The sequence below is a fragment of the Streptomyces yongxingensis genome (assembly GCF_055597465.1).
The window spans coordinates 4,368,446-4,423,916 of the sequence record NZ_CM145717.1 but is presented as its reverse complement, the minus strand read 5'-3'; the positions used below and the strand labels follow the sequence as shown (position 1 = coordinate 4,423,916).

52 protein-coding genes and 2 pseudogenes (2 of these 54 cut by a window edge) are annotated in these 55,471 nt (G+C 70.4%); 28 read left to right on the top strand and 26 right to left on the bottom strand.

Annotated features, from left to right (window positions below):
* Nucleotides 1-1,279, bottom strand: the 5' portion of a protein-coding gene (locus tag ACZ6TD_RS18590) for a fumarate hydratase (RefSeq protein ID WP_471355341.1). 410 nt of this gene lie to the left of the window's left edge; only the first 1,279 of its 1,689 coding nucleotides appear in the window; its start codon is at nucleotides 1,277-1,279; its stop codon lies beyond the left edge, outside the window.
* 159 nt (nucleotides 1,280-1,438) lie between these two features.
* On the opposite strand from ACZ6TD_RS18590, the gene ACZ6TD_RS18585 reads away from it, so the two are divergent.
* Entirely contained in the window at nucleotides 1,439-2,140 is a 702-nt protein-coding gene (locus ACZ6TD_RS18585) for a DUF1707 SHOCT-like domain-containing protein (protein ID WP_471355338.1), read from the top strand.
* A 178-nt stretch (nucleotides 2,141-2,318) separates the two neighbouring features.
* On the top strand, nucleotides 2,319-2,675 hold the full coding sequence (locus tag ACZ6TD_RS18580; protein WP_020868722.1) for a WhiB family transcriptional regulator: 357 nt from the start codon (nucleotides 2,319-2,321) through the stop codon (nucleotides 2,673-2,675).
* 116 nt (nucleotides 2,676-2,791) lie between these two features.
* Here ACZ6TD_RS18580 and glpX read toward each other — a convergent pair whose 3' ends face one another.
* Nucleotides 2,792-3,823, bottom strand: coding sequence for a class II fructose-bisphosphatase (gene glpX / locus ACZ6TD_RS18575; RefSeq protein WP_020868721.1), 1,032 nt, complete (start codon nucleotides 3,821-3,823; stop codon nucleotides 2,792-2,794).
* A 188-nt stretch (nucleotides 3,824-4,011) separates the two neighbouring features.
* Here glpX and ACZ6TD_RS18570 point away from each other — a divergent pair, with 188 nt between their 5' ends.
* Entirely contained in the window at nucleotides 4,012-4,551 is a 540-nt protein-coding gene (locus ACZ6TD_RS18570) for a DUF4245 domain-containing protein (protein ID WP_471357840.1), read from the top strand.
* 127 nt (nucleotides 4,552-4,678) lie between these two features.
* Here the strand turns inward: ACZ6TD_RS18570 and ACZ6TD_RS18565 are convergent, their stop codons facing one another.
* The 3 genes from ACZ6TD_RS18565 to xseA form a co-directional block, all read right to left on the bottom strand.
* Entirely contained in the window at nucleotides 4,679-5,269 is a 591-nt protein-coding gene (locus ACZ6TD_RS18565; RefSeq protein WP_470004471.1) for a malonic semialdehyde reductase, read from the bottom strand.
* Nucleotides 5,270-5,431: 162 nt separating this feature from the next.
* Nucleotides 5,432-5,731, bottom strand: coding sequence for an exodeoxyribonuclease VII small subunit (locus ACZ6TD_RS18560; protein ID WP_471355334.1), 300 nt, complete (start codon nucleotides 5,729-5,731; stop codon nucleotides 5,432-5,434).
* Between the two features lie 10 nt (nucleotides 5,732-5,741).
* Nucleotides 5,742-6,962, bottom strand: a complete 1,221-nt coding sequence (gene xseA, locus ACZ6TD_RS18555; protein ID WP_471355331.1) for an exodeoxyribonuclease VII large subunit — start codon at nucleotides 6,960-6,962, stop codon at nucleotides 5,742-5,744.
* An 83-nt stretch (nucleotides 6,963-7,045) separates the two neighbouring features.
* On the opposite strand from xseA, the gene ACZ6TD_RS18550 reads away from it, so the two are divergent.
* Nucleotides 7,046-8,110 carry a 4-hydroxy-3-methylbut-2-enyl diphosphate reductase gene (locus tag ACZ6TD_RS18550; protein ID WP_471355329.1) on the top strand — a complete coding sequence of 355 codons (1,065 nt, stop codon included), beginning with the start codon at nucleotides 7,046-7,048 and terminating at the stop codon, nucleotides 8,108-8,110.
* Nucleotides 8,107-8,898, top strand: coding sequence for a polyphosphate--glucose phosphotransferase (ppgK, locus tag ACZ6TD_RS18545; RefSeq protein WP_471355327.1), 792 nt, complete (start codon nucleotides 8,107-8,109; stop codon nucleotides 8,896-8,898). The genes ACZ6TD_RS18550 and ppgK overlap by 4 nt, the downstream gene beginning before the upstream one ends.
* On the opposite strand, the gene ACZ6TD_RS18540 is transcribed toward ppgK, so the two are convergent.
* Nucleotides 8,804-9,199 (bottom strand): DUF6542 domain-containing protein, encoded by a 396-nt coding sequence (locus ACZ6TD_RS18540; protein WP_471355325.1) that lies wholly within the window; start codon nucleotides 9,197-9,199, stop codon nucleotides 8,804-8,806. The genes ppgK and ACZ6TD_RS18540 overlap by 95 nt on opposite strands.
* A gap of 475 nt (nucleotides 9,200-9,674) precedes the next feature.
* Here ACZ6TD_RS18540 and ychF point away from each other — a divergent pair, with 475 nt between their 5' ends.
* On the top strand, nucleotides 9,675-10,763 hold the full coding sequence (gene ychF, locus ACZ6TD_RS18535) for a redox-regulated ATPase YchF (RefSeq protein WP_471355323.1): 1,089 nt from the start codon (nucleotides 9,675-9,677) through the stop codon (nucleotides 10,761-10,763).
* A gap of 130 nt (nucleotides 10,764-10,893) precedes the next feature.
* On the opposite strand, the pseudogene ACZ6TD_RS18530 reads toward ychF, so the two are convergent.
* Nucleotides 10,894-11,133 (bottom strand): annotated as a pseudogene (locus tag ACZ6TD_RS18530) (short-chain dehydrogenase); the annotation flags it as partial.
* Between the two features lie 51 nt (nucleotides 11,134-11,184).
* Between ACZ6TD_RS18530 and ACZ6TD_RS18525 the strand changes: the two are divergent.
* A pseudogene (locus tag ACZ6TD_RS18525) lies at nucleotides 11,185-11,543 on the top strand (xanthine dehydrogenase family protein molybdopterin-binding subunit); the annotation flags it as partial.
* A 14-nt stretch (nucleotides 11,544-11,557) separates the two neighbouring features.
* Here ACZ6TD_RS18525 and ACZ6TD_RS18520 read toward each other — a convergent pair.
* On the bottom strand, nucleotides 11,558-11,896 hold the full coding sequence (locus ACZ6TD_RS18520) for a helix-turn-helix domain-containing protein (RefSeq protein WP_471355321.1): 339 nt from the start codon (nucleotides 11,894-11,896) through the stop codon (nucleotides 11,558-11,560).
* A gap of 630 nt (nucleotides 11,897-12,526) precedes the next feature.
* Here ACZ6TD_RS18520 and ACZ6TD_RS18515 point away from each other — a divergent pair.
* On the top strand, nucleotides 12,527-12,901 hold the full coding sequence (locus ACZ6TD_RS18515) for a hypothetical protein (protein ID WP_471355319.1): 375 nt from the start codon (nucleotides 12,527-12,529) through the stop codon (nucleotides 12,899-12,901).
* A gap of 132 nt (nucleotides 12,902-13,033) precedes the next feature.
* On the opposite strand, the gene ACZ6TD_RS18510 is transcribed toward ACZ6TD_RS18515, so the two are convergent.
* The 5 genes from ACZ6TD_RS18510 to ACZ6TD_RS18490 all read right to left on the bottom strand — a co-directional run bounded on the left by ACZ6TD_RS18510 (nucleotide 13,034) and on the right by ACZ6TD_RS18490 (nucleotide 16,854).
* A complete protein-coding gene (locus ACZ6TD_RS18510) occupies nucleotides 13,034-13,342 on the bottom strand; it encodes an SCO5918 family protein (RefSeq protein ID WP_471355317.1) in 309 nt (102 codons plus the stop codon).
* A gap of 46 nt (nucleotides 13,343-13,388) precedes the next feature.
* On the bottom strand, nucleotides 13,389-13,787 hold the full coding sequence (locus tag ACZ6TD_RS18505) for a CBS domain-containing protein (protein ID WP_471355315.1): 399 nt from the start codon (nucleotides 13,785-13,787) through the stop codon (nucleotides 13,389-13,391).
* Nucleotides 13,788-13,833: 46 nt separating this feature from the next.
* Entirely contained in the window at nucleotides 13,834-15,348 is a 1,515-nt protein-coding gene (locus tag ACZ6TD_RS18500) for a DEAD/DEAH box helicase (protein ID WP_471355313.1), read from the bottom strand.
* Between the two features lie 270 nt (nucleotides 15,349-15,618).
* On the bottom strand, nucleotides 15,619-15,822 hold the full coding sequence (locus ACZ6TD_RS18495) for a cold-shock protein (RefSeq protein ID WP_471355311.1): 204 nt from the start codon (nucleotides 15,820-15,822) through the stop codon (nucleotides 15,619-15,621).
* A gap of 354 nt (nucleotides 15,823-16,176) precedes the next feature.
* A complete protein-coding gene (locus ACZ6TD_RS18490) occupies nucleotides 16,177-16,854 on the bottom strand; it encodes a TetR/AcrR family transcriptional regulator (RefSeq protein WP_471355309.1) in 678 nt (225 codons plus the stop codon).
* 250 nt (nucleotides 16,855-17,104) lie between these two features.
* Between ACZ6TD_RS18490 and ACZ6TD_RS18485 the strand changes: the two genes are divergently transcribed.
* The 3 genes from ACZ6TD_RS18485 (at nucleotide 17,105) to ACZ6TD_RS18475 (ending at nucleotide 20,602) form a co-directional block, all read left to right on the top strand.
* Entirely contained in the window at nucleotides 17,105-17,851 is a 747-nt protein-coding gene (locus ACZ6TD_RS18485; protein ID WP_471355307.1) for a creatininase family protein, read from the top strand.
* Between the two features lie 144 nt (nucleotides 17,852-17,995).
* Nucleotides 17,996-19,894: a propionyl-CoA synthetase gene (locus ACZ6TD_RS18480; protein ID WP_471355305.1), complete on the top strand. Its 1,899-nt coding sequence runs from the start codon at nucleotides 17,996-17,998 to the stop codon at nucleotides 19,892-19,894.
* A gap of 81 nt (nucleotides 19,895-19,975) precedes the next feature.
* Nucleotides 19,976-20,602 carry an NADPH-dependent F420 reductase gene (locus ACZ6TD_RS18475; protein WP_471355303.1) on the top strand — a complete coding sequence of 209 codons (627 nt, stop codon included), beginning with the start codon at nucleotides 19,976-19,978 and terminating at the stop codon, nucleotides 20,600-20,602.
* A 122-nt stretch (nucleotides 20,603-20,724) separates the two neighbouring features.
* Here the strand turns inward: ACZ6TD_RS18475 and ACZ6TD_RS18470 are convergent, their stop codons facing one another.
* Nucleotides 20,725-22,167, bottom strand: a complete 1,443-nt coding sequence (locus ACZ6TD_RS18470) for a M1 family metallopeptidase (protein ID WP_471355301.1) — start codon at nucleotides 22,165-22,167, stop codon at nucleotides 20,725-20,727.
* A gap of 322 nt (nucleotides 22,168-22,489) precedes the next feature.
* Here ACZ6TD_RS18470 and ACZ6TD_RS18465 point away from each other — a divergent pair, with 322 nt between their 5' ends.
* The 5 genes from ACZ6TD_RS18465 to ACZ6TD_RS18445 all read left to right on the top strand — a co-directional run bounded on the left by ACZ6TD_RS18465 (nucleotide 22,490) and on the right by ACZ6TD_RS18445 (nucleotide 29,079).
* On the top strand, nucleotides 22,490-23,242 hold the full coding sequence (locus ACZ6TD_RS18465) for a GntR family transcriptional regulator (RefSeq protein WP_471355300.1): 753 nt from the start codon (nucleotides 22,490-22,492) through the stop codon (nucleotides 23,240-23,242).
* Between the two features lie 232 nt (nucleotides 23,243-23,474).
* Nucleotides 23,475-25,133, top strand: coding sequence for an APC family permease (locus ACZ6TD_RS18460; RefSeq protein WP_471355298.1), 1,659 nt, complete (start codon nucleotides 23,475-23,477; stop codon nucleotides 25,131-25,133).
* 147 nt (nucleotides 25,134-25,280) lie between these two features.
* Nucleotides 25,281-25,466 carry an SPOR domain-containing protein gene (locus ACZ6TD_RS18455; RefSeq protein WP_471355296.1) on the top strand — a complete coding sequence of 62 codons (186 nt, stop codon included), beginning with the start codon at nucleotides 25,281-25,283 and terminating at the stop codon, nucleotides 25,464-25,466.
* A gap of 175 nt (nucleotides 25,467-25,641) precedes the next feature.
* Nucleotides 25,642-26,130 (top strand): (deoxy)nucleoside triphosphate pyrophosphohydrolase, encoded by a 489-nt coding sequence (locus ACZ6TD_RS18450; RefSeq protein WP_471355294.1) that lies wholly within the window; start codon nucleotides 25,642-25,644, stop codon nucleotides 26,128-26,130.
* A 246-nt stretch (nucleotides 26,131-26,376) separates the two neighbouring features.
* On the top strand, nucleotides 26,377-29,079 hold the full coding sequence (locus ACZ6TD_RS18445; protein ID WP_471355292.1) for a SpoIIE family protein phosphatase: 2,703 nt from the start codon (nucleotides 26,377-26,379) through the stop codon (nucleotides 29,077-29,079).
* Nucleotides 29,080-29,184: 105 nt separating this feature from the next.
* On the opposite strand, the gene ACZ6TD_RS18440 is transcribed toward ACZ6TD_RS18445, so the two are convergent.
* From ACZ6TD_RS18440 to ACZ6TD_RS18425, 4 genes are all read right to left on the bottom strand, one after another.
* Nucleotides 29,185-29,955 (bottom strand): succinate dehydrogenase/fumarate reductase iron-sulfur subunit, encoded by a 771-nt coding sequence (locus ACZ6TD_RS18440; protein WP_471355290.1) that lies wholly within the window; start codon nucleotides 29,953-29,955, stop codon nucleotides 29,185-29,187.
* Complete coding sequence (locus ACZ6TD_RS18435) at nucleotides 29,952-31,907, bottom strand: fumarate reductase/succinate dehydrogenase flavoprotein subunit (RefSeq protein ID WP_344596344.1); 1,956 nt, start codon at nucleotides 31,905-31,907, stop codon at nucleotides 29,952-29,954. Before ACZ6TD_RS18435 ends, ACZ6TD_RS18440 begins: the two co-directional genes overlap by 4 nt.
* A gap of 15 nt (nucleotides 31,908-31,922) precedes the next feature.
* Complete coding sequence (locus tag ACZ6TD_RS18430; RefSeq protein WP_471355288.1) at nucleotides 31,923-32,774, bottom strand: hypothetical protein; 852 nt, start codon at nucleotides 32,772-32,774, stop codon at nucleotides 31,923-31,925.
* Between the two features lie 75 nt (nucleotides 32,775-32,849).
* Nucleotides 32,850-33,134 (bottom strand): hypothetical protein, encoded by a 285-nt coding sequence (locus ACZ6TD_RS18425; RefSeq protein ID WP_137979382.1) that lies wholly within the window; start codon nucleotides 33,132-33,134, stop codon nucleotides 32,850-32,852.
* A gap of 307 nt (nucleotides 33,135-33,441) precedes the next feature.
* Here ACZ6TD_RS18425 and ACZ6TD_RS18420 point away from each other — a divergent pair, with 307 nt between their 5' ends.
* The 7 genes from ACZ6TD_RS18420 (at nucleotide 33,442) to ACZ6TD_RS18390 (ending at nucleotide 44,906) form a co-directional block, all read left to right on the top strand.
* A complete protein-coding gene (locus ACZ6TD_RS18420; RefSeq protein WP_471355286.1) occupies nucleotides 33,442-35,640 on the top strand; it encodes an ABC transporter family substrate-binding protein in 2,199 nt (732 codons plus the stop codon).
* Between the two features lie 877 nt (nucleotides 35,641-36,517).
* On the top strand, nucleotides 36,518-38,413 hold the full coding sequence (gene typA / locus ACZ6TD_RS18415; RefSeq protein WP_471355284.1) for a translational GTPase TypA: 1,896 nt from the start codon (nucleotides 36,518-36,520) through the stop codon (nucleotides 38,411-38,413).
* 577 nt (nucleotides 38,414-38,990) lie between these two features.
* Nucleotides 38,991-40,634 carry a peptide ABC transporter substrate-binding protein gene (locus ACZ6TD_RS18410; RefSeq protein WP_471355282.1) on the top strand — a complete coding sequence of 548 codons (1,644 nt, stop codon included), beginning with the start codon at nucleotides 38,991-38,993 and terminating at the stop codon, nucleotides 40,632-40,634.
* 152 nt (nucleotides 40,635-40,786) lie between these two features.
* Entirely contained in the window at nucleotides 40,787-41,713 is a 927-nt protein-coding gene (locus tag ACZ6TD_RS18405) for an ABC transporter permease (RefSeq protein WP_471357837.1), read from the top strand.
* Nucleotides 41,706-42,686 (top strand): ABC transporter permease, encoded by a 981-nt coding sequence (locus tag ACZ6TD_RS18400; RefSeq protein WP_471355280.1) that lies wholly within the window; start codon nucleotides 41,706-41,708, stop codon nucleotides 42,684-42,686. The genes ACZ6TD_RS18405 and ACZ6TD_RS18400 overlap by 8 nt, the downstream gene beginning before the upstream one ends.
* Before the next feature lie 11 nt (nucleotides 42,687-42,697).
* On the top strand, nucleotides 42,698-43,756 hold the full coding sequence (locus ACZ6TD_RS18395) for an ABC transporter ATP-binding protein (RefSeq protein ID WP_471355278.1): 1,059 nt from the start codon (nucleotides 42,698-42,700) through the stop codon (nucleotides 43,754-43,756).
* Nucleotides 43,749-44,906 (top strand): ABC transporter ATP-binding protein, encoded by a 1,158-nt coding sequence (locus ACZ6TD_RS18390; RefSeq protein ID WP_191067397.1) that lies wholly within the window; start codon nucleotides 43,749-43,751, stop codon nucleotides 44,904-44,906. Before ACZ6TD_RS18395 ends, ACZ6TD_RS18390 begins: the two co-directional genes overlap by 8 nt.
* Nucleotides 44,907-44,987: 81 nt before the next feature.
* Here the strand turns inward: ACZ6TD_RS18390 and ACZ6TD_RS18385 are convergent, their stop codons facing one another.
* Nucleotides 44,988-45,416, bottom strand: a complete 429-nt coding sequence (locus ACZ6TD_RS18385) for an ATP-binding protein (RefSeq protein ID WP_471355276.1) — start codon at nucleotides 45,414-45,416, stop codon at nucleotides 44,988-44,990.
* Here ACZ6TD_RS18385 and ACZ6TD_RS18380 point away from each other — a divergent pair.
* Nucleotides 45,322-45,537 carry a DUF397 domain-containing protein gene (locus ACZ6TD_RS18380; RefSeq protein WP_471355274.1) on the top strand — a complete coding sequence of 72 codons (216 nt, stop codon included), beginning with the start codon at nucleotides 45,322-45,324 and terminating at the stop codon, nucleotides 45,535-45,537. The genes ACZ6TD_RS18385 and ACZ6TD_RS18380 overlap by 95 nt on opposite strands.
* 233 nt (nucleotides 45,538-45,770) lie before the next feature.
* The gene (locus ACZ6TD_RS18375) at nucleotides 45,771-46,292 is read left to right on the top strand and encodes a hypothetical protein (protein ID WP_471355272.1); all 522 of its coding nucleotides are present in this window, start codon (nucleotides 45,771-45,773) and stop codon (nucleotides 46,290-46,292) included.
* Here the strand turns inward: ACZ6TD_RS18375 and ACZ6TD_RS18370 are convergent.
* From ACZ6TD_RS18370 to ACZ6TD_RS18350, 5 genes are read right to left on the bottom strand one after another with little or no spacing between them, the layout of a single operon-like run.
* The gene (locus tag ACZ6TD_RS18370; protein WP_471355270.1) at nucleotides 46,282-47,313 is read right to left on the bottom strand and encodes an ABC transporter ATP-binding protein; all 1,032 of its coding nucleotides are present in this window, start codon (nucleotides 47,311-47,313) and stop codon (nucleotides 46,282-46,284) included. The two genes, ACZ6TD_RS18375 and ACZ6TD_RS18370, sit on opposite strands and share 11 nt — an antisense overlap.
* Nucleotides 47,306-48,403 carry an ABC transporter ATP-binding protein gene (locus tag ACZ6TD_RS18365; protein WP_471355268.1) on the bottom strand — a complete coding sequence of 366 codons (1,098 nt, stop codon included), beginning with the start codon at nucleotides 48,401-48,403 and terminating at the stop codon, nucleotides 47,306-47,308. The genes ACZ6TD_RS18370 and ACZ6TD_RS18365 overlap by 8 nt, the downstream gene beginning before the upstream one ends.
* Nucleotides 48,404-48,405: 2 nt before the next feature.
* Nucleotides 48,406-49,443 (bottom strand): ABC transporter permease, encoded by a 1,038-nt coding sequence (locus tag ACZ6TD_RS18360; RefSeq protein WP_471355266.1) that lies wholly within the window; start codon nucleotides 49,441-49,443, stop codon nucleotides 48,406-48,408.
* The gene (locus ACZ6TD_RS18355) at nucleotides 49,436-50,359 is read right to left on the bottom strand and encodes an ABC transporter permease (RefSeq protein WP_471355264.1); all 924 of its coding nucleotides are present in this window, start codon (nucleotides 50,357-50,359) and stop codon (nucleotides 49,436-49,438) included. Before ACZ6TD_RS18355 ends, ACZ6TD_RS18360 begins: the two co-directional genes overlap by 8 nt.
* A 3-nt stretch (nucleotides 50,360-50,362) precedes the next feature.
* Nucleotides 50,363-52,063 (bottom strand): peptide ABC transporter substrate-binding protein, encoded by a 1,701-nt coding sequence (locus tag ACZ6TD_RS18350; RefSeq protein ID WP_471355262.1) that lies wholly within the window; start codon nucleotides 52,061-52,063, stop codon nucleotides 50,363-50,365.
* Nucleotides 52,064-52,219: 156 nt separating this feature from the next.
* Here ACZ6TD_RS18350 and ACZ6TD_RS18345 point away from each other — a divergent pair, with 156 nt between their 5' ends.
* Complete coding sequence (locus tag ACZ6TD_RS18345) at nucleotides 52,220-53,344, top strand: epoxide hydrolase family protein (protein ID WP_471355260.1); 1,125 nt, start codon at nucleotides 52,220-52,222, stop codon at nucleotides 53,342-53,344.
* A gap of 46 nt (nucleotides 53,345-53,390) precedes the next feature.
* On the opposite strand, the gene ACZ6TD_RS18340 is transcribed toward ACZ6TD_RS18345, so the two are convergent.
* Nucleotides 53,391-53,957 (bottom strand): TetR/AcrR family transcriptional regulator, encoded by a 567-nt coding sequence (locus ACZ6TD_RS18340; protein WP_471355258.1) that lies wholly within the window; start codon nucleotides 53,955-53,957, stop codon nucleotides 53,391-53,393.
* 110 nt (nucleotides 53,958-54,067) lie between these two features.
* Here ACZ6TD_RS18340 and ACZ6TD_RS18335 point away from each other — a divergent pair, with 110 nt between their 5' ends.
* Nucleotides 54,068-55,081 (top strand): NADP-dependent oxidoreductase, encoded by a 1,014-nt coding sequence (locus tag ACZ6TD_RS18335; RefSeq protein WP_471357833.1) that lies wholly within the window; start codon nucleotides 54,068-54,070, stop codon nucleotides 55,079-55,081.
* A 139-nt stretch (nucleotides 55,082-55,220) separates the two neighbouring features.
* On the top strand, nucleotides 55,221-55,418 hold the full coding sequence (locus tag ACZ6TD_RS18330; RefSeq protein ID WP_471355256.1) for a hypothetical protein: 198 nt from the start codon (nucleotides 55,221-55,223) through the stop codon (nucleotides 55,416-55,418).
* 18 nt (nucleotides 55,419-55,436) lie between these two features.
* Here the strand turns inward: ACZ6TD_RS18330 and ACZ6TD_RS18325 are convergent, their stop codons facing one another.
* Nucleotides 55,437-55,471: the end of a PIN domain-containing protein gene (locus tag ACZ6TD_RS18325; protein ID WP_471355254.1), read on the bottom strand. Its footprint extends 367 nt past the window's final position; only the last 35 of its 402 coding nucleotides appear in the window; its start codon lies off the right edge, out of view — the gene reads right to left on this strand; the stop codon is at nucleotides 55,437-55,439.

Here is a 55,471-nt window from a genome sequence, read left to right as displayed (position 1 = left end):
AGACCGGGTGGTTCTTCAGGTACTCCGGCATCTCCTCGCCCGCGTCCAGCCGCTCCTTGATCTTCGCGTGGGCGATGTCCCGGGCGACCACCAGCGTGCCGGTCAGCGAGAGCCGGGTCTTGACCGGGTGCTTGGTCAGCTCGGCCAGCACCTCGTCCATCGGCCGGTCGAGGTCGATGGCGACCGCGTCCAGGTCCGGGCCCGCGCCCTTGACCAGCTCCTCGTCCGTCGTCTCCGGCAGGAAGCGGGCCGGGTCGGTCTCCAGTTGCTCCAGGAAGACGCCCTCCGGCGTGATCTTGGCGAGCGCCTGGCGGTCGGCGGAGCACGAGACCGCGATCGCGACCGGGCAGGAGGCGCCGTGCCGCGGCAGCCGTACGACCCGTACGTCGTGGCAGAAGTACTTGCCGCCGAACTGCGCGCCGATCCCGATCTTCTGCGTCAGCTCGAAGACCTTCTCCTCCAGCTCCTTGTCGCGGAAGCCGTGCCCGGTCGGCGAGCCTGAAGTGGGCAGCTCGTCCAGGTAGTGCGCGGAGGCGTACTTCGCCGTCTTCAGCGCGTACTCGGCGCTGGTGCCGCCGACCACGATCGCCAGGTGGTACGGCGGGCAGGCGGCCGTGCCCAGCGAGCGGATCTTCTGCTCCAGGAACGTCATCATCGATGCCTCGTTCAGCACCGCCTTCGTCTCCTGGTAGAGGAAGGACTTGTTGGCCGAGCCGCCGCCCTTGGCCATGAAGAGGAACTTGTAGGCGCCGCCGTCGGTCGCGTACAGCTCGATCTGCGCGGGCAGGTTGGAGCCGGTGTTCTTCTCGTCCCACATGGTCAGCGGGGCCATCTGGGAGTAGCGCAGGTTGAGCTTGGTGTACGCGTCGTAGACGCCGCGCGAGAGGGCCTCCTCGTCGCCCCCCCGCGTGAGCACGTTCTGCCCGCGCTTGCCCATGACGATCGCCGTGCCGGTGTCCTGGCACATCGGGAGCACCCCGGCGGCCGCGATGTTGGCGTTCTTCAGCAGGTCCAGCGCGACGAAGCGGTCGTTGGCGCTGGCCTCGGGGTCGTCCAGGATGCGGCGGAGCTGGGCGAGGTGGGCGGGGCGCAGGTAGTGCGAGATGTCGTGCATCGCCTCGGCCGCGAGCTTGCGCAGCGCCTCCGGCTCGACCTTCAGGAAGGTACGCCCATCGGCCTCGAAGGTGCTCACGCCCTCGGAGGTCACCAGACGGTATGGCGTGGTGTCCTCTCCCAGGGGCAGCAGGTCCGAATAGGCAAACTCTGGCATCGCGGCCATTCCTCACTCGACGGGGCTTGGGCTGACTTCGTCGACAGCGCGTCCATAAGCGTAGAACGGGGCCGCGGGACGGGACCTGTGAGGTAGGGCTCAGTAGTAGGGGAAGGATCAGGGATCGTCCCCTAGTCGCGATCTATCGCGACTGGGTACGCTGAGCCCGTGGATGAGCAGCAGCCCGTGCCCTTGACCAAATCCGCCCCCGCGCCCGCGCCCAAGGCCGCGTCGGCCCCGGCGCCCGCTTCTGCCGCGCCCGCGTCCGTCGCGGAGCTCCGTGCGTCCGACGCGGACCGTGACCGGATCGCGGACATCCTGCGGGAGGCCCTCGCCGAGGGGCGGCTCCAGCCGGAGGAGCACGCCGAGCGGATCGACGCGGTCTACCGCGCCAAGACCCTCGGCGAGCTGGAGCCCCTGGTGCGCGATCTGCCCGCAGCCCCCACCCGCGGCGCCGCCTCCGCGCCCACGCGCGACGCGGAGTCGGAGTGGCCGCGCTCCCTCCCCGAGTCGGAGAACCTGGTGGCGGTCTTCGGCGGTTCGACGCGCAAGGGCCGCTGGCGGGTCAGGCGCCGTACGAACGCCCTGGCGATCTTCGGCGGCGTCGAGATCGATCTGACCGAGGCGGTCTTCGAGCAGCAGGAGATCGTCATCCATGTCGTGGCCGCCTTCGGCGGGGTGGAGATCAAGGTCCCGGAGAACGTCTCGCTGCGCGGTTCGGGCGCGGGCATCCTCGGCGGTTTCGACGTCACGACGTACGAGGCGCAGGACCCCGACGCACCGGTGATCCACGTCACCGGGTTCGCCGTCTTCGGCGGTGTGGAGGCCAGGCCCAAGCGGGGTAAGCGGCTGAAGAACCTGCGAGCATAAGCCCTGAAGAAGGGGCGTGCACGGGGAAGTTCCGGCTGGGACAACGGTGTGCATAAGCGCGCGCACAGCGGGTAAGGCTTGGTGCATCGTCTCTCGTACGGCTGATGGGGGTGCTAACGGGGCCGTACACCTCGAGGCGGGCAAGGGTGACCACCGGAGCCGTCGTCAGGAGTAGACCGTGCTGCAACCGCATCAGCCCCTGCTGGAAGCCGCCGTGCCCCCGCAGCGCGTCCCCGCGCGGGATCAGGCCGGCCCCTGGCACTCGGAGGCGGTGTGCCGACGCGACGAGGCCGGGCTGTTCTTCGCTCCCTCAAAGGAGCCCACGGCTGCCAGGCTGTCGCGGGAGGAGGCCGCCAAGCGCGTCTGTGCGCGCTGCCCGGTCATGGTCGAGTGCCGGGAGCACGCACTGCTGCAGCCCGAGCCGTACGGAGTGTGGGGCGGGCTGACCGCGGCCGAGCGCCGGGTCGTGCTGGCCCGCCGCCGGCGCCGGGAGGCGGAGCTGCAGCGCGCGGTGCGGGTCGCCGCCGCCGGCTGAGCTCTTCGGGACCTGGGCCGGGCGCCCGCCGGGAGGCGGGACCCGGCCCTTGTCATGCGGCCTCTGTCATGCGGCGTCTGTCACGCGGCGTCGGCTGAACGCCGCCGTCACCTCGCTCAGCTCGGCCGTTCGAAGTCGACCGAGGCGTAGGCGCGCAGCTTGGCCAGCCGGTGGGTGGAGTCGATCTGCCGGATCGTCCCGGACTTGGACCGCATGACCAGCGACTGGGTGGTGGCGGTCTCCGCGCGGTACCGCACCCCGCGCAGCAGGTCCCCGTCGGTGATGCCGGTCGCGACGAAGAACACGTTGTCGCCGCTGACCAGGTCGTCCGTCTCCAGGACCTGGTCGAGGTCGTGGCCCGCGTCGAGGGCGCGCTGCCGCTCCTCGTCGTCCTTGGGCCACAGCTTGGCCTGGATGGTGCCGCCGAGGCACTTGATCGCGCAGGCCGCGATGATGCCCTCCGGCGTGCCGCCGACGCCCAGCAGCAGATCCACACCGGTGCTCTCGCGCGCGGCCATGATCGCGCCGGCCACATCGCCGTCGGAGATGAACTTGATCCGGGCGCCCGCCTCCCGGATCTCCTTGACGATGCCCTCGTGGCGGGGGCGGTCCAGGACCACCACGGTGACGTCCTCGGGGCTGGACTTCTTGGCCTTGGCGATCCGGCGGATGTTCACGCCGGGGGGCGCGGTGATGTCGACGAACTCGGCGGCGTCGGGGCCGGTGACCAGCTTGTCCATGTAGAAGACGGCCGACGGGTCGAACATGGTGCCGCGCTCGGCGACCGCGAGCACGGAGACGGCGTTGGCCATGCCCTTCGCGGTGAGCGTGGTGCCGTCCACCGGGTCCACGGCCACGTCGCACTCCGGGCCGGTGCCGTCGCCCACGCGCTCACCGTTGAAGAGCATCGGCGCCTCGTCCTTCTCCCCCTCTCCGATGACGACGACGCCGTTCATCGAGACGGTGTGCACGAGGGAACGCATGGCCTTGACGGCGGCGCCGTCGGCGCCGTTCTTGTCGCCGCGGCCCACCCAGCGTCCGGAGGCCATGGCACCCGCCTCGGTGACCCGGACGAGTTCCAGGGCGAGGTTGCGATCGGGAGCCTCGGGGCTGACCTCGAGCTGGGACGGGAGATGATGCTCGGTCATCGGAGCGCACCTTTCTGTACGGCGACGGACCGTGAGGGCCCCTCCTCCCCGCAAGGGGGACCAGGAGGGTGAGGGTGTTCATGACTTTATCCGCTGATTGGCTAAGTGAGCAGATAGCCCCACGCATGAGCGCGGCCCTGTTGCGAGGTGCGGCGACCGGATGAGGGACGATAGGGGGCGTGGCAGGTATGCGTGGCAAAGAGACGGTCCGGGACATGGTGCTGTCGCTGGCGGCGATCGGCGTCGTCGCGGCGGCCATCTACCTCTTCGGTATTCCCCATGACGAGGGCCCCAAGGGCTCCGGGGTGAAGACGGTGGACTACCGCGTGGAGCTGGCCACGGCCCGCCGCGCCGCCCCGTACCCGGTGGCCGCCCCCGAGCCCGGGAGCCTGCCCAAGGGCTGGCGCGCGACGTCGGTGACCTACCGCCCGGCCGCCGCGGAGGACGGCGCGGTCTGGCACCTCGGCTTCCTCGACCAGAACGAGGAGTACCTCGCGGTCGAGCAGAGCGACGGCAAGCCCGTGCCGTTCGTGGAGAAGGTCACCCAGCAGGCGCGGGAGACGAAGCGGACGCAGCGGATCGACGGTGAGGAATGGGTCCGCTACGAGGGCGACAAGTACGACGCGCTGGTGCGCGAGGAGCCGGGCGTGACCACGGTGGTCACCGGGACGGCGTCGTACGGGCAGCTGACGAAGATGGCCGCGGCGCTCACCGAGAAGAAGGGCTGAGCGAGGCGGGCCCCGTGACGGCCGGGGCCCTTGGCCCGGACCGGCGGGCGGTCCGGGCCAAGGGCCCGTGGTCGATCAAGCGTGACCGAGCGCGATCAAGCGCGGTCGAGTGTGGACGAGCAGTCGATCAGACCGTGGTGATGACGTCGTCGTAGTCCAGGCGGGGGCCACGGGGGAACCAGGCGTCCTCGCCCGGCTTGCCGATGTTGATGACCATCAGCGGGGTGTGGTCCTCGTCCAGGAACTCCTTCTGGACCCCGGCCGGGTCGAAGCCGGTCATCGGGCCGGCGGCGAGACCGGCGGCGCGGATGCCCAGGATGAAGTAACCGGCCTGCAGCGAGGCATTGAGCGCGGCGGCCTGCTCACGGGCGGCACGCTCGGCGAAGAAGACGTCCTTGGCCTGCGGGAAGTGCGGGAAGAGCGCGGGCAGCTCCTCGTGGAACTCATTGTCCGCGGCGAGGATCGCGACCAGCGGGGCGGTGGAGGTCTTGGGCTGGTTGCCCTCGGCCATGTGCTGGACCAGCCGCTCACGGGCCTCGGGCGAGCGGACCAGCACGATACGCAGCGGCGACTGGTTGAACGCGGTCGGCGCGTACTTGATCAGGTCGTAGATCGCCTGCACCTGCTCCTCGGTCACCGGCTCATCGGTGAAGGTGTTGGCAGTGCGGGCCTCGCGGAAGAGCAGGTCCTGGGCGGCGGGGTCGAGAACGAGTGCCATGGAAGAAACCTCTGCATAAGCGGGGATATCGCTGACGGGCTCCACTGTACGATGCTTAGATTAATGTTCAACTAAAAAGATGGCGCGGGGTGGGTAAGGTGCTCCGAATCACAAGGGGGCCCGCCATCGCAAGGGGGCCACGTCCGGGCCGGGCCCGGACGGTCAGCCCTCCCCGGCGCTCTCCGCTTCCTCGGCGCCTTCGGCGCCATCGTCCTCCGCCAGCGCCGCGTCCAGCCGGGCCCTCGCGCCCTCCAGCCAGTGGCGGCAGACCTTCGCGAGCTCCTCGCCGCGCTCCCACAGCGCGAGCGACTCCTCCAGGCTGGTGCCGCCCGCTTCCAGGCGGCGGACCACCTCGACCAGCTCGTCCCGCGCCTGCTCATAGCCGAGCGTGGCCTCCGCCCGCGCGCTCTGCCCGTCCGTCCGCCCGGTCTGCTCGTCCGCCTGCTCGTCCGTCTTCGCCATACCCCTCACCCTATTCAGCGGGTCCGACAGCGACCCGCACCCGGAACTCGCCCTCGGAGACCCGCGCCCGCAGCTCCTCGCCCTCCGCGACCTCCTCGGCCGCCCGCACCACCGAGCCGTCGGGGTGCTGGAGCACCGCATAGCCGCGGCGCAGCGTCGCGGCGGGGGAGAGCGCCACCACCCGCGCCTGGGTGTGGGCCAGCTCGGAGTCGGCCCGGTCCAGCAGATGGCCCAGGCAGCGGCGGGCGCGCTCCAGCACCGCCGTGATCCGCTCCTCGCGCTCGTCCACCATGCGGTGCGGCTCCCGCATGCACGGCCGGGCCAGCGCGGCGGCCAGTCCCCGCTCCTCCCGGTCCAGCAGCCCGTGCACACTGCGCAGCGCCCGCTCCCGCAGTTGCTGGACGCGCATCAACTCCTCGCCCACATCCGGCACGATCTTCTTCGCCGCGTCCGTGGGCGTGGAGGCGCGGAGATCGGCCACCAGGTCCAGCAGCGGCGAATCCGGCTCATGGCCGATCGCGGAGACCACCGGCGTACGGCACGCGGCCACCGCCCGGACCAGCTGCTCGTCCGAGAACGGCAGCAGGTCCTCCACGCTGCCGCCGCCGCGCGCCACCACGATCACATCCACCTCCGGCAGCGCGTCGAGCTCCTTGACGGCCTCGATCACCTGCGGCACCGCGTGCACCCCCTGCACGGCCACATTGCGCACCTCGAAGCGGACGGCGGGCCAGCGCAGCCGCGCGTTCTCCAGCACATCGCGCTCGGCGGCCGAGGCGCGCCCGCAGACCAGCCCTATGAGCTGCGGCAGAAACGGCAGCGGCTTCTTGCGGTCGGCCGCGAACAGCCCCTCCGCCGCCAGTGCCTTCTTCAACTGCTCCAGCCGCGCGAGCAGTTCGCCCACCCCCACCGGGCGGATCTCGGCGGCCCGCAGGGACAGCTGGCCCCGCGGCGCGTACCACTCCGGCTTGGCGTGCACCACGACCCGCGCGCCCTCGGTGACCGTGTCCGCGATCTTGTCGAAGACGGCGCGGAAGCAGGTGACGGTCAGCGAGATGTCGTAACTGGGGTCGCGCAGGGTCAGGAACACCACACCGGCGCCCGGGCGCCGGGACAGCTGGGTGATCTGCCCCTCGACCCAGACCGCGCCGAGCCGGTCGATCCAGCCCCCGATCAGCCGGGACACCTCGCCGACCGGGATCGGCGCCTCCGCGGACGTGTTGACAGCCATGACCGCGAGGGTATCGGCCACCACCGACAGCAGCGGGGGCAACGCCCCACCAACCGACGGACCCCGCGGCCATCGCCCCTACCATGGGGGACATGACTGCAACCTCCGCCCGCCGGGTCCTGCTCGCGGCCCCCCGTGGCTACTGTGCCGGTGTCGACCGTGCCGTGATCGCCGTCGAGAAGGCCCTGGAGCAGTACGGCGCGCCGATCTACGTGCGCAAGGAGATCGTCCACAACAAATACGTCGTCCAGACCCTGGAGAAGAAGGGCGCCATCTTCGTCGACGAGACGGAGGAGGTGCCCGAGGGCTCCATCGTGATCTTCTCGGCGCACGGTGTCGCGCCCGTGGTCCACGAGGAGGCCGCCGCGCGCAAGCTGGCCACCATCGACGCCACCTGTCCCCTGGTCACCAAGGTCCACAAGGAAGCAGTCCGGTTCGCCAAGGAGGACTACGACATCCTCCTGATCGGCCACGAAGGCCATGAAGAGGTCATCGGCACCAGCGGTGAGGCCCCCGAGCACATCACCCTGGTCGACGGCCCCGACGATGTGAAGAACGTCGAGGTGCGGGACGAGTCCAAGGTCGTCTGGCTCTCCCAGACCACCCTCTCGGTCGACGAGACCATGGAGACCGTGGACGCGCTCAAGGAGCGCTTCCCGCAGCTCATCAGCCCGCCCAGCGACGACATCTGCTACGCCACGCAGAACCGCCAGACCGCCATCAAGCAGGTGGCCGCGGAGTCCGACCTGGTGATCGTGGTCGGCTCCAAGAACTCCTCCAACTCGGTGCGGCTGGTGGAGGTCGCCCTCGGCGCGGGCGCCAAGGCGGGCCATCTGGTCGACTACGCGAGCGAGATCGACGAGGCATGGCTGGAGGGCGTCACCACGGTCGGCGTGACCTCGGGCGCCTCCGTACCGGACGTGCTCGTCGAGGGCGTCCTGGAGTGGCTGGCCGAGCGCGGCTACGGCGATGTCGAGGTCGTCCAGCCCATGCAGGAGTCGCTGACCTTCTCGCTGCCCAAGGAGCTGCGCCGGGACCTGCGGGCCGAGGCCGCCGCGGTGTCCACCGGTGAGCAGGAGGCGTCGGCGTCCGCCGGTCAGCCCGAGGTGTCGGCGGTCGCCGCCCGGCCGGAGGGGTCCCAGCGGTGACATACGGCCAGGGGGCCACGGGGGCGTCCGCGGCGAAGGTGTTCGGCATCGACATCGGCGGTTCGGGCATCAAGGGCGCCCCGGTGGACCTGGACCGGGGTGAGCTCGCCGAAGAGCGCCATAAGGTGCTCACCCCGCATCCGTCCACGCCCGAGGCGGTCCTGGACGGTGTGGTGGAGGTCGTCCGGCACTTCGACTGGTCCGGGCGGCCGGTCGGGGTGACCTTCCCGGGCGTGGTGAAGGACGGTGTCACCCTTACCGCCGCGAATGTCGACAAGAGCTGGATCGGCACCGATCTGGCCTCGCGCCTCGCCGGGCGGCTGGACTGCCCGGTCACGGTGCTGAACGACGCGGACGCGGCCGGGGTCGCGGAGGCGACGTTCGGCGCCGCCCGCGGCGTCAAGGGCACCGTGATCGTGCTCACCCTCGGCACCGGCATCGGCAGCGCGGTCTTCACCGACGGGCATCTGCTCACCAACACCGAGCTGGGCCATCTGGAGCTGGACGGCCACGAGGCGGAGAAGCGGGCCTCGACCAAGGTCAAGGACGACCACGACCTCAGCTGGTCGCACTGGGCGCGCCGGGTGCAGAAGTACCTCCACCACCTGGAGATGCTCTTCTCCCCCGAGCTCTTCGTGCTGGGCGGCGGTGTGAGCCGTAAGGCGGACAAGTTCCTGCCGCTGATCGAGGGCGTCAGGGCCGAGATCGTGCCGGCGCAGCTTCAGAACAACGCGGGGATCGTGGGTGCCGGGATGGCCGCGGCCGCTGCTGCCGGCGGCGCCGGGTGACCAGCACGGCCCGCCGTACGAGCACGATCACCACGGTCAGCAGCGTCCCCGCGTAGAGCCAGCCGGCCTGCAGCGACAGCGCGGTGAACACCCCCACCGCCTGTCCGCTGAAGCCCGCCGAACCCTCGTTGATCGGCAGCAGCCCGACCGTGTACGCCAGCGGCGCCGTCACCGGCGCCGCCAGCAGATCGGCGGGCCGCACCCACAGCCCGCAGGCCGCGCAGACGGGCAGGAAGAGCACGCTGTAGACGGTGGGGGAGCCGGAGAACAGCAGCGCGTCCAGGCAGCCGATGCCGAGCATGGTGAGCGTGGTCAGCAGCCCCGCGCCCAGCCCGGTCAGCCGGGGATCGGGGAAGGACAGCCCCCGGGCCCGCCGCAGGACGGCGGGCAGCGCCGCGGCCGCTCCGGACGGCCCCGTACGGCGTGCGGCAGGCCGAGGCGCCCGGGCCGCGCCGCCGGGCCGCCCCCGGCCCTGACCCGTGCCTCTGCCGCGTCCCGGATACGTGTCGTCCGCGGCCCGGCGGGGCGATGGTGCCGCCGCGCGGCGGGGCGTACGCGTGCTGTAATGCTCCACCCGACCAACGTAGGTCGCCGGAGGGCGTGAATCCGGTCTTGGACACGCCCTTCGCAGGACCTTGGCAGTGTGTTCGACCGATTGTCAGCCCGGCCGGGTGATCGAGGGCGGCCCCGTAGACTGGTGGACCGGCCCCGGCTCCACCGGGGCCCGTCATCGGTCCTCACATCCCCGCCACGGGAAGCTACGGGAAGTCGTCAACGTGTCGCTCACGATCGGAATCGTCGGTCTGCCGAATGTCGGCAAGTCGACCCTGTTCAACGCCCTCACCAAGAACGACGTGCTGGCGGCCAACTACCCGTTCGCCACCATCGAGCCCAACGTCGGCGTGGTCGGCGTCCCCGACCCCCGCCTGGACAAGCTCGCCGAGATCTTCGGCTCGGCCCGCAAGCTGCCCGCCACCGTCGACTTCGTCGACATCGCGGGCATCGTCAAGGGCGCCTCGGAGGGCGAGGGCCTGGGCAACAAGTTCCTGGCGAACATCCGTGAGTCGGACGCCATCTGCCAGGTCATCCGCGCCTTCAAGGACGAGAACGTCGTCCACGTCGACGGCAAGATCTCGCCGAAGAGCGACATCGAGACCATCAACACCGAGCTGATCCTCGCCGACCTCCAGACCATCGAGAAGGTGCTGCCGCGCCTGGTCAAGGAGGCCCGGATCAAGAAGGACAAGCAGCCCCAGGTCAAGGCCGTCGAGGAGGCCAAGGCCATCCTCGAGGAGGGCCGCACCCTCTTCTCCGCCGGCATCGTCCAGGGCAGCGAGCGCGCCGCCCTCCTCCACGAGCTGCACCTGCTCACCACCAAGCCCTTCCTCTACGTCTTCAACGTCGACGAGGAGGAGCTCACCGACGACTCCTTCAAGGCCGAGCAGCGCGCCCTCGTCGCCCCCGCCGAGGCGATCTTCCTCAACGCCAAGCTGGAGGCCGACCTCGCCGAGCTCGACGAGGACGAGGCCCTCGAGCTCCTCCAGTCCGTGGGCCAGGACGAGCCCGGCCTCGCCACCCTCGCCCACGTCGGCTTCAACACCCTGGGCCTCCAGACCTACCTCACCGCCGGCCCCAAGGAGTCCCGCGCCTGGACCATCAAGAAGGGCGCCACGGCCCCGGAGGCGGCCGGTGTCATCCACACCGACTTCCAGAAGGGCTTCATCAAGGCCGAGGTCATCTCCTACGAGGACCTGGTCGAGACGGGCTCCGTCGCCGAGGCCCGCGCGGCCGGTAAGGCGCGCATGGAGGGCAAGGACTACGTGATGCGGGACGGGGACGTGGTGGAGTTCAGGTTCAACGTGTAGCTCTTGGCCGCTGTCGCCTCGCCGCCAGGGCTCTGAGCTTCAGCGCCCGGCGCTCCAGGTGCGGCGTCAGGAGCGAGACGTCCGCCGGACCCGTCCGGTCGTACGGCGGCGAGGCTGATACGGCCGCGTCGTACCCGCCGGTGGTCCGGGCCTCGGATTCGTCGCTGACGGCGAGCCATTCCTGGGTCCGATGGCCGAGTTCGAGATCGTCCGGTGCGTCCGGCCCGCCCATCCTGGTCGGCACCCAGCCCGGATCCACCGCATTGCTCAGCACCCCGGGCCGCAGGCGGGCCACCGCGGCCGCGAGCGCCGTGACGAACAGTTTGCTGTCGGCGTACGAGCCCGCGTCCGCGCCTCGCCAGTCGACCCCGGCTCTCAAGCGGACCGTCGAGCGTCAGCTACGCGCCGTAAGAGGTACGAAGTGAGTCCCCAGCCCCAGGCCGCCGTGGGTGCGCCGCTGTCCCGGGTGGACGGGCGGCTGAAGGTCACCGGTCAGGCCCGGTACGCCGCCGAGCTCCCGCACGCTCGAACAAGCTCACGCGGCGAGACCCCCCTCGTCGAGGGTGTCCTGCACGCGGTGATCGTCGACAGCGGCGTCGGTCGCGGCCGCGTCACGTCCATCGACACGGACGCCGCGCTGGCCCACCCGGGTGTGCGGCGGGTGATCCATCACGGCAACGCGCCGAAGCTGTGGACAACTCCGGGTCGAACAGCCCGGAGGGCCGCAGGCTGCGAGTCTTCCAGGGCGACAAGGTCCTCTTCCACGGCCAGCCGGTCTCTGGGCCCGGACGGGCTCATTGAGAGTCGTCGGGCTGTTCGGCCGCGGCGCGGCGGAACTCGGCGTTGATGCGCTGAGCCTCCTCGAGCTGGTCCTCGAGGATGACGATGCGGCAGGCGGCCTCGACCGGCATGCCCTGGTCGACGAGCTCGCGGGCGCGGGCGGCGATCCGCAGTTGGTAGCGGGAGTACCGGCGGTGCCCGCCCTCCGAGCGGAGCGGGGTGATGAGGCGGGCCTCACCGATGGCGCGGAGAAAGCCGGGGGTGGTGCCGAGCATCTCGGCGGCCCGTCCCATGGTGTAGGCGGGGTAGTCGTCGTCGTCCAGACGACCACTGAGCGGATTGTCTGCTGTCATTCTCACCTCGTTGAGCAACACATCGAGGGGCCCTGGTGCCGTAAGCACCAGGGCCCCGAAGGAAATTCAACACCATCTGTCGGCCCTACCGCTGTGCCGACCTTCTGTTTTTCCGCTACGCCGCCCGAGGAGGGCGGGATCGCGGGGATCGCGCATGCGTGACCGGGGACCACCTTCCAATCCGGGGTCTTGCGGTACCCGGGCCGGTTCTCCGTGCCCGGGCGATCCTGATGGCGTCCGCTTCCTCCGTTCTTTCCTACGTCATCTACTCCGGGCTACCCGGCGCGGCTGCCAGTCCCGTCGCCTTCCTGCGAACAACCTGGCTTCGCAACTCCACAGCCGCGCCGACCTGCGAACTTCATGTACTTCTACCCGCCAGTTCGTGTCTGCCGGGTCTCGCTTCGACTCTGTCTACGAGAAAAACCTTAGCCACGCCATAGCCCAATGTCTACTCTGGCGAGCATAGATTTTGTCCTGCGTCGGCCCTCGATAGCCTGCGGCCCGTAACAGCGGGCGTACACCTGGTCGCCGACCGGCTCAGCGCCCGCACCCCGGCGGGAGGCGTCGGCACATCCGTCGCCGCGTCCAGTGGGGTACAGCAGGCCGGATCGGAGAATAAAATCGGCTCTCATGTCGAACGCTGACGAACTGCTCGTTGACGTGGCCGCCATGGTGGAGTCCGAGCAGAGCAATCAGATGTCCCTGACCGTGGTCACCGGCGGCGCTGTCATCACCGGACGGTTGGCTCCCGAAGCCGTGTGGAGGCAGCGTGTGTCGGAGATCCTGAGGGACTCGGACCGTCTCGGCCCCTTCTCCGGCGTCTTCACCGCCGACAAGACGCGGGACCGGCCCGACCGCGGCGAGCCGCCCACTCATCTGCACTTTCACGTCGCCCGGATCCTGCAAGGCAGCATGGGGATCCCCGAGACGGGCGGGATGTACCGCGTCGCGATCAAGGACGTCAGCGGCTGGACCGTTGGCGACTTCAGCTACTCCGACTCATGAGTCACGGACCCCTGGTCGGCCCTGGAGGCGCTGTCTTGCCGACCGGACACTGAACGCGTTGAGGGCTCGACCGGTGCGTGCCGGTCGAGCCCTCAACGCTGTCCTGGTCTCGGCTTCCGCCTGTCCCGCCGGTTAGCTGGGCGCGGAGGTGCCGAGCTGAGCCGACGCCTGCTCGAGCGGAGTGCGGCCGTCCGCGGGTGAGGTCTCGGGGAGGGCACGGCACGTGAAGCCGAGACGGGTCATGGCCCTGGTGACTTCGCCGGCGGTGAAGTCACGACGGTCCTGCCCGGTGATGACCTCGCCCACCTGCTTCACGGGGTACTGGCGGCGGCCGATGATCACGGACTCTCCCGTGACGAGCTCGGGTGTGACGCCCTTCATCGACGCCAGCACTCCATTCTTGGTCAGGTCGAACGGGAAACGGGCGATGACGCAGCGCATGGGTGCCTCACAGGTAGAGGGAGAAGGTCTGAGCGGGGGAGGCGGATCAGCGTGAGAGGGCGAGAATACCCACGGCCCAGCCGTGCTCGTCGACGACGGGCAGGGCCCCGAGCCGCCCGTGCCGCATCGTGTGCTCGGCTTCGGCGATCGTGGTCATGGGCGAGGTGAACGGTCCGCTGTCGCCGAAGATGTCCCGCAGGCGGACCCGATCCGTGTATGCGGAGCCGTCGCGGACGACGGTGAGCTGGGCCTGAGTGATCAGGCCCGTGCACCGGCCGTCCTCGTCGCAGACGAGCAGGTACTCGGAACGGGCACCGGCCATGACGGACATGGCCACCTCTACGGTCATGTCGTCCCAGACCTGCGGGCCGGGCGCGTCCATGGCGTCGACCACAGCCTCGGTGGCGACATCCGCCGGGTGCGGCATCATCTGAACCAGCGTCAAAGGGGCCTCCTTGGGGAATGGGCAAGAGTCCTGATCGAAGAAGGTTCTAGGCTGCCGTGCCGAGGGCGGACTGCCGCTGAGCTTTACGGTGTGTCGCCCGGCCGGTCCGGCGGTCCCCAGCGGCACGGCTGCGCCGGCGCGAGTCGGGGACGCCGCGCTTGGGGCGCTCCGCCCCCGCCGTCGTGATGACGACCGGAATGCCCGACGGAGTGCGCGCGCCGGTGATGCGGCTCAGTTCGGCCTCACCCGAGCGGACCTGGGTGGTCCGAGGGCGGATCCCGGCGTCCGACATGAGACGGACCGTGTCGCGGCGCTGGCCGGGCGTCACCAGGGTCACGACGAGGCCGGACTCGCCGGCGCGGGCCGTGCGGCCTCCCCGGTGAAGGTAGTCCTTGTGGTCACTGGGCGGGTCCACGTTGACCACCAGGTCGAGATTGTCGACATGGATCCCGCGTGCCGCGACATTGGTCGCCACCATGACCGTCACATGCCCCGTCTTGAACTGGGCCAGGGTCCGGGTGCGCTGCGGCTGCGACTTTCCCCCGTGCAGTGCGGCGGCCCGTACGCCGCTCTCCAGCAGGTGGCTGGTGAGCCGGTCGACGGCGTGCTTGGTGTCCAGGAACATGATCACTCGGCCCTCTCGGGCCGCGATCTCCGTGGTCACCTGATGCTTGTCGGCGCCGTGCACATGCAGCACGTGGTGCTCCATCGTGGTGACCGCGGCCGCGGACGGGTCAACGGAGTGGACCACCGGGTCGACCAGGTACCGGCGGACCAGAAGGTCGACGTTGCGGTCCAAGGTGGCCGAGAACAGCATCCGCTGCCCCTCCGGGCGCACCTGCTCCAGCAGCGCTGTGACCTGCGGCATGAAGCCCATATCGGTCATCTGGTCGGCCTCGTCCAGGACGGTGATGCCGACCTGGTTCAGGCGGCAGTCGCCTCGCTCGATGAGGTCCTTCAGCCGGCCCGGCGTCGCGACGACGACCTCCGCCCCGCCACGCAGCGCACTGGCCTGCTTGCCGATCGACATCCCACCGACCACCGTGGCCAGCCGCAGCCGCACGGAGCGGGCGTACGGAGTGAGCGCGTCGGAGACCTGCTGTGCCAACTCCCGGGTGGGCACCAGCACCAGTGCCAGCGGCTGCCGGGGCTCGGCTCGTCGGCCGGCCGTACGGGCCAGCAGCGCCAGGCCGAAGGCCAGGGTCTTACCGGATCCGGTGCGCCCGCGGCCGAGTACGTCACGACCCGCGAGGGAGTTCGGCAGGGTCGCCGCCTGGATCGGAAACGGTACGGTCACCCCTTCGGAGGCGAGCGCGGCCAGTAGCTGCCGAGGCATCTCGAGATCGGCGAACGTCTCGACGGCGGGGAGTGCGGGGCTGATCGTCACTGGCGGGGCGAACTCCCCCCGCGGTGCGGCGGTGCGGCCCCCGTAACCGCGCGAACGGCTCGGACTGCCGGAGCGCTTGGAGACCGTGGCTCCCGAGCGGCCGCCACCCTTTCGGAAGCCGGAACTGCCGGTACGGGTGGGGGCGGAACGGGCGTTCGTACGTGTGCGGTTCATGCGGAACCTTCCTCGAAGCGGCACGCATCAAGGAATTCCCGCAGCGCTCAGCGGCGCGGAGAATCGCAAGAACGGGCCAATACAAATCCTGAAACGGGTCCGGCCGGAGGGAATGCTCACCGGCTGGGACTCTGAAGCGGGCGGCGCGATCCGGGTCGGAGAGGCCGGGCGTCGAGTGTGGCGTGACGGGGGGACCGCGCCGTGCGGCGCGACGAGTCGGGGCCCGCACCCCAAGGCGCGGGCCCCAGCTGCTCACTGCGCGCGTCAGCTTCAGGCGGGAACGATGTTCTCGGCCATCGGGCCCTTCTGACCCTGCGCGACGTCGAAGCTCACCTTCTGGCCTTCCAGAAGTTCGCGGAAACCTTGGGCGGCGATGTTCGAGTAGTGGGCGAACACGTCAGCGCCGCCACCGTCCTGCTCGATGAAGCCGAAACCCTTTTCCGCGTTGAACCACTTCACGGTTCCAGTGGCCATGTGTCACATCTCCTTTGGGGCAGTGGTCGGAGCCCGCACTGTGCGGACTCCGCGTCGCGCGATGATTGCCCAGCCCGGAAATTGACCGGTAAATACAGAAAACTGCCATCGGCATGGAAAGCCGTGAGGGCGCTTGAAGATTTCGGGAACCACAACTGCAACTGGCGCCAACAGTAGCACGGCACCTGCGGCCGCGCATGTTAAATCATTACGCTCCGTTTGTCACATCAGAAATTTTCATCGCCCGCTGCGTCGATTTCTCATTTCGCCACCACAGATTTTATCTGCCCGGAACACGGCCGAGCGGCGGTCGGAAGGCCGACGACGGGCAGTTCCCCTTGTTGCTGCCGGGCGTCACGATCCGCCGGGCACCGCCTGGTCGCGGACCCCGTAGCGATTGAGGAACATGGTGATTCCCTCCTCGACGACCACGTCGAACGGCGGGATGTTCATGACGTCCGGCCCGATCGCCATGACCTGCGGCCAGATGATGAATTCCTGGATGAGTCCCAGGAATTGATGTGCCGCCAGCCCCGGGGACGGGCAGTTGATCTTCCCGGTCTCGTGCAGACGCTGTAGGCAGTCGGCGAGGGCCTTGGTCAACGGCTCCTTGCCGACCCGGTAGAACTCCTCGGCGATCCACGGGCTCCGGCGGGACTCGGCGATCACCAGCCGGGTGAAGGCGACCTGGTCCGTGTCGTCGATGAAGGTCAGCAGGATCTCGGAGAACTGGCGCAGGAATCCGGCCGGGTCGCCGTCGCTCCCCAGACTCTCTTCGAGGCGCGACGACAGGTCCCCGAGCGGCAGGCTGGACCAGTGGTGCTCCATCACCGCGCGGAAGACCGCCTCCTTGCTGCCGAACTGGTTGTAGACCGTCTGCCGGGCGACCTCGGCTTGGGTGGCGACCCGTTCGAGGTTCACACCGTCATAGCCGTCCTGCAGGAAGAGCGCCTTCGCCGCCGCGAGGATCTTCACTCTGTTGCGGGAGCGGCCCTTGCCTTGCCGGGCGGGCTGGGAGGGCGCGGGGGTCACCGTCAGGCACCTCTTTCTGTACTGGACGCACCAGTCTAGTGCGGCGCGCTGCAGGGATCCGGGGTCTGCCGGGACCCTTGTCAACCTCAAACTTGGACTGTACTGTCCAGTCAAATTCGTCCGGCCCGCGCCGCCATCGCCCGGCCGGATGCCCCCGTCGGGTCCGCACCCCCCCGCCGGGTCCGCACCCCCGTCATTCCCGAAAACACGCACTGACCTCCGCCAAGCCCGCCAGGAAAGGGACACCCCCATGCCAGAGGTCCTCTGGAACCGCATGACCGCCCGCGCTCTCAAGGAGCTGGCGGCCCAGGACGCACCGGTGCTGCTTCCCGTGGGCTCCACCGAGCAGCACGGTCCGCACCTGCCCACCGGTGTCGATGACTTCCTCAGCGCGGAGGCATGCCGACGGGCAGCCAGGATCATGGTTGCTCAGGGCAGGCCCGTGGCCGTCGCTCCGTCCCTCTGGTGCGGGCTGGCGGACCACCATGTCGAGTTCGGCGGCACCTTCACCCTCACACTGGCGACGTACCACGCGCTCTTGCGCGATGTGTGCCGCTCCATCCTCATGGCCGGCTTCCGCAAGATCCTCATCGTCAACGGCCACGGCGGCAATATCACGGCCTTGAACGCCATCAGCGGTGACATCTCCCGGGAACTGTCCGCGCCCATCGCCGTCACCAGCTACTTCACGGCCGGGCAGGCGCGGATCGCGGAGATTCTGGAGGACCAGGACACTCTGATGCACGCCTGCGAGGGCGAGACGTCCATGGCGATGGCGATCGCGCCGGACCTCGTCGACGAGGGACGGCTCGCTGAGGCGGTCGGCCCGCAGATCGCGCTCCAGTCGGATCCGGGCGAGGCGATCCACGTACCACGGCCGTTCCACACGGTCACGTCGTCGGGGGTGGCGGGTGACGCGCGCAGGGCGTCCGCGGAGAAGGGCGAAGCCATTTTGGACGCATGCGCAGAAGCCATCGCCGAATGGCTGATGAAATAACCCTGGCGCCCGGCGGGCACAACCGCCGGGCTGACCGTGGTGCCGCCCACGGGCCCGCACGCCCGCCCGCACGGGACGGGCGCGGGCGCCGGCGGGAGGCACCCCCGGCACGGCGCGGACGGAACGAGGACAAGGGGCATCGACATGACGCAGGCGCCGAAGCAGGACGGCTATGCGGCTGAGTACCGGCGCAGCCTGGAGGATCCGGAAGGCTTCTGGCTGGACGCCGCCCGTGCCATCGACTGGACCGTCGCCCCGGCCCGGGCCCTCGACGCGTCGGAGGCCCCGCTGTACCGGTGGTTCCCGGACGGACGGTTGAACACCTGCCACAACGCTCTGGACCGCCACGTCGACGCCGGGCGCGGCGAGCAACTCGCGCTGGTGTACGACAGCCCGGTCACCGGCCGCAAGGCGGCGTTCACCTACCGGGAGTTGCGTGAGGAGGTCGCGCGGTTCGCCGGGGTGCTGACCGGGCTCGGCGTGGGCAAGGGCGACCGCGTCGTGATCTATATGCCGATGATTCCCGAGGCGGTCGTCGCCATGCTGGCCTGCGCCCGCGTCGGCGCCGTCCACTCGGTCGTCTTCGGGGGGTTCGCCGCGCATGAGCTCGCCGTGCGCATCGACGACGCCCGCCCCAAGCTCGTCATCGCCGCCTCCTGCGGCATCGAACCGGCCCGCGTCGTGCCGTACAAGCCACTGCTGGACGATGCCCTCGCGCTGGCCGAACACCAGCCGGAGCACTGTGTCATCCGCCAGCGGCCGCAGTGCACGGCGGATATGACCGGCCGTGACCTCGACTGGGACCAGGCCATGGCGACCGCCGAGCCGGTCGGCTGCGTCCCGGTGGCCGCCACCGACCCGCTGTACATCCTCTACACCTCCGGCACCACCGGCCGGCCCAAGGGCGTGGTGCGCGACAACGGCGGCCACGCGGTCGCGCTGCGCTGGTCCCTGGAGAACGTGTACGACACCCACCCCGGTGAGGTCTTCTGGGCGGCCTCGGACGTCGGCTGGGTCGTCGGCCACTCCTACATCGTCTACGCACCGCTGCTCACCGGCTGCACCACCGTGCTCTACGAAGGGAAGCCCGTCGGCACTCCGGACGCCGGTGCGCTGTGGCGGGTGATCGCCGAACACCGTGTCACGGCACTGTTCACCGCACCGACGGCGATCCGCGCGGTGAAGAAGGAGGACCCGCGCGGAGCGCTGCTGCGCGCCCACGACATCGGATCGCTGCGCCACCTGTTCCTGGCCGGCGAGCGCCTGGACCCGGAGACCTACCGCTGGGCCACGGACCTGCTCGGCGTTCCGGTGGTCGACAACTGGTGGCAGACCGAGACCGGCTGGCCGATCGTCGCCAACCCCATGGGCCTGGAGCCGCACCCGCTCAAGGCCGGTTCGCCCACCGTGCCCATGCCCGGCTACGACGTGCGCATCCTCGACGCGACGGGCCGCGACGTGCCGCCGGGCGCCGACGGCGCGGTGGCGATCCGGCTGCCGCTGCCGCCCGGCACGCTGCTCACCGTGTGGCAGGACGACGCGCGGTATGTGCGCTCGTACCTGTCCGCCTACAGCGGCTACTACCTCACCGGCGACGGCGGCCGTAAGGATGACGACGGCTACGTGTACGTCATGGGGCGCATCGACGACGTGATCAACGTGGCCGGGCACCGGCTGTCCACCGGCGCGATGGAGGAGGTGCTCGCCGCTCACCCCGATGTCGCCGAATGCGCTGTCGTCGGCGTCGCCGACCCGCTCAAGGGGCAGGTGCCGCGCGGTCTGGTCGTGCTCAAGGCGGGCCTCGACCGCGATCCGCGGGACATCGCCGCGGAACTCGTCGCCGCCGTCCGGGAGACGATCGGCCCCGTGGCGGCGCTGCGCCGGGTCGACGTGGTCGCGGCGCTGCCCAAGACCCGTTCGGGAAAGATCCTGCGCCGCACCATGCGCGACATCGCCGACGGCCGGGACACCGAGTTGCCCTCCACCATCGACGATCCCGCGGTGATCGAGGCGCTGCGCCCGGTACTCCGCGACGACGTCTGACGGTCCCCCGCGGATGCATGATCCGCGGGGCGCGGGTAACCCGGCTGGGAGCCCACCACAGACGAGGAGGGGAGCAACGCCGTGCGCATCGGAATCATCGGAGCGGGCCACATCGGCTCGACGCTGGCCCGCCACTTCGCGTCGATCGGCTACGAGGTGGCGATCGCCAACTCCCGCGGCCCGGAAACCCTGGCCGGCCTGGTGACCGACATCGGCGGCCCGATCCGCGCGGTGACCGCCGAGGAGGCGGCCCGGGTCGGCGAGGCCGTGGTCGTGTCCATCCCTTACGGCCGCTACCGGGAGCTGCCGACCGAGCCGCTGCGCGGCAAGGTCGTCATCGACACCTGCAACTACTACCCCGAACGGGACGGGTACGACCCGGAGCTCGACGCCGACGCCACCACCTCGAGCGAGAAGATCCAGGCCCACACCGGCGCCAACCTGGTCAAGGCGTTCAACGCGATCTACTGGGAGAACCTCCGCGACCACGCCCGCCCCAAGGGCGCCACCGACCGGGTGGCCATCCCGCTGTCCGGCAACGACGAGGAGGCCAAGGCCGCCGTGGCCGGGCTGATCCGCGACATCGGCTTCGACCCCGTGGACGCCGGCCACCTGGGCGAGGGCGGCCGCAAGCACCAGCCGGGCAGCCGCGTCTACGCCACCGAGATGTCCTCCGCCGAGACCAGCGCCCTGCTGAGCGTCGCCTGAGCCCAGGACCCGCCGCCCGAGGGCCTCGCGTCCGCGCGTCGCGGACGCCGCACCGGGCAGTGCGGTCATGGCTCAACGGCAGCCGTTCCGGCGTGGGGAGAGGGCGTCACCTCCCCTCGCCGTCAGGGCTTCTTCGGCTTGCCCTCGCCGTAGAGCCAGACGTGGAAGAGGCGGGTCAGGTCCTTGCCTGACTTCTCCTCGCACAGCTCGATGAACTGCCTGGTGTCGGCGTTGCCGTGCCGGTGGTCCCTCAGCCAGGTGCGGAGGATGGTGAAGAAGGCCGGGTCGCCGACGGCCCGGCGGAGCTGGTGGAGCACCATCGCGCCGCGGCCGTAGACGGGCGGGTCGGAGACGCTGGCGACGGTCGGGGGGTCGGCGGGCGGGAAGTCCCAGATGCCCTCGCTCTCGTCGTCGGTGCCGTGGTAGAAGTCGTCGAAGATCTGCTGGGCGGTGCGGCCGCCGTGGTCCTCCTCCCACAGCCACTCGGCGTAGGTCGCGAAGCCCTCGTTGAGCCACATGTCCTTCCAGACCCGGGGCGTGACCGAATCGCCGAACCACTGGTGGGCGAGTTCGTGGACGACGAGCGTCTTGTCCGGGGCCGCGTCGAAGAACGGCTTGGTCTGGGTCTCCAGGGCGTAGCCGAGGCCGGGGAGGTGGCCGACGACGGCGCCGGTGGAGGAGAAGGGGTACGGGCCGAAGGTGCGGCTCTCCCAGGTGATGACGTCGTCGACCTGTTGGGCGATGTCCTTGGCACCGACGGCCTCGGTGGGGTCGACGGCCACGTAGGCGGGCAGGCCCTTGCCGGTGGTCGTCGTACGGATCCCGAAGCGGCCGATGGCGACCGTGGCCAGATAGCTCGCCATGGGTTCGCCGCTGTGCCACCGGAAGGTGGTGCGGCGCCCCCGGGTCTCCTGGCCCTTGAGCTCTCCGTTGGAGACGGCGGTGTAACCCTGGGGGACGGTGACGGCGATGTCGTAGGCCGCCTTGTCGGAGGGGTGGTGATTGCCGGGGAACCAGGTCATGGAGCCGGTCGGCTCGCCGAGGGCCACCGCGCCGTCGTGGGTGCGGATCCAGCCCTCCTTCCCGGTGTCCTCGCCGGTGAGGGTCTTCGGCTCGCCGTCGTAGACGACGGTGGCCGTGAAGGTGCGGCCCTTGGGGAGGGCCGCAGCGGGGGTGAGCACCAGCTCGGTGCCGCTGCGGGCGGCCTTGGCGGGACGGCCGTTCACCGTGGCCTTCCGCACCCGCAGCCCGGCGAGGTCGAGGTGGAAGGAGCTCAGCGCGCGGTCCGCGCGGGCGGTGATCCGGGCGGTGCCCTTCAGATGGCGCGAGCCGGGCGCGTAGTCGAGGGCGAGGCGGTAGCCCCGCACGTCGTAGCCGCCGTTGCCGAGCCGCGGGAAGAGCGCGTCGCCGACGCCCGCGCCACCCGCCCCGGCGCCGGACGCCCCGCCCGCGTCCTGCGCCCCGGCACCGCTGGTGCACCCCGCGCACAGCGCGAGGAGCAGCACACCGGGCAGCACCCGCGAGAAGTGGCGAGTCGCCGTGGCCGCCGCGCGTGACCTGGTCATCCCCGCTCCGGTCCGGGCGCCGGGGGCTCCGCCCACTCCGGCGGCGGTTCGTGGTCCATCTCGGTCCCCTACGCTTCGGCGGCTGCTCCTCAGGAGCGTAATGCGCCGACGGGCCGAAACGCGCGGGACCGCCGATGGCACGACACCGCGTCACGGTCGCAAAGGCCGGTGAGGTGTCCGGCGTCGGGCCGCTCACCGACCTTGAGCGACTTAAACGTCTCTGAGCTGCAGTTCACCACTTCTAGTGAAGCTCTGGCCTTCAGTTGCATTCGGCAACCCTGAGTTGCCAAGCTGTTGCTGACTGTCAACCCAGGGAGTGCACGTGGCCTTTGGTGACCAGCCCGCATACCTCCGCGTCGCCGACGATCTGCGGAAGAAGATCACCGCGGGTGAGCTGCCGCCGCATGCGCGTCTCCCCTCCCAGGCCAGGATCCGGGAGGAGTACGGGGTTTCGGACACCGTGGCGCTCGAGGCGCGCAAGGTGCTGATGGCCGAGGGGCTGGTCGAGGGGCGTTCCGGGTCGGGGACGTATGTGCGGGCGCAGCCGGTGCCGCGGCGGGTGGTCCGGGGCGGGTTCCACACCGCCGGGGAGACCACGCCGTTCCGGCAGGAGCAGGCCGACGACCGGATCACCGGCACCTGGGATGCCGAGAGCGAGCAGGAGGCGGCCGGGGGCGAGATCGCCGGGCGGCTGGGGGTCGAGGTGGGGGAGCGGGTGATGCGCACCCGCTATGTGTTCCGCTCGCGGGGGGAGGCCGTGATGCTCTCCACCTCCTGGGAGCCGCTCGCGCTCACCGGCCGTACGCCCGTGATGCTGCCCGAGGAGGGCCCGCTGGCCGGGCGCGGGGTCGTCGACCGGATGGCCGCCCTCGACCTGGTGGTGGACAACATGGCGGAAGAGGTCGGCGCCCGCCCCGGCCGGGCCGAGGAGGTGCTGGCGCTCGGCGGGGTGCCGGGCCACTGGGTGATGGTCATCTCGCGTACGTACTTCGCGGGCGGCCGCCCGGTGGAGACCGCCGATGTGGTGGTGCTGGCGGAGCGCTATCGGATCGCCTACCGGCTGCCGGTGAAGTGAACCCTTCGCCTGCCGTCGGTGCTCACCGACCGGCACCGCCTCCGCCGAGGCCCTGCGCCTGCTCGCCAGTTGGACCGCCCCCACCGAAACCGCGGCGCGGTTCCCGCGCCACCTGTTGCAAAACTCACATCAGTGCAGGTGAAAGGGGTTACTGGAAGGGGATCATCCGTTTCGCTCTTACGATGGATCGGTTTGTGTCCGGTCGTCGGGGGGCGAAAGGAGTGCCAGGAACTTGAGCACGGAGCAGGGTTCCCACTCGCATTATCGAAGGTCACTCGGACCGGTGGCCCTCACCGCCGTGGGTCTCGGGTCGATCATCGGCTCCGGCTGGCTGTTCGGCGCCGAGCGCGCCGCCGCGCTGGCCGGGCCCGCCGCCATTCTGGCCTGGGTGATCGGCGCCGCCGTCGCCCTGACCATCGCCCTGACCTACTCCGAGCTGGGTTCGATGTTCCCCAAGGCCGGGGGCATGGTCCGGTACGGGCAGTACTCGCACGGCTCGCTGGCCGGATATCTGGCCGCCTGGGCCAACTGGATCGCCATCGTCTCCGTGATCCCCGGCGAGGCCACCGCCTCCGTGCAGTACATGTCCTCCTGGGACTTCGGCTGGGCCAAGGCGCTGTACGACGGGAAGGAGCTGACCGGCAGCGGTGTCGCGCTCGCGTCCGTGCTGCTGCTCTTCTACTTCTTCCTCAACTGGTTCGCGATCACCCTCTTCGCGAAGACCAACACCGCGATCACCGTCTTCAAGGTGGTCGTGCCGACCCTGACCGCCGGGGCGCTGCTGCTGTCGCACTTCGACACCGGCAATGTCACCGGCAACGGGGGCTTCACCCCCAACGGCTGGAACTCCGTGTTCACCGCGGTCGCCGTCTCCGGCATCGTCTGGGCCTACAACGGCTTCCAGTCGCCGCTGAACATGGCGGGCGAGGCCCGTAACCCGGGGAAGTCGCTGCCCAAGGCCGTCATCAGCTCGATCCTCATCGCGCTGGTGATCTACGTCGCGCTGCAGATCGCCTTCCTGACCGCCGTCCCCGCCGCCGATCTGGCGCACGGTGGCTGGTCCGGGCTCTCCTACAACTCCCCGCTCGCCGATCTCTCCCTGGCCTGGGGCCTGAACTGGCTGGCGATGCTGCTGTACGCGGACGCCTTCATCTCCCCGTCCGGCACCGGCATGATCTACGCGGCCACCACCTCGCGCATGATCCAGGGCGTCCAGGAGAACGGCCATCTGCCGGGGATCTTCGGCAAGGTCGACCCCAAGACCGGCATTCCGCGCCCGGCGCTGCTGCTCAACCTGGCGATCGCCTTCCTCTTCCTCGCGGTCTTCCGCGGCTGGGGCTCGCTGGCCGAGATCGTCTCCGTCGCGACCGTGATCTCGTACATCACCGGCCCGGTGGCCGTGATGTCGCTGCGCCGCCTCTCCCCGGAGCTGCCGCGTCCGGTGCGGCTGCGCGCGATGCCGGTGATCGCGCCGATCGCGATGGTCTTCGGCTCGCTGGTGCTGTACTGGGCCCGCTGGCCGCTCACCGGCAAGGTCATCTTCATCATGGCGATCGGGCTGCCGATCTGGGCCTGGTACGAGCTGCGCAAGCCGTGGGCGGAGCTGCGGCCGCATCTCGCCGCCGGCGCCTGGATGGTCACGTATCTGCTGGTCATGGCGGCGGTGTCGTGGGCCGGCGGCAAGGAGTTCGGCGGCCGCGGCTATCTGCCGGCCGGCTGGGACATCGTGATCGTCGCGCTGATCGGGCTGGCCTTCTACTTCTGGGGCGTACGCAGCGCATGGCGCAATCCGACGCTGCTGGAGGCCGAGCGCGAGCTGGGCACCGCCCCGGCCGACGAGGCGGGCGAGGGCGGCGACGGCGACCGGGCGAAGGCCGGAGCGGGCGTCTGAGACATGGCCGGATGAGTGCCTCCTTGTAAGAACACGTATCCGCTGCGTGAAGGTAGGGCGTAGGCTCGGGCATATGCGGATCGGGATTTCCTTAACGGTGTCGCGGGGTCGTGCGCCCGGGCGCGCCACAGCGGAGGGGGCGGGGAGATGAGTGACGGGAACGCTGTGCTGCCCTGGCTCGTGATCCGCCAGGACGCCAACGGCAACCGCTACCGCGTCGGGCGCTACGCCACTAGGACGGAGGCCCAGGAGGTGGCCGACCGCCTGGAGGGCGAGCGCCAGGAGCAGTTGTACGTGGTCGAGCGGACCGCCGCGTCCCGTCAGTCCGGTTAGCCGGCCGGAGTCCGATCGGCCGGAGTCCGGTCAGCCCGAGTTTGGTCAGTCCGAGTTTGGTCAGTCCGCGGAAATACGTACATCCGGTCCGCGGGAATGCGTACCTCTTCCAGAGCCCCGGGGCGCTTCCGCCCCGGGGCTCTGGTGTGCCTCCGCCCAGGCTAGGGTGCGGATCATGAGCGTGCGTGTGGTGGTGGGCGGAGCGGTGTTCGACCGGGGGCGACTGCTGGCCGCGCGGCGCAGCGCCCCGCCCGAGCTCGCGGGCCGCTGGGAGCTGCCCGGCGGCAAGGCCGAGCCCGGGGAGACGCCGCGAGCGGCGCTCGTCCGCGAACTGCGCGAGGAGCTCGGGGTCGAGGTCGAGCCGCTCGAACCGCTGCCGGGGGAGTGGCCCCTGAAGCCCGGCTTCGTGCTGCGGGTGTGGACCGCGGCCCTGCGCTCCGGTGAGCCGCGCCCGCTCCAGGACCACGACGAGCTGCGCTGGCTGCCCCCGGACCGGGTGGACGAGGTGGACTGGCTGGACGAGGACCGCCCCGCGGTGGCGGAGGCGGTCCGCCGGCTGCGCGCGGCCGGGGCTGCCGACAGTGAAGCCGCTGAGGCCGAAGCCGGGGCGTCCGAAGCCGGGGCGTCCGAGGGCACCGGGGGCGCCCGTCCGCGCACCCCCTGAGAACATCCCGCGGCGGGACCTGTCCGAGGTTCCGAACGGGAAAATCCATGGGGTTCGAGCCGCCTCCGTCCGGTTAGGAGTGAGGGGGAACGCTGATCATGAGCGCTTCACCAAAAGCCGGGACGGACACTGATGGCGGGCTGAGATAGTGCTGTGATCGTGAAGACCGTACTCGGGATGGCCGAAGTGCTGGATACTCGGCTATCTGAAGCCGGTCGGAGCACCTGAGCCGGAGGGGACGGGCGCATGAGCGAGAAGCCAGCGGGGGCTGATATGCCCGAGGAGACGGTGGGTTCGCGGGTGTCGCCGATGTCACAGGGGTCCTCGGTGTCGGACATGTCGCCCATGTCCTCGATGTCGGCGGTGTGGCAGAGCAGTCCTCCCGGCTCGATCTATGACTACATCCGGGTCGCCTCCTTCGCGCTGGGGCCCGACGGCCGGATCGCGCAGTGGAGCGAACGGGCCGCGGAGTTGCTGGGGCTGACGGCGAGCCAGGCCATCGGCCAGGATCCGGTGGAGGCGTTCGTACCGCCGGAGTTCCAGGAGACGGGCCAGCAGGCGGTGGCCGACATCCTCGACGGCCGGGAGTGGACCGGGCTGGTTCCCTACCGTAACCCCCAGGCGCCGAGCGGACATGGCATCGCCGAGGTCTACGTGATGCCCGCTCAGGACGAGCACGGGAAGCGGGCCGCGCTGTGCATCGCGGTGGACGTCAGCGCGTTGCGCGGGCTGGAAACCGATCTTGCTTCTTCACAGGCCGTTTTCGGTCAATCTCCGCTCGGCTTCTTCCTCTTCGGCACCGATCTGCGAATCCTCCGCGTCAATGAGCGCTTTGCGAAGGTTTTCGGCCGCCCCACCGAGGAGTACCGCGGTACGACCCCGCACGATCTGCTGCCGCGCGGCGAGGCCGACCGGCTGGCCGCCGCCCTGCGCCAGGTCCTGGACTCCGGGCAGTCGCTGACCGACATGCCCATCGTGGGCCAGGCGCCGGGCAGCCCCGACCGCCGCCGCTGGTCGGTCTCGCTCTACCGGCTGCACAGCGGCTCCGGCCGCCCCATCGGCGTCGCCGGGCTCGCCACGGATGTCACCGGCCGCCGCCGCGCCGAACAGGAGGCCGCGGGCGTACGGCGCAATCTGGCGCTGCTGAACGAGGCCGGGGCCCGAATAGGCACCTCGCTCGACCTGGAGACCACCGCCCGCGAGCTGCTGGACGTGGCCGTACCGCAGTTCTGCGACCTGGCCTCCGTCGATCTCTACCAGGGGCTGCTCTCCGGCGACGAGGCCCCGCCCGGGCTCGCCGACGGCAGTGCCGAACTGCGCCGCGTCGCCTTCGCCAGCGCGGTCTCCGACGGCCCGGTCGCCTTCGGCGACATCTGCCGGGTCAACACTGTGGAGGACCCCAAGCCCATCCAGGTCGGCGAGGTGCACCGCTACCCCTTCAACTCGCTGTGCGCCCACGCCCTGCGCACCGCCCAGGTCCGCGTCGTCCCAGGACGGGACGGCAGCGAGGCCCTGGAGTTCGGGGCCATGCTGCAGTCCACCCTCGTGGTGCCGATGGTCGCGCGGGACACCGTCGTCGGCCTGGCCCAGTTCTCCCGCACCAAGGGCAGCGAGCCCTTCGGTGAACGGGACCGCGCGCTCGCCGTCGAGTTGGCCGCCCGCGCCGCCGTCAGCATCGACAACGCCCGGTTGTACCGCAGAGAACACGAACGCGCGTTGATACTCCAGCGCAGCCTTCTCCCGCCCGGCGACCCGGAGGCCGCCGGGCTCGATATCGCCTGCCGCTATCTGCCGGGGAACGCGGCGACCGAGGTGGGCGGCGACTGGTTCGACGTGATCGAGCTGCCCGGCCACCGCACCGCGCTGGTGGTCGGCGACGTCATGGGGCGGGGGCTGCGCGCCGCCGTGGCCATGGGCGAGCTGCGCACCGCCGTACGCACCCTCGCCCTGCTCGACCTGGAGCCCGCCGAGGTGCTCGCCGCGCTGGACGAGATCGCCCGGGGCCTGGGCACACCGGGCGGCTCGCACGCCGGCGCGCGGTCCGGCTCGCGCGCCCTCGTGCGCGACGGCAAGGCCGCCGACGACTCCTCCGATCTGACCGAGGTCTACCTCGCCACCTGCGTCTACGCCGTCTACGACCCGGTCACCCGGCGCTGTACGTTCGCCAACGCCGGGCATCCGCCCCCCGTGCTCGTGGAGCCGGGCGACGACGCCCTGCTGATGGAGGTCCCGCCCGGATTGCCGCTCGGCGTGGGCGGCGAGCCGTTCGAGGAGATCGAGGTCGAGCTCCCCGACGGCGCGCTGCTTGCCCTCTACACCGACGGTCTGGTCGAGTCCCGCGACCACACCCTCGACGAGGGGCTCCAGGCCCTGCGCGCGGCCCTCAACACCTCGGACGGCGCCGACGGCGGGAACGCCGCGGCCGGTTCCCTCGAGGACGTCTGCGACCACGTCCTGAGCACCCTCGACACCCACCACGGCGAGGACGACATCGCCCTGCTGATGGCCCGGGTGCAGGGGCTGTCGGCCGCGTCGGTCGGCGACTGGCACCTGCCCAGCGCCCCGCAGTCCGTGGGCCGGGCCCGCGAACTGGCCCGGGAGCAGCTGGAGTCCTGGGGTCTGGACGATCTGGTGGACACCACCGAGCTGCTGGTCAGCGAGCTGGTGACGAACGCCCTGCGGTACGGCGAGGGCGAGATCCGGCTGCGGCTGCTGCTGGACCGCACGCTGGTGTGCGAGGTCTGGGACGGCGGTCTGGTCCAGCCCCGGCGGCGGCGCGCCCGGGACACCGACGAGGGCGGTCGCGGGCTCCAACTGGTCGGGCTGCTCAGCGCGGGCTGGGGCAGCCGCAGGACCCCGCTCGGCAAGACCGTCTGGTTCGAGCTGGCCCTTCCGGACGGCCAGTCCTCGGGCCCGGACTCGGTGGAGGCACTGCTCAGCCTGTGGTGACGGGCTACGGCCGGTTACGGCAGTGGGCCGTTACGGCAGTGGGCCCGCCGGTGGTGGCGGGCCCGTGACACGAAGCGCGGGGAGGGGAGCAGCCCGCCGCAGGCGTCACTGCCCCCGGCGCCGGATCTTGTTGCCGAGCCAGACCAGCGGATCGTACTTGCGGTCCGCCGCCCGCTCCTTGAGCGGGATCAGCGCGTTATCGGTGATCTTGATCTGCTCGGGGCAGACCTCCGTACAGCACTTGGTGATGTTGCAGTAGCCCAGCCCGTGCTCCTCCTGGGCGGCGCGCTTGCGGTCCAGCCCCGTGTCGGCGGCCGCGTCCAGCGGATGCATGTCCAGCTCCGCGACCCGCATCAGGAACCGCGGCCCGGCGAACGCCTCCTTGTTCTCCTCGAAGTCCCGCACCACATGGCAGGTGTCCTGGCACAGGAAGCACTCGATGCACTTGCGGAACTCCTGCGACCGCCCCACGTCCTCCTGCCACATCCGGTACTCGCCCGGACCCAGCCCCTCCGGGGGTACGAAGGACGGCACCTCACGGGCCTTGGTGTAGTTGAACGACACATCCGTCACCAGGTCCCGCACCACCGGGAAGGCCCGCAGCGGGGTGATGGTGATCGTCTCGTTCCGTTCGAACACCGACATCCGGGTCATGCACAGCAGCCGCGGCCGGCCGTTGACCTCGGCGCTGCACGAACCGCATTTGCCCGCCTTGCAGTTCCAGCGGACCGCCAGATCGGGGGCCTGGGTCGCCTGCAGCCGGTGGACGATGTCGAGCACGACCTCGCCGTCGTTGACCTCGACGTGGAAGTCCTTCAGACCCCCGCCGTCCCGGTCGCCCCGCCACACCCGGAAGTGGGCCTCGTACGCACTCACTGGGTCAGCTCCTCGTCCGTCAGGTACTTCACCAGCTCGTCCTTCTCGAACAGGTTCAGCAGGTCGGGCCGGATGGGCGGCATCTCACGCCGCTCGAGCCGGATCTGGCCGTGCCCGGCGTCGGGGGCCGCGAGACCGCCCGAGGGATCGGAGAGCCGGCAGACCAGATTGAGCCGCCGCCATGCGCGGTCCATCTCCGGGCAGTCGTCGCGGGTGTGCCCGCCGCGGCTCTCGGTCCGCTCCAGCGCGGCGCGGGCCACGCACTCGCTGACCAGCAGCATGTTGCGCAGATCGATCGCCAGGTGCCAGCCGGGGTTGAACTGCCGGTGGCCCTCGACCCCGGCGCGGCGCGCCCGGACCCGCAGACCGGCCAGCCGGTGCAGCGCCTCCTCCATCTCCTCGGCCTTGCGGATGATCCCCACCAGGTCGTTCATCGACTGCTGGAGCTCCTGGTGGAGGGTGTACGGGTTCTCCGGCGGCCCGGCAGGGCCCGCCGTCTCCTCCGGCTCACCGGCCTCGGCACTGAACGGGCGCAGCGCCTCGGCCGCCGCCAGGTCCAGTTGCGCCTCGTCCGGCACCGGACGGGTGCCCGAGGCCGCGGTCTCCTGGGCGTAGCGGGCCGCGTGGAGCCCGGCGCGGCGCCCGAAGACCAGCAGGTCGGAGAGGGAGTTGCCGCCGAGCCGGTTGGAGCCGTGCATCCCGCCCGCGACCTCGCCCGCGGCGAAAAGACCGGGCACGCCGGTGGCGGCCGCGGTGTCCGGGTCGACGTCCACCCCGCCCATCACGTAGTGACAGGTGGGGCCCACCTCCATGGGCTCGGCGGTGATGTCGACGTCAGCGAGCTCCTTGAACTGGTGGTGCATCGAGGGCAGCCGCCGCTTGATGACCTCGGGGGACATCCGGGTGGAGACGTCGAGGAAGACCCCGCCGTGCGGCGAGCCCCGGCCCGCCTTCACCTCGGCGTTGATGGCGCGGGCCACCTCGTCGCGGGGGAGCAGCTCGGGCGGGCGGCGGTTGTGGTCCGGGTCCTCGTACCAGCGGTCGGCCTCGTCCTCGGACTGGGCGTACTTCTCCTTGAAGACGTCCGGGATGTAGTCGAACATGAACCGCTTGCCCTCGCTGTTGCGCAGCACCCCGCCGTCGCCGCGCACCGACTCGGTGACCAGGATCCCCTTCACCGAGGGCGGCCAGACCATACCGGTCGGGTGGAACTGCACGAACTCCATGTTGATCAGCGGGGCGCCCGCGAGCAGTGCCAGCGCGTGGCCGTCGCCGGTGTACTCCCAGGAGTTGGAGGTCACCTTGAAGGACTTGCCGATACCGCCGGTGGCCAGCACCACGGCCGGGGCCTCCAGGGCGAAGAAGCGGCCCGATTCGCGCTCGTAGCCGAAGACCCCGGCGACCCGGTCGCCGTCCTTGACGATCCGGGTGACCGTGCACTCCTGGAAGATCTTCAGCCGGGACTCGTAGTCGCCGGTGGCGGCCTTGTCCTCCTGCTGGAGGGAGACGATCTTCTGCTGGAGGGTGCGGATCAGCTCCAGGCCGGTGCGGTCCCCGACATGGGCGAGGCGGGGGTACTCATGGCCGCCGAAGTTCCGCTGGGAGATCTTGCCCTCCGGGGTGCGGTCGAAGAGCGCGCCCCAGGTCTCCAGCTCCCAGACCCGGTCCGGGGCCTCCTGGGCGTGCAGCTCGGCCATCCGCCAGTGGTTCAGGAACTTGCCCCCGCGCATGGTGTCGCGGAAGTGCACCTGCCAGTTGTCGCGCTCGTTGACGTTGCCCATGCTGGCGGCGATGCCGCCCTCGGCCATCACCGTATGGGCCTTGCCGAACAGCGACTTGCAGATGACGGCGCAGCGCATGCCCTGCTCGCGGGCCTCGATCGCGGCACGCAGCCCGGCGCCGCCCGCGCCGATCACGACCACGTCCCACGCCTGCCGCTCGACTTGCGTCATCGATGAGCACCTCTCCTAGAAAAAGCGGGGATCGTCGAAGGCACCGCTCGCCACCAGATAGACGTAGAAGTCCGCGACGGCGACGCTGATGAGAGAGGCCCAGGCGAGCTGCATATGGCGCATGTTGAGCTCGCTGACCCAGCCCCAGAGCCGATAGCGCACCGGATGCCGGGAGAAGTGCTTCAGCCGGCCGCCGACGATGTGGCGGCAGGAGTGGCAGGAGACGGTGTACGCCCAGATCAGCACGATGTTGACGAGCAGTACCAGCGTGCCCAGGCCCATATGGCCCCAGCGGCCGTGCTCGTCCCGGAAGCCGAGAACGGTGTCATAGGTGAGGATCCCCGCGACGATCACCGCGAAGTAGAAGAAGTAGCGGTGGATGTTCTGCAGGATCAGCGGGAAGCGGGTCTCGCCGGTGTACTTGGCGCGCGGCTCGGCGACCGCGCAGGCGGGCGGTGAGGCCCAGAAGCCCCGGTAATACGCCTTGCGGTAGTAGTAGCAGGTGAGCCGGAACCCCAGCGGGAAGATCAGGATCAGCAGCGCCGGGGACAGGCCCCACCACGCGCCGAAGATCTCCCAGTTGGCGCCGCCCTTCATGGGCACGCAGTTCTGGGCGATGCAGGGCGAGTAGAAGGGTGAGACGTACGGCTCGGCGTAGTAGTCGTCCCCCGCGAAGGCCCGCCAGGTCGAGTAGACGATGAACGCGAACAGTCCGGCGGCGGTGATGGCGGGGGAGAGCCACCAGCGGTCGCTGCGCAGATGGCGGCCGGGGATGGCGGCGCGCGAGGGGCTGTGCACGCCGTGCGGGGCCGTTCCGGAGTCTGCGGGTGCGGGCGGGGTGGCTTGGGGGTCGGTGCCTGTGGCCAAGGGGAACTCCGCGGTGGAGTGGTATGGGGGGACGGTGGGGATGCGCCCCGTGACGGGAGGCGCGCCGGGCCGTCCCTAGGGCGCGTGGCGATCGCGCGCGCCGAGGCCCTCGTCGTCGACGTCCGACCACAGCGCACTGTTGTACGGGGCGTCGGGGACCGGAACCATTTCGGGGCGTGATCGCTCCACGGGAGCCGTCTCGCGCAGCAGGGCGAGGCTCTCGCGCAGGTGGTCCGCGTCGGTGCGGACCCGGCGTATCTCCAGCCCGCCGGCGCCCACCCGCTGCTCCAGCCGGGAGACGGAACGGACCAGGTCATCGAGACAGCGCTGGACGGCCGTCAAGTCGTCGTTCAAGGACATGACTTGCCCTCACTTCCGCGGTTGCGGTTGGCGACGCTCATGCGACAGCGAGTGTTACGCGCCACGGTCGTGGTTGTGAAGGGATCTGTCGCGATTGCCGGAGCCACCGGCGGATTTCCGCCGCCGCGCGCCGGAGTGCGCGCCCGCCGCATTGCTCCGGGCGGGTGATCCTTTCCCCTCATGGCCGTCTCCATGGCCGTCTCGGCGTGCTGTCCCATGAACCGTCGCTTTGAGTGAGGAGTATATGCGATCAGCGTCACACTATGCCAAATGCGCATATATCCGTCACCCTGCGGAGGTACGAGCCATGCCCATCACCAGGAGCCGCCGCGCCATGCTGCTCGCCGCGGGAGTGATGCTGCCGCTGCCCGTACTGACCGGCTGCAGCGCGGACGACGACGGCCCGCCGCCCCGCGCCGCCTGGGACATCGCCTCCGCACCCCGCTCCGGGACCGCCGGCACCGGCACCCTGCGCTGGGCCCTGGACGCGACGCCCACCACGCTCAACACCTTCTCGAAGACCGCGGACACGGGCACCCAGCGGATCGCGGGCGCCGTGCTGCCCTCCCTCTACACCCTCGACGCCCGCGGCCGGCCCCAGCGCAACGGCGACTATCTGACCTCCGCCGACGTCACCTCGACCGACCCCAAGCAGGTCGTGGTCTTCAAGCTCAACCCCAAGGCGGTGTGGAGCGACGGGCGCCCGATCGGCGCGGAGGACTTCCAGGCCCAGTGGAAGGCGCTGCGCGGCACCGACGAGAAGTACGGGACGGCACGCAACGCCGGATACGACCGGATCGCCAAGGTCGAGCCCGGGGACAAGGAAGGCGAGGTCAAGGTCACCTTCGCCAAGCCGTACACCGACTGGCGCTCGCTGTTCACGCCGCTGTACCCGAAGAGCGTGATGGGCAACCCGGCGGTCTTCACCGCGGCGGCGAGCAAGGGGCTCGCGGTCGGCGCCGGGCCCTTCATGGTCCGCCAGGTCACGGACTCCGAGGTCACCCTCGTCCGCAACCCCCGCTGGTGGGGCGACCGGGCGCGGCTGAGCCGGGTGGTCTTCCAGGCGGTCCCGGCCGAGAAGCGGGCCGAGGCGCTGATGGCCGGGCGGCTGGACCTGGCCGAGGTGGACCGGGCTACCGCCCGGCGCATCCAGGCCACCGCCCCGGGCAAGCGGGCGGCGGGCGCCAAGCGGGGCTCGTCGGCCCCGGGCAAGGCGGGCGCCCCGGAGCCGTCCACCGGCGGCCGGGAGGCGGCGGGAGCGACGCGTACCGGGGAGGCGGCGGAGGCGACGCGCACCGGGGAGGCGGCGGGAGCGACGCGTACCGGGGAGGCGGCCGAGGCGACGCGCACCGGGGCGGCGCGGGAAGCGGCGGGAGCCGAGGGCGGGGCCACCGGCGACACCGACAAGAACCGCTCGCGGACCCGGGCGCTGAGCAGGTTCACCCTGCGCAAGGCCCTGGACCCCGCCTACACCCAGCTCGCCCTCAACGGCACCAAGGGCCCGCTCGCCGATGAGCGGGTGCGCCGCGCGGTGGCCCGCGCGATCGACCGGAAGACCCTGGCGGAGCTGGTGCTCAAGCCGCTGGGGCTGCCGTCCGAGCCGCTCGGCAACCATCTGCTGATGGCTGGCCAGCCGGGCTACAAGGACCACAGCGGCGCCCTCGGCGACCCGGACACCAACGCCGCGCAGTCACTGCTCGCCGACGCGGGCTGGCGGGCCGGCGGCACCGGCCGGCAGAAGGGGCAGAAGGCGCTGGACGGCAAGACGGACGACCGGGGCGGGCGGCACAGCGTCCCGACCGCGACCGCCACGGACTCCGCCACTGACTCCGGCACGGGCCCCGCCACCGACAGCGCATCCGGAACCGCCTCCGGCACCGCGTCCCCCACCGCCTCCAAGAGCGCCTCCGCCTCCGGCGCCTCCCCCGCGGCCGGTGACGCCGGGCGGTCCGGACGGCTCCGGGAGACGGCCGTCGTACGGAAGAAGGGACGGCCGCTGGTGCTGCGCTTCGTGCTCCCCGACGACCGGACCGGCGCCCGGCTGAGCACGGTCGGCGAGCGCATCGCGCGGATGCTGGAGAAGATCGGCGTCCGGACCGAGATCACCAAGGTTCCCGGCGAGAGCTACTTCCGGGACCACATCGCCACCGGCGACTACGACCTGGCCCTCTACTCCTGGCCCGCCTCCGCCTACCCGGCCACCGACGCCCGTCCCATCTATGCCAAGCCGCAGCCCGCCGCCGACGGCTCCCTGGTCGTCGAGCAGAACTACACCCGGGTGGGCACCGACCAGATCGACCAGCTCTTCGACCAGGCGCTCTCCGAGCTGGACGGCGGCGCCTCGCGCTCCCTGGTCAGCCGGGCGGACGCCCGGATCTGGGCGGCGGCCGGATCGATTCCGCTCTATCAGCGCCCCCAGCTGATCGCGATGCGCAAGGGTCTGGTCAACGCGGGCGCCTTCGGCTTCGCCACCCCCCGCTACCAGGACATCGGCTTCCGCCGCTAGGGGTTGCCCGACGGATCGTGACGCCTGCGGCGGGCTGTTCCCCTCCCCGAAACCGGTGCTCCGCCCCGGGCCCCGGACCGGTGCTCCGCCCCAGACCCCCGATCGGGGCTTCGCCTCAGGCCCCGGGGCGGGTTCTGCGCTGGGCCTCGGATCGGTGCTTCGCCCCGGCCCCGGGCCGGGTTCTGCGTCGGGCCTCGGATCGGGGCTCTGCCTCAGGCCCTGGGCGGGGCTCCGTGCTGGGCCTCGGAGCGGTGCTTCGCCCCGGGCCCCGGGCCGGGCTCCGCCCCAGCCCCCGGGCCGGTGTTCTGCCTCAGGCCCCGGGCCGGGCTCCGCCCCAAGCCCCGGGCCGGTGTTCTGCCTCAGGCCCCGGGGCGGGTTCTGCGCTGGGCCTCGGATCGGTGCTTCGCCCCAGGCCCCGGACCGGGGCTCTGCCTCAGACCTCGGGCCGGGGTTCCACCCCAGACCCCGGAGCGGGGCTTCGCCCCAGGCGCCGCAATAGGCGTCCGCCCCAGGCCCCGGGCCGGGGCTCCGCCCCTTCCCGTGGCATCGGTATGCGGCTTCGCCGCGTGGTGGGGCTCCGCCCCTTAACCCCGGGGGTTCCAGGGGCGGAGCCCCTGGTATCGGGAAGGGGCGGGGAGGGGAAAGCATCGCCATGCGGATCCGCCCCCTGGTCCGCCGGATGCCCCGTAGGCGCGGCCGTCGGCGGTGCATCCGGGCGAGGTGACCGGCGCGGAGACGGGCTGCGAGACGGGCTGCGGCATCCGTCCCCGCGCCGTCCCCGTACCATGGGGGTGAGGCCGAGGCGTGATCAGCCCGGCGGAAGGCGCGCCGCTTAAGGAGCGCGCCGCCACCCAACAACCGGGAGAAGCGCGCTTTCATGCCCACGCGCCACGACATTCGTAACGTCGCCATCGTCGCCCACGTCGACCACGGCAAGACGACCCTCGTCGACGCCATGCTCAAGCAGGCCGGCGCGTTCGCCGCCCACCAGCAGGTGGACGACCGGGTCATGGACTCCAACGACCTGGAGCGCGAGAAGGGCATCACCATTCTCGCGAAGAACACCGCCGTGAAGTACCACCCGGCGGACGGCGGCGACCCCGTCACCATCAACATCATCGACACCCCCGGCCACGCCGACTTCGGCGGTGAGGTCGAGCGCGGTCTGTCCATGGTCGACGCGGTGGTCCTGCTGGTGGACGCCTCCGAGGGGCCGCTGCCGCAGACCCGCTTCGTGCTGCGCAAGGCGCTCCAGGCCAAGCTGCCGGTGATCCTGTGCATCAACAAGACGGACCGCCCGGACTCCCGGATCGACGAGGTCGTCAACGAGGCGTACGACCTCTTCCTGGACCTGGACGCGACCGAGGAGCAGATCGAGTTCCCGATCGTCTACGCCTGCGCCCGTGACGGCGTGGCCTCGCTGACCAAGCCGGAGGACGGCACCGTCCCGGCGGACAGCGACAGCCTCCAGCCGTTCTTCTCCACCCTGCTGGAGACCGTCCCGGCGCCCGAGTACGACGCGGCCGCCCCGCTCCAGGCCCATGTCACCAACCTCGACGCGGACAACTTCCTCGGCCGTATCGCCCTGCTCCGGGTCGAGCAGGGCGAGCTGAAGAAGGGGCAGACGGTCGCGTGGATCAAGCGCGACGGCACCATCTCCAACGTCCGGATCACCGAGCTGATGATGACCGAGGCGCTCACCCGCAAGCCGGCGGAGGTGGCCGGCCCCGGTGACATCTGCGCGGTCGCGGGCATCCCGGACATCATGATCGGCGAGACCCTGGCCGACCCGGAGAACCCGATCGCGCTGCCGCTGATCACCGTCGACGAGCCCGCGATCTCGATGACCATCGGTACCAACACCTCCCCGCTGGTCGGCCGCGGCCCCGGCGGCAAGGGTGCCGACAAGTCCGCCGTGAAGGACCGTAAGGTCACCGCGCGGCTGGTCAAGGACCGGCTCGAGCGCGAGCTGATCGGTAACGTCTCGCTGCGCGTACTGCCCACCGACCGCCCGGACGCCTGGGAGGTCCAGGGCCGCGGTGAGCTGGCGCTGGCGATCCTGGTGGAGACCATGCGCCGGGAGGGCTTCGAGCTGACCGTCGGCAAGCCGCAGGTGGTCACCCGGGAGGTCGACGGCAAGGTCCACGAGCCGATCGAGCGCATCACCATCGATGTGCCCGAGGAGCACATGGGCGCGGTCACCCAGCTCATGGGCACCCGCAAGGGCCGGATGGACAACATGTCCAACCACGGCTCCGGCTGGGTCCGTATGGAGTTCATCGTCCCCTCCCGGGGTCTGATCGGCTTCCGCACCGAGTTCCTGACCTCGACCCGCGGCACCGGTATCGCGCACTCCATCCACGAGGGCCACGAGCCGTGGTTCGGCGAGCTGAAGACCCGTAACAACGGCTCGCTGGTGGCCGACCGCTCGGGCGCGGTGACCGCCTTCGCGATGACCAACCTCCAGGAGCGCGGGGTGCTGTTCGTCTCGCCGGGCACCGAGGTGTACGAGGGCATGATCGTCGGCGAGAACTCCCGCTCCGACGACATGGACGTCAACATCACCAAGGAGAAGAAGCTCACCAACATGCGGTCCTCCACCGCGGATGTGACCGAGTCCCTGGTCCCGCCGCGGCTGCTCTCGCTCGAGCAGTCCCTGGAGTTCTGCCGCGACGACGAGTGCGTCGAGGTGACGCCGGAGACGGTGCGGATCCGCAAGGTGGTGCTGGACCAGAAGGAGCGCGCCCGCTCGGCCGCCCGCGCCAAGCGCTGACGCGCACACCCGGGCGCCGAGCGCTGACGCGCACACCCGGGCGCCGGGCGCCGGGGCCCGCTCCGGACGCCGACGCGCACGACGGCGCCGATGCGCACGACGGCGCCGATGCGCACGACGGCGCCGATCACGGAGCGTAGGCGCCCCGCCGTGCCTCGGTGAGCTCCCCACGGCCCGGACCCACCGCCTCCACGGCGGGGGTCCGGGCTGTTGCCATGTCAGCAACGTGCCAGTCAAGCGGTTATCCGGATCCCCCTGTCCGGATATCGGCGTCCGAGCTCCGCATGATGTGTTAACAGTCCGTTTCGCGTGTGTCTGTCTGGGGCAGTTTTGTCCGGATTTCAAAGCTCCGCGCGTAGATGCTGTGACCAAAGCGAGACCCATAAGGTGTGGTTTAAGGGCCGGACGTGCTCAATCATGGGGTCCATTGAGCTCGGGTCAATGGGTCACACGCTGTGGGGAGCGCGGACCTACGAGCGCATCTGGGGGGTTCCGGTCCCTTTCGCTGTCAGGGGTGTCAGCGTGTCTCCGGGCGCCCCCTCTCGTAGTGACAGTGGACTCCTGAGGAGGCAAACCCATGCGCGGTGCCAAGAGCGCCAAGTGGGTCGCGTTGGCAGCCGTCGTGGCGCTGGCCGCGACCGCCTGCGGTGGTAACGACAGCGACAGCGGCAGCAATGACATGAACAAAGGCACGGCGGACCCGAATGGGATACTCACCGCCCAGCTGAGCGAGCCGCAGAATCCGCTGCAGCCGGCGAACGCCAAGGAGAGCCAGGGCAGCCGCGTGCTGCGCACGATCTTCGCGGGTCTGGTGGACTACGAGCCGGGCACCGGCAAGCTGGTGTACGTCAACGCCGAGTCCGTCACCCCCAACAAGGACTCCTCCGTCTGGACCGTCAAGCTCAAGCCGGGCTGGAAGTTCCACAACGGCGAGACCGTGACCGCCAAGTCCTACGTGGACTCCTGGAACTGGTCCGCCAACGTCGCGAACAACCAGACCAACTCCAGCTGGTTCCAGGACATCAAGGGCTACGAGGACGTCCACCCGGAGAAGGGCAAGCCCAAGGCCGACAAGATGTCCGGCCTGAAGGTCGTCAACGACAACGAGTTCAAGATCGAGCTCAACAGCTCGGTCTCGTACTTCGCCTACAAGCTGGGCTACGACGTGTGGGCCCCGCTGCCCACGGGCTTCTTCAAGGACCCCAAGGGCTTCGGTGAGAAGCCGGTCGGCAACGGTCCCTACAAGTTCGTCTCCTGGGACCACAAGAAGATGATCAAGGTCCGTAAGTTCGATGGCTACCAGGGACCGAACAAGGCCAAGAACGGCGGCATCGACTTCAAGAACTACACCACCGCCGACGCCGCCTACTCGGACCTGCGCTCCAACAACCTCGACTGGATCGAGCAGGTCCCGACCACCGCGCTGACCAACTACAAGTCCGACCTGGGCAAGCGCGCGATCGACGAGGAGTACTCGGCGGTCCAGTCGATCGTCCCGGCCTTCTACACCAAGCAGTTCAAGGACATCGACCCCAAGGTCATCCAGGGTCTGTCCATGGCGATCGACCGCAACACGATCACCAAGACCGTGCTCCACGGCTCCCGCACCCCGGCCGACAGCTATGTCGCCCGCGGCGTGCTCGGCTACAAGGCCGGCGCGCTCAAGGAGCAGGTCACCTACGACCCGGCCAAGGCCAAGGCCCTCATCAAGGAGGGCGGCGGGGTCCCGGGCAACAAGATCTCGATCCAGTACAACGCCGACCAGGACCACAAGCCCTGGGTGGACGCGGTCTGCAACAGCATCCGCAAGGCCACCGGCGTCGACTGCGTCGGCGACTCCAAGCCCGACTTCCAGGCCGACCTGAACGCGCGTGACAAGCACCAGGTCAAGTCCATGTACCGCGGTGGCTGGGTGCTCGACTACCCGCTCAACTCGAACTTCATGAGGGACCTCTACGGCTCCAAGGCGGCCGGTAACACCAGCGGTTACGCCAACAAGGAGTTCGACGAGCTCGCCAACAAGGCGGACAAGGCCGCCACGCTCGACGAGACCGTGAAGCTCTACCAGCAGGCGGAGCAGGTCCTCGCGAAGGACATGCCGGCGATCCCGCTGTGGTTCTACAAGGTCAACAGCGGCCAGTCCAACAAGGTCCTGGGGAAGATCCCCTACGGCCAGGACGGCGACCCCATCTTCACCGACGTCCAGGTGAAGAAGAAGTAATCATCGGGACCGCCGGCCGGTGCCGCCGCTTCTCCCACACACCGGGGAGCGGCGGTACCGGCCCGCAGGCGTGAGGCCCGCAGCTCATCCCCCCACCAGCGTGGCGCAGACGAGACGTGGCCTCCGCCGCCCCCCAACGGCATGGAGGCATGATGGGGCGCTATGTCGCCAGGCGACTGCTCCAGATGATCCCGGTCTTCATCGGGACAACTCTGATTATTTTCCTCATGGTCCACGTACTGCCCGGTGACCCTATCCGGGCGATGTGGGGCGACAAGGCCGCGGACCCCGCGCAGGTCGCGTCCCTCCGCCATGAGTTCGGGCTGGACCAGCCCCTGTGGAAGCAGTACTTCGACTACATGGTCGACCTCTTCCAGGGCAACTTCGGCAAGACCTTCGGCGGCCGTCCGGTCTCCGAGGAGATGGGGATGGCCTTCCCGGTGACCCTCCGCCTCGCGGCGGTGGCCCTCACCATCGAAATCATCGTCGGCATCGGGCTCGGTGCCTGGGCCGGTCTCAAGGCGGGCCGCGCCGTGGACACCGCCGTCCTGATCTTCACGCTGATCGTCATCTCGATGCCGGTCTTCGTCCTCGGCTACCTCGCCCGGTTCATCTTCGCCGACGAGCTCGGCTGGCTGCCACCGAACGTCCAGGACTCGATGGACCTCCAGCAGCTCCTGCTGCCAGGGTTCGTCCTCGCGATGCTCTCCATGGCGTATGTGGCCCGGCTGACCCGGACCACCTTCGCGGAGAACCTGCGCGCCGACTACATGCGCACCGCGCTCGCCAAGGGCCTGCCGCGCCGCCGGATCGTCGGCGTCCACCTGCTGCGCAACTCGCTGATCCCGGTGGTCACCTTCCTCGGCACCGACGTCGGCGCGCTGGTCGGTGGCGCGGTGGTCACCGAGGGCATCTTCAACGTCCAGGGCGTCGGCAATCTGCTCTTCAAGGCGCTCGGGCAGCGTGAGGGCACCACCATCGTCGGGGTCGTGACCATCTTCGTCCTCGTCATTCTGCTGATCAACCTGCTCGTCGACCTGCTGTACGCGGTCCTGGACCCGAGGATCAGGTATGCCTGACATGACCAAATCCCAGTCCGGCGGCGCGGCAGTCGACACGGCGGTCGACGCCGTGGCCCCGCCGACCGAGGTGGACACCGCCCCCGCCGCCGGCCCCGCCCCCCAGGGCAAGCCGCGCTCGCTGTGGGGCGACGCCTGGTTCGAGCTGCGCCACCGCCCGCTCTTCTGGATCTCGGCGGTGCTGCTGGTGCTGCTGCTGGCCATCGCGGCGTTCCCCGGGATGTTCACCGGGGCCAACCCGCGCGATGGCGATCTGACCAACCACTTCCTGACCAAGCCCGAGCTGACCCACTTCTTCGAGGCCGACTGGTTCGGCTACGACGGTCAGGGCCGTTCCATCTACGCCCGCGTCATCTACGGCACCCGCGCCTCGATCATGGTCGGCGTCGGCGTGACCGCGGTGGTGACCCTCTTCGGCGGTCTGCTGGGCATGGTGGCCGGCTACTTCGGCGGCTGGATCGACTCGGTCATCTCCCGGCTCGTCGACATCTTCTTCGGCCTGCCGTTCCTGCTCGGCTCGATGGTCGTCCTGAACGCCTTCACCGAGCGCAAGGTGTACGTGGTCATCGCGGCCCTCGCCTTCCTCGGCTGGACCACCATCGCCCGGGTGATGCGCAGTTCGGTGATCACCGCCAAACAGGCGGACTACGTCACCGCCGCGCGGGCGCTCGGCGCCGGAACCGGCCGGATCCTCTTCCGGCACGTCCTGCCGAACGCGCTGGCCCCGACCATCGTGGTGGCCACCATCTCCCTCGGCGCGTACATCTCCGCCGAGGCCACGCTGTCCTTCCTCGGCCTCGGCCTCGCCGACCCCACCATCTCGTGGGGCATCGACATCTCCGACGCCAAGGACGCCATCCGGGACAACCCGCATGTGATGCTGTTCCCGGCCGGAATGCTGAGCCTCACGGTCTTCGCATTCATCACGCTCGGCGACGCGGTGCGCGACGCCCTCGACCCCAAGCTGCGCTGAGGAGGGCGTACGTGACCACCATCGAGAAGACCGCGGACGACGCCGTCCGCGAGGGCGCCGGAGACGACGGCACCCCGCTGCTGGAAGTCCGCGATCTGCATGTGGAGTTCCACACCCGGGACGGTGTCGCCAAGGCCGTCAACGGCGTCAACTACAGCGTCCGCGCCGGTGAGACGCTCGCCGTCCTCGGCGAGTCCGGCTCCGGCAAGTCGGTGACCGCCCAGGCGATCATGGGCATCCTCGACATGCCGCCGGGGAAGATCCCGCAGGGGCAGATCCTGTTCCGGGGCGAGGACATGCTCACCATGGCGGGCGAGGAGCGCCGGAAGATCCGCGGCCGCAAGATCGCCATGATCTTCCAGGACGCGCTCTCGGCGCTGAACCCGGTGCTCTCCGTGGGCTATCAGCTCGGCGAGATGTTCCGGGTCCACCAGGGCCTGTCCAAGAAGGAGGCCAAGGCCAAGGCCATCGAGCTGATGGACCGGGTCCGCATCCCGGCGGCCAGGGAGCGGGTGAGCGACTATCCGCACCAGTTCTCCGGCGGTATGCGCCAGCGCATCATGATCGCCATGGCGATGGCGCTGGAGCCGGACCTGATCATCGCCGACGAGCCGACCACGGCGCTCGACGTGACCGTCCAGGCCCAGGTGATGGACCTGCTCGCGGAGCTCCAGCGCGAGTACCACATGGGTCTGATCCTGATCACCCATGACCTGGGCGTGGTGGCGGACGTCGCCGACAAGATCGCCGTGATGTACGCGGGCCGGATCGTCGAGACCGCCCCCGTGCACGAGCTCTACAAGCGCCCGGCGCACCCCTACACCCGGGGTCTGCTGGACTCCATCCCGCGCCTGGACCGCAAGGGGCAGGAGCTCTACGCGATCAAGGGGCTGCCGCCCAATCTGCTCAAGATCCCCACGGGCTGCGCCTTCAACCCGCGCTGCCCCAAGGCGGAGGACGTCTGCCGCCGGGACGTCCCCGCCCTGGTGCCGGTCACCGAGCAGGACGGCACGGAGCTGCCGGGCCGCGGCAGCGCCTGCCACTTCTGGAAGGAGACCATCCATGGCTGACGCCGAGAAGAACGAGAAGGCCATGGAGCCGGCCGCGGACGCCACCCCCAACGTCACGGAGGTGGAGACGGTCGAGGCGGCCACCGAGGACGAGGCGGTCGCCGCGATCGAGGCCAAGGTCGACCGCGGTGAGCCGATCCTCCAGGTGCGCAACCTGGTCAAGCACTTCCCGCTGACCCAGGGCATCCTCTTCAAGCGGCAGATCGGCGCGGTCAAGGCGGTCGACGGCATCTCCTTCGACCTCTACCAGGGCGAGACCCTCGGCATCGTCGGCGAGTCCGGCTGTGGCAAGTCCACCGTCGCCAAGCTGCTGATGACCCTGGAGACCGCCACCGCGGGCGAGGTCTTCTACAAGGGCCAGGACATCACCAAGCTGTCGGGCCGAGCGCTGCGGGCCGTCCGGCGCAACATCCAGATGGTGTTCCAGGACCCGTACACCTCGCTCAACCCGCGGATGACGGTGGGCGACATCATCGGGGAGCCCTTCGAGATCCACCCCGAGGTGGCCCCGAAGGGCGACCGCCGCCGCAAGGTCCAGGAACTCCTGGACGTGGTGGGGTTGAACCCGGAGTACATCAACCGCTACCCCCACCAGTTCTCCGGCGGCCAGCGCCAGCGCATCGGCATCGCGCGCGGCCTCGCCCTCAACCCGGAGATCATCATCTGCGACGAGCCGGTCTCCGCGCTCGACGTGTCCGTCCAGGCACAGGTCATCAACCTGATGGAGGGCCTGCAGGACGAGTTCAACCTGTCCTACATCTTCATCGCCCACGACCTGTCCATCGTCCGGCACATCTCCGACCGGGTCGGCGTGATGTACCTGGGCAAGATGGCCGAGATCGGCTCCGACACCGAGATCTACGACCACCCGACGCACCCCTACACCCAGGCGCTGCTGTCGGCCGTCCCGGTCCCGGACCCGGAGTCGCGCGAGGGCCGGACACGCATCATCCTCACCGGCGACGTCCCCTCCCCGGCCAACCCGCCCTCCGGCTGCCGCTTCCGCACCCGCTGCTGGAAGGCCGAGGACAAGTGCGCCAAGGAGGTCCCCCTCCTCGCCATCCCCGAGCGCTTCACCGGCACGGACTCGCCCGCGGCACACGAGTCGGCGTGCCACTTCGCGGAGGAGAAGGACGTGGTCCACGCCTAGCGCTACCCCGCGGGCCGCAGTTTGAACGACGAGGGCCGCCCGGACCGTGATCACCACGGTCCGAGCGGCCCTCGTCGTCGTTCAGGAGGCGGCGGCCGGCGGGGTCAGGGTGAACCATACGGCCTTGCCGGTGACGCCCGCGTCCTTGTCGGTGTAGTCGTGCACGCCCCAGGTGTCGGAGCACGATTCGACGAGCGTGAGCCCGCGGCCGCTCTCGTCCCCGGCGTCCGCCGCCACGGGCTGCGGCAGCCCGCAGCCGGAGTCCCATACGGTGACCCGGAAGTCGGACGGCGTCGGCTCCCAGTCCATGCTGACGTACGCGTCGGTGGTGGTGTTCCGGTACGCGTTGGTGACCAGCTCCGACACGAGCAGCTCGGCCGTGTCCACGATGCAGTCGAGCCGCGCCGCCCTGAGGATGTGCCGCATGTCTTCGCTTCCGTGGCGGAAGTCCAGCTTCAGCACGGGCGACGCCCCCAACTGCGTCGAACTCGCCGCCGACTTCGTCGGCACCCCGCACCTCCGCGAGAGTGACGACCCGGAGGTCGTCATATCCACAACTCCCGCCGCGCTCCGCGCGTTTCTGCGGGCCGCGAAGGCGGGGGTATTCGACCGCCCTTCCCAAAGTACTTGATCTGGCGCAACTAATTTGTCAAACGTTTTCGAGAGGGGTACCCCCCCCGGCAAATCTGGAGCCGGTCCGGCGGTCCGGCGACGGCCTCGGCCTCCGAGCGTGGGCGCCGCCACCGACGGGCACCCCCGCCAGCCGGCGCCCGGCGACGGCGCCTGGCCCCCCACCCCCCGACCCATGCTCAAATGTGCCGAAGGCGCGAGACGGCGCCGCGCCGTACCTCGTAGGGTCGTGGCATGACTGCCCCTCACCCATCGGACTATCAGGCGTACTACACCCGCACACCGTTCCAGCTCTTCTCGGGCTTCGGCTGGAAGCGGCTGGTGGCGTTCCGGGCCGATGAGGCGGGCGTCACCCTGGGGGGCGCCGCATTGCGATACCGCCGGTTCTTGGCCGTCGTGCCGTGGCGGGACGTCGAAGCCGTCGTGGTGTGGGCCAGGAAAGACCCCGGGGAAAAGCCGGTGCAGTACATAGGTCTGAAGCTGCGGCCGGGCGTTCCCGCCCCTCCCGGCCCCAACCGGAAGCTCACCCCGCAGTTCGCCGCGAGTTTCGCACCGCACCTCGAGTACGAGGTCGTCAGGAACAGCCGGCGCATCATGCTCTGGAAGGTCGACCAGGCCCGGCTCTCCGCCGCCGTGCAGGCGTTCGCGCCCGACGTGCGGCTGCGTGTCCACCCGGTGCACGAGGCGCGGCCCCAGGGGCGGGGCACGGGGGTAGGGCACGGGTCCGGTGCGAGCGTCTTCGACATCATGCCCTGACCTCCGCGCGCTCCTCCGCGAAGTGGCACGCCGAGGGGTGGGCCGTCGCCCCTGGCAGGCCCGGCGGGACCGTCAGCGTCGGTGCTTCCACCGCGCAGCGGTCCTGGGCCTTCCAGCAGCGGGTGCGGAAGCGGCAGCCGGAGGGTGGGTTGGCGGGGGAGGGGACGTCGCCCGTCAGCAGAATGCGGGTCGGGCGGGTGCGCGGCTCCGGGTCCGGGACCGGGACGGCCGACAGCAGGGCCTGGGTGTAGGGGTGCGTGGGGTGGTCGTAGATCTCCCGGCCTGTGCCCGTCTCGGCGAAGCGGCCCAGGTACATCACGGCGACCCGGTCGGAGATATGTCGGACCACCGACAGGTCGTGGGCGATGAAGATGTAGGACAGGTTGAACTCGTCCTGTAGGGCCTCCATCAGGTTGACCACCTGTGCCTGGACGGAGACGTCCAGCGCCGAGACCGGTTCGTCCGCGACGATGATCTCCGGTCGTAGCGCCAGACCCCGGGCGATGCCGATGCGCTGGCGCTGGCCGCCGGAGAACTGGTGGGGGTAGCGGTTGATGTGCTCGGGGTTGAGGCCCACGACGTCCAGGAGTTCCTGGACCTTGCGGCGGCGGTCGCCCTTCGGGGCCGCCTCGGGGTGGATCTCGAAGGGTTCGCCGACGATGTCGCCCACGGTCATGCGGGGGTTGAGCGAGGTGTACGGGTCCTGGAAGACCATCTGGATGTTGCGGCGGACGGCCCGCAGCGCCCGGCCCGACAGCCGGGCGATGTCCTCGCCCCGGTAGTGGATCGCCCCGGCGGTCGGCCGTTCCAGGCTGACCAGCAGCTTGGCGACGGTGGACTTGCCGCAGCCGGACTCGCCGACGATGCCGAGCGTCTCCCCGCGCCGCAGGGTGAAGGAGACCGTGTCGACCGCCCGGACCGCGCCGATCCGCCGCTTCACCAGCACCCCCCGCGTCAGCGGATAGTGCTTGGCGAGATCGCGGACCTCGAGGACCGGCTCGGCGGTCCGGATCTCAGACATTGACGGCGGCGGGGGCATCGAGTTCGTCCTTCCAGAAGTGGCAGGCGCTGGTCCGCCCGCCGGACGCGGGGGCCGCCGGCGCCTCGGACGCGGGAGCCGCGCCGAACGCACCGGATACGGCAGACGCACCGGACACACCGGGCATGGCGCCCGCCGCCGTCACCTCGTACAGCGGTGGCCGTTCGACGCGGCAGACCTCCTGGGCACGCGGGCAGCGGGGGTGGAAGGGGCAGCCGGGGGGCAGGGCGAGCGGGCTGGGCGGCGCGCCCTTGATCGCGTAGAGCCGCTCGCCCCGATGGTCCACGCGCGGCACGGAGTCCAGCAGGCCACGGGTGTACGGGTGGGCGGGGCGGCGGTAGAGGTCGCGCACCGGAGCGGTCTCCACGATCCGGCCCGCGTACATCACGGCGATGGTGTCGGCCACGTCCGCGACCACGCCCAGGTCATGGGTGATGAGGACCAGCCCCATGGCGTATTCGCGGCGCAACTCCGCGAGTAGGTCCATGACCTGCGCCTGGACCGTGACGTCCAGGGCCGTGGTCGGTTCGTCGGCGATGATCAGTTCCGGCTCCAGCGCCATCGCCATGGCGATCATGATGCGCTGGCGCATCCCGCCGGAGAACTGGTGCGGATAGTCTCCGGCCCGCTGCGTCGCCGCCGGGATGCGGACCCGGTCCATCAGCTCGACCGCCCGCCGCCGGGCGTCCTTGCGGGACATCCCGCGGTGCACCTCGTACATCTCGGCGAGCTGGGCGCCCACGGGAAGCACCGGGTTGAGGGCGGAGAGCGCGTCCTGGAAGATCATCGCCATCGCGGCGCCCCGGATCCGGCGGCGCTCCTCCGCGCCCATCGTCAGCAGGTCCCGCCCCCGGAACAGCACTTGGCCGCCGGTGATCCGGCCGGGCGGGGAGTCGAGGATGCCCATGATCGCCTGGGCGGTCACCGACTTGCCGGAGCCCGACTCGCCCAGCACGGCCAGCGTCCGACCGGCGTCGGCGGCGTACGAGACACCGCCGACGGCCTCGGCGATCCCGTCCCGGGTGCGGAATTCCACGCGCAGGTCCCGTACGTCCAGCAGGCGGGCGGCCATGGCTAGCGCAGCTTCGGGTCGAGGGCGTCGCGCACCGCGTCGCCGAGCATGATGAACGCGAGCACCGTGATGGACAGCGCCCCGGCCGGCCACAGCAGCATGTGCGGGGCGTTGCGGATCTGGGTCGCGGCCGAGGAGATGTCGATCCCCCAGGAGACGGTGGGCGGCTTGAGCCCCACGCCGAGGAACGACAGCGTGGCCTCCAGCGAGATGTACGTGCCCAGCGCGATGGTCGCGACGACGATCACGGGGGCCACGGCGTTGGGCGCGATATGGCGCAGCAGCGTCCGGCCGCTGCTCGCGCCGAGCACCCGTGCCGCCTGGACGTAGTCGTGCTCCTTGACGGTCACCACCGAGCCGCGCGCGATCCGGGAGATCTGCGGCCAGCCCAGCAGCACGATGAAGCCCACCACCGGCCAGACCGAGCCGCTGGTGACCACCGACAGGAAGACCAGCCCGCCCAGCAGGATCGGGATGCCGAAGAAGACATCGGCGATCCGCGAGAGCAGTGCGTCCCACCAGCCGCCGAAGTACCCGGCGAGCCCGCCCAGGACGCTGCCCAGCAGCGCCGCGCCGAGGGTGGCGCAGATGCCGACGGTGATGGAGGCGCGGGCGCCGTAGACCGTGCGGGTGTAGACATCGCGGCCCTGGAGGTCGTAGCCGAAGGGGTGGCCGGGGGCCGGGCCGTCCTGCGCCTTGGCCAGGTCGCCGTGGTACGGGTTGCCGCTCGCGATGAGCTGCGGCCAGATCGCGATCACGACGAGGAAGAGGATGATCAGCCCGGAGACGACGAAGACCGGATTGCGGCGCAGATCGTGCCAGGCGTCGGTCCACAGCCCCCGCCCGGTGGGCGCGGCCGGTCCGCCGGAGCGGCGGCCGGGCTCCCCGCGCCAGGGGAGCGGGAGGCGCCAGGGGCCGCGCCGTGGCCCGCCCTTCAGGGCCTGGGGGCCGGAGGCGGGGAGGTCCATCGGACCGCCGCCGCTGCCGGCCGGTGCGATCGCCTCGGTCATGTCGTAGCGCGTGTCAAAGGGCTCAGGCATACCGGATCCTCGGGTCGAGCACGGCGTAGAGGAGGTCGACGAGCAGATTGGCGAGCAGGAAGACGATCACCAGGATGGTCACGAAGCCGACGACGGTCGGCGAGTTCTGGCGCAGGATGCCCTGGTAGAGCTGGTAGCCCACGCCGTGGATGTTGAAGATCCGCTCGGTGACGATGGCCCCGCCCATGAGCGCGCCGATGTCCGTGCCGATGAAGGTCACCACCGGGATGAGTGAATTGCGCAGCAGATGGCGGGTGACGATCCGGTGGCGCGGCAGCCCCTTGGCGACGGCGGTGCGGACGTAGTCGGCGCGGGCGTTCTCCACGATGGAGGTACGGGTGAGACGGCTGGTGTACGCGAGCGACACCAGCCCCAGCACCACCCCGGGCAGCAGCAGTTCGGTCAGCGGCGCCTCCGGCGAGACCGACGGCCTGACCCAGCCCCAGCTCACGCCGAACAGATACTGCAGCACCGTGCCGCTGACGAAGGTCGGGACGGAGACCACGACCAGGGTGAGCAGCAGCACCGAGGTGTCCAGACCCCGGCCCCGGCGCAGTCCGCTGAGGACGCCCAGGGTGATGCCCAGCGCCATCTCGAAGGCGACCGCCACGAGGGTGAGCCGGAGGGTGACCGGGAACGCGCTCGCCATCAGCTCGGTCACCGGCTGCCCGTTGAAGGCCGTACCGAAGTGCCCGCTGAAGATCTGCCCCATGTAGTGCGCGTACTGCCGCCACAGCGGCTCATCCAGAGAGAGGTCCTGACGGATCCGGGCGGCGGTGGCGGGGTCGGGGGCCTTGTCGCCGAAGAGGGCGGCCACCGGGTCGCCGAGCGCGTACACCATGAAGAAGATCAGGAAGGTGGAGCCGATGAAGACCGGGATCATCTGCAGCAGCCGCCGCAGCGTATAACGGCCCATGGCTCAGCCGACCCTGATCCGCGAGTAGACCGGCACGCTGAACTGATTGAGCGCCACCTCGCTGAGCCGCCGCGAATAGCCCGCGCTGCCGTTCTGGTACCACAGCGGAATGGCGGGCATCCGCTCGGCGAGGATCTTCTCCGCGTCCCGGAATCCGGCGATGGCCCGGCCGTCGGCGGAGGCGGCGTTGGCCTGGTTGACCAGCCGGTCGAAGCCGGTGTCGCTGAAGTGGCCGTCGTTGGAGGAGGCGCCGGTGTAGTACAGCGGCTGGAGGAAGTTCTGGATCAGCGGATAGTCCATCTGCCAGCCGGCCCGGAACGGCCCGGTCATCTTCTTCCCCGCCATCTTGTTGCGGTAGTCGGCGAAGGTGCCGACCGGTTTGCCGACACAGGCCCGGTCGTTCCGCAGCACCGTGTTGACGCTGTTGCAGACCGCGTCCACCCAGTCCTTGTGGGAGCCGGTGTCGGCGTTGTACGTGATCGTCATCCGGCCGCCGGGCAGCCCGCCGCCCGCCGTGATCAGCTTGCGCGCCCGGACCGGGTCGTAGCGGCAGGCGTCCCCGCACAGCCCCGGCTGATAGCCGCCCTGGCGGCGCAGCACCGGCGAGGTCCAGTCGGTCGCGGGGGTGCGGGTGCCCTGGAAGATCCGCTCGGTGATCTGCGCGCGGTTGATCGCCATCGAGATGCCCCGGCGTACCTTGGCCCTGGCGGGGCCGCTCCAGGCGCGGTCGTACATCGGGAAGGTGAGGGTCTGGATGATCCCGGCGGGCTGGTTGATGTAGCGGTTGCCGAGATCGGAGCGGACGAACTTGAGCTGTTGCGCCGGGACATCGTCGACCAGATCGAGATTGCCCGCCTGGAGATCGGTGTAGGCGGTGTTGCTATCGGTGTAGACGCGCAGGTCGACGCCTTTGTTACGGGCCTTGTCCGGGCCGGGGTAGCCGTCCCAGGCCCGCAGCTTCATCACCGAGCCCTTGGTGTACGACCGCACCTGGTACGGGCCGTTGCCGATGGGCTTCCTCAGCCAGCCGGCGTGGTCCTCGAAGAACGCCCGGGGCAGCGGCACATAGGCGTTGTAGCCGAGCGTCTTGGGCCAGGTGGAGAACTTCTGGGTGAGCCGGACGGTGAAGGTCCGGTCGTTCCTGACCCGCAGCCCGGAGAGGGTCTTGGCGGTGGGGGCGCCGCCGGAGGCGGGGTGGACCTTGTCGTAGCCCTCGATGTACTCGAAGAAGTAGGCGTTGCGCTGCTTGTGGTCGATCCGGGCGCCGTAGTTCCAGGCGTTCACGAAGGACGCGGCGGTGACCTTCTCCCCGTTGGCGAACCGCCGGCCCTTCTTGAGGGTGATGGTGTAGTTGCGCTGGTCGGAGCTCTCGATCCGCTCCGCGAGCGCGTTCTTGGCCTCGCCGGTCCTCGGGTCGTAGCGCTTGAGCCCCCGGAAGATCATGTCGAGGACCTTGCCGCCCTGGACGTCATTGGTGTTGGCGGGCTCCAGCGGATTGGGGGGATCGCCCCAGGAGGAGCGGATGACACCGGCGTCGGCGCCGCCGTCCCCGCCGCCGCAGGCCGTCACGGTGGTCGCGGCCGTAACGATCAAGACGACGGCGGACACGGAATACCGGGCGCGCACGGAATGCCGGGCGCCCAGGGAAGGCCGGGCGCCCAGGGAAGGCCGGGCACGCAGGGAATACGGGGCTCCGCGACGCATGGCGCCTCCCGACGATCCGGTCCAAGATCGGCCTCAGACCCATCTGACATCCGCTGGGGCGACGGCGCACGTCGATGACCGCTGTCCGGGGTGGCGCCGTCGTCCGCCGGGCGTCGCGGACACTCCCCGTCCGCGACGGCGCCTACCGTGCGGCCCATGGAGATCCGTCCGTTCCGCATCGCCGTCCCCGAAGCCGACCTCGACGATCTGCGCCGACGCCTGGAACGCACCCGCTGGCCGGAGCGGCTCCCGGGCGCCGGCTGGTCCGACGGAGCGGCGCTCGACCATGTCCGCGAGCTGGCCGCGTACTGGGCCGCCGGGTTCGACTGGCGGGCGCGAGAGGCGCGGCTGAACGCGTTCCCGCAGTTCACGACCGAGATCGACGGGCAGCGGGTGCACTTCCTCCAGGTCCGCTCGCCCGAGCCGGATGCCCTGCCGCTGCTGATCACCCATGGCTGGCCCGGTTCGGTCGCGGAGTTCACCGAGGTCATCGGCCCGCTGACGGATCCGCGCGGGCACGGCGGCGACCCGGCCGACGCCTTCCACGTCGTGATCCCGTCCCTCCCCGGCTTCGCCTTCTCCGCCCCGCCGCGCGAGCCCGGCTGGGGCATCCGCCGCATCGCCACCGCGTGGACGAAGCTGATGCGGCGCCTGGGGTACGAGCGCTACGGCACACAGGGCGGCGACTTCGGCTCGCTGATCTCCCCCGAGGTGGCCCGGGTGGAGCCGTCCCGGGTCGTCGGCGTCCACGTCAACGCCCTGGTGACCGCGGGGTCGGCCGATCCGGCTGACCCGGAGGAGCTGACCCCGGCCGAGCGCTCACGCCTCACCGGGCTCGAACGCTGGCACCGCGAGCTCTCCGGCTACGCCGCCGTCCAGGGCACCCGCCCCCAGACCCTGTCCTACGGCCTCGCCGACTCGCCCGTCGGCCAACTGGCCTGGAACGTGGACTGGTTCGCCGCCCACGGCGACAAGCCCGAGGCCCTCGACCGTGACGCGGTCCTGACGAACGTCTCCCTGTACTGGTTCACCAACACGGCGGGCCCCTCCGCCCGCCTCTACAAGGAGGCCGCCTCGGCCTGGGGCGCACCCCCCGAACGCTCCGGGGTCCCCACCGGCGTCGCGGTCTTCGCGGGCGACACCGCGATCCGCCGCCTCGCCGAGCCATGGCATGCGATCACCCACTGGTCGGAGTTCGCGGCGGGCGGCCACTTCGCGGCGATGGAGGTCCCGGAGCTGCTGGTGGGCGACGTACGGACGTTCTTCCGCGACCTGCGCTGACCGCGGCGATAACGATCGAGGTCGGCCCGCGCACTGATCCCATCCGCTACTCGGGTCCGCTGGAACGGGGCTGCGTCAGGATCGCGCTCGCGACCACATCGAAGAGGTGATCGGCGCGTGACGCGAGCGAGGGTTGGTCGCCGAGCCATGCGAGCGCCGCGATCAGCGCGAAGAGATCGGTGCCATCAATGTCCGTCCGCGCCGCGCCCGCGGCCTGGGCACGCGTGAGGAGCCGCGTGCCGGCCGCGCGCAGGGTGACGCACGAAGCGTGGAGTGCGGATTCGGTGTCCTCGATGGCGGCCGCCATCAGCACGGTCACGCCCCGGTACTCGGTTGTCCACGCGACGCAGCCGCGTAGCCACGACACCAGCGCGTCTTCGGGCGAGCTCGACGTTTCGAGCTCGTCCGCCCTTGCCGTCAGCTCGTCGAAGCTCGTGTGGAGCAGGGCCTCGAGCAGCGCCTCGCGCGTCGGAAAGTGGCGGAGCAGCGTCGCGAGCCCCACGTCGGCCTTGCGTGCGATGTCGCGCAGCGACGCGTCGACGCCTTGCTCGGCGATGACGGCGCCCGCGACGGCGAGCAGGTGGTCACGGTTCTTCCTGGCGTCGGCCCGCATCTGCCCCTCTTGACTATCCGGACCAGTGGTCCATATATTCGGATCAGTGGTCCGGATATATGGACCGCTGATCCGATAAGCGTATCCCCTGGCAGGGGCAGGAGAAAATGATGCCGACACACACGATGAGGGCGATCCGGCTGCACGAGTTCGGCGGCCCCGAGGTGCTGCGCTATGAGGAGGCGCCGGTTCCAGAACCGGGGCCGGGCGAGGTGCTCGTCCGCGTGCACGCGGTCGGCATCAACCCTCCCGACTGGTACGCACGCGAGGGAATGCCCAACGTACCTCCCGAGCTCAAGCCCCCGTTCCATCTCCCCCTGATTCCGGGGACCGACGTCTCGGGCGTCGTGGAAGCCGTCGCCGCCGACGTCAACGGCTTCGCGGCCGGAGACGAGGTGGTCGGCCTGCTGCGCTTCCCCACCGCTCTCCAGGGCAGCGCGTACGCCGAGTACGTCACCACGCCGGCGTCCGACCTCGCCCGCAAGCCGGCTGCCGTCGACCATGTGCACGCCGCCGGTCTGCCCATGTCGGGGCTGACGGCGTGGCAGTTCCTGATCGAGCTCGGGCACGACCATCCCTCGCCGTTCCAAGAGGCCCGGCACCGCCCGATGGCACTCGACAGCGGGACCACGGTGCTCATCAACGGCGCCGCCGGCGGCGTGGGGCACCTCGCACTCCAGTTGGCCAAGTGGAAGGGAGCCCGCGTCATCGCCGTGGCCTCGGGCGCCCACGAGACGTTCCTGCGCGAACTCGGCGCCGACGAGTTCATCGACTACACCAAGGACCGGCCCGAGGACGTCGCCCGTGACGTCGATCTCGTCCTGGACACCGTCGGAGGTCCCCACAGCAGGCGCTTCCTGCGCACCCTCAAGCGCGGCGGGTCCCTGTACCCGGTGTACTTCGGCGAGTTCGACGACGAGGAGAACGCGAAGCTGGGCGTCACGGTCACCGCCACCCAGGTCCGCTCGAGCGGCGCGCAACTCGCCGAACTGGGACTCCTGCTCGACGCCGGCACGGTTCGCGTCGCGGTGGACAGCACGTTCCCGCTCGCGGATGCCCGAGCGGCGCACGAACGCGCCTCCCGAGGGCATATCCAAGGCAAGATCGTGCTCACGGTCGCTTAGGAACGGCTTACGAACGGCTGAGGAACGAGCCGTTCGCACGCGCGGCGGAGGCGGAGGCGTCGCTCCTCGGGAGGGGTCCCGGGCGGTCCAGCGGATGATGGGCCGCCCGTAGCCGAGGTGACCGTAAGGAAGTGCCGCCATGACCCCCGTGCAAGTCGACTGGCTGTCCATCGTGCTCGGCCCCCTCGCCCTCATCGCGCTGGCGTTCGCCTTCTCCACCCAGCGTTCGGCGGTCAAGAAGGGCGAATCCATGCCCGGCTGGGGCAAGGCCGTACAGGGCGTGGGGATCGCCTGTGTGCTGTTCGTGGCCCTGTCCAACATGATGTGGGGTACGTGAGGTCGTGGCAGCCGGCCGTCAGACCTGCCGCACGGCCACCCGCTTGCCCCGGC

Coding starts and splice junctions, on each gene's coding strand:
- ACZ6TD_RS18405 (WP_471357837.1), top strand. CDS start 40,787: ATGGGGCGCTATGTCGCCAGGCGACTGCTCCAGATGATCCCGGTCTTC.
- ACZ6TD_RS18455 (WP_471355296.1), top strand. CDS start 25,281: ATGAGTGACGGGAACGCTGTGCTGCCCTGGCTCGTGATCCGCCAGGAC.
- ACZ6TD_RS18560 (WP_471355334.1), bottom strand. CDS start 5,731: ATGGCGAAGACGGACGAGCAGGCGGACGAGCAGACCGGGCGGACGGAC.
- ACZ6TD_RS18565 (WP_470004471.1), bottom strand. CDS start 5,269: ATGGCACTCGTTCTCGACCCCGCCGCCCAGGACCTGCTCTTCCGCGAG.
- xseA (WP_471355331.1), bottom strand. CDS start 6,962: ATGGCTGTCAACACGTCCGCGGAGGCGCCGATCCCGGTCGGCGAGGTG.
- typA (WP_471355284.1), top strand. CDS start 36,518: ATGCCCACGCGCCACGACATTCGTAACGTCGCCATCGTCGCCCACGTC.
- ACZ6TD_RS18550 (WP_471355329.1), top strand. CDS start 7,046: ATGGGGGACATGACTGCAACCTCCGCCCGCCGGGTCCTGCTCGCGGCC.
- ACZ6TD_RS18520 (WP_471355321.1), bottom strand. CDS start 11,896: ATGACAGCAGACAATCCGCTCAGTGGTCGTCTGGACGACGACGACTAC.
- ACZ6TD_RS18390 (WP_191067397.1), top strand. CDS start 43,749: ATGGCTGACGCCGAGAAGAACGAGAAGGCCATGGAGCCGGCCGCGGAC.
- ACZ6TD_RS18480 (WP_471355305.1), top strand. CDS start 17,996: ATGACGCAGGCGCCGAAGCAGGACGGCTATGCGGCTGAGTACCGGCGC.
- ACZ6TD_RS18495 (WP_471355311.1), bottom strand. CDS start 15,822: ATGGCCACTGGAACCGTGAAGTGGTTCAACGCGGAAAAGGGTTTCGGC.
- ACZ6TD_RS18410 (WP_471355282.1), top strand. CDS start 38,991: ATGCGCGGTGCCAAGAGCGCCAAGTGGGTCGCGTTGGCAGCCGTCGTG.
- ACZ6TD_RS18450 (WP_471355294.1), top strand. CDS start 25,642: ATGAGCGTGCGTGTGGTGGTGGGCGGAGCGGTGTTCGACCGGGGGCGA.
- ACZ6TD_RS18445 (WP_471355292.1), top strand. CDS start 26,377: ATGAGCGAGAAGCCAGCGGGGGCTGATATGCCCGAGGAGACGGTGGGT.
- ACZ6TD_RS18365 (WP_471355268.1), bottom strand. CDS start 48,403: ATGGCCGCCCGCCTGCTGGACGTACGGGACCTGCGCGTGGAATTCCGC.
- ACZ6TD_RS18485 (WP_471355307.1), top strand. CDS start 17,105: ATGCCAGAGGTCCTCTGGAACCGCATGACCGCCCGCGCTCTCAAGGAG.
- ACZ6TD_RS18370 (WP_471355270.1), bottom strand. CDS start 47,313: ATGTCTGAGATCCGGACCGCCGAGCCGGTCCTCGAGGTCCGCGATCTC.
- ACZ6TD_RS18350 (WP_471355262.1), bottom strand. CDS start 52,063: ATGCGTCGCGGAGCCCCGTATTCCCTGCGTGCCCGGCCTTCCCTGGGC.
- ACZ6TD_RS18540 (WP_471355325.1), bottom strand. CDS start 9,199: ATGCTCGGCATCGGCTGCCTGGACGCGCTGCTGTTCTCCGGCTCCCCC.
- ACZ6TD_RS18515 (WP_471355319.1), top strand. CDS start 12,527: ATGTCGAACGCTGACGAACTGCTCGTTGACGTGGCCGCCATGGTGGAG.
- ACZ6TD_RS18340 (WP_471355258.1), bottom strand. CDS start 53,957: ATGCGGGCCGACGCCAGGAAGAACCGTGACCACCTGCTCGCCGTCGCG.
- ACZ6TD_RS18345 (WP_471355260.1), top strand. CDS start 52,220: ATGGAGATCCGTCCGTTCCGCATCGCCGTCCCCGAAGCCGACCTCGAC.
- ACZ6TD_RS18355 (WP_471355264.1), bottom strand. CDS start 50,359: ATGGGCCGTTATACGCTGCGGCGGCTGCTGCAGATGATCCCGGTCTTC.
- ACZ6TD_RS18375 (WP_471355272.1), top strand. CDS start 45,771: ATGACTGCCCCTCACCCATCGGACTATCAGGCGTACTACACCCGCACA.
- ACZ6TD_RS18470 (WP_471355301.1), bottom strand. CDS start 22,167: ATGACCAGGTCACGCGCGGCGGCCACGGCGACTCGCCACTTCTCGCGG.
- ACZ6TD_RS18380 (WP_471355274.1), top strand. CDS start 45,322: ATGTGCCGCATGTCTTCGCTTCCGTGGCGGAAGTCCAGCTTCAGCACG.
- ACZ6TD_RS18330 (WP_471355256.1), top strand. CDS start 55,221: ATGACCCCCGTGCAAGTCGACTGGCTGTCCATCGTGCTCGGCCCCCTC.
- glpX (WP_020868721.1), bottom strand. CDS start 3,823: ATGACCGAGCATCATCTCCCGTCCCAGCTCGAGGTCAGCCCCGAGGCT.
- ACZ6TD_RS18420 (WP_471355286.1), top strand. CDS start 33,442: ATGCCCATCACCAGGAGCCGCCGCGCCATGCTGCTCGCCGCGGGAGTG.
- ACZ6TD_RS18500 (WP_471355313.1), bottom strand. CDS start 15,348: ATGAACCGCACACGTACGAACGCCCGTTCCGCCCCCACCCGTACCGGC.
- ACZ6TD_RS18425 (WP_137979382.1), bottom strand. CDS start 33,134: ATGTCCTTGAACGACGACTTGACGGCCGTCCAGCGCTGTCTCGATGAC.
- ACZ6TD_RS18360 (WP_471355266.1), bottom strand. CDS start 49,443: ATGCCTGAGCCCTTTGACACGCGCTACGACATGACCGAGGCGATCGCA.
- ACZ6TD_RS18570 (WP_471357840.1), top strand. CDS start 4,012: ATGCGTGGCAAAGAGACGGTCCGGGACATGGTGCTGTCGCTGGCGGCG.
- ACZ6TD_RS18510 (WP_471355317.1), bottom strand. CDS start 13,342: ATGCGCTGCGTCATCGCCCGTTTCCCGTTCGACCTGACCAAGAATGGA.
- ACZ6TD_RS18335 (WP_471357833.1), top strand. CDS start 54,068: ATGCCGACACACACGATGAGGGCGATCCGGCTGCACGAGTTCGGCGGC.
- ACZ6TD_RS18435 (WP_344596344.1), bottom strand. CDS start 31,907: ATGACGCAAGTCGAGCGGCAGGCGTGGGACGTGGTCGTGATCGGCGCG.
- ACZ6TD_RS18400 (WP_471355280.1), top strand. CDS start 41,706: ATGCCTGACATGACCAAATCCCAGTCCGGCGGCGCGGCAGTCGACACG.